Source organism: Pseudomonas sp. GZJR-8, from assembly GCF_002916705.1.
In the GTDB taxonomy this organism is placed as follows: domain Bacteria; phylum Pseudomonadota; class Gammaproteobacteria; order Pseudomonadales; family Pseudomonadaceae; genus Aquipseudomonas; species Aquipseudomonas synxantha_A.
On the sequence record NZ_JXSI01000016.1, the window covers coordinates 1 to 57,671 of the forward strand.

At 62.3% G+C, this 57,671-nt stretch carries 44 protein-coding genes and 1 pseudogene (1 of these 45 running past the window's edge); 21 read left to right on the forward strand and 24 right to left on the reverse strand.

Annotated features, from left to right (window positions below):
- From araG to TK42_RS24455, 8 genes and pseudogenes are all read left to right on the forward strand, one after another.
- Positions 1–177: pseudogene (gene araG / locus TK42_RS27220) on the forward strand (L-arabinose ABC transporter ATP-binding protein AraG); the annotation flags it as partial.
- Positions 178–186: 9 nt separating this feature from the next.
- Positions 187–1,155: an L-arabinose ABC transporter permease AraH gene (gene araH, locus TK42_RS24425; RefSeq protein ID WP_005787495.1), complete on the forward strand. Its 969-nt coding sequence runs from the start codon at positions 187–189 to the stop codon at positions 1,153–1,155.
- Positions 1,156–1,420: 265 nt separating this feature from the next.
- Positions 1,421–2,341, forward strand: coding sequence for a substrate-binding domain-containing protein (locus TK42_RS24430; protein ID WP_103735356.1), 921 nt, complete (start codon positions 1,421–1,423; stop codon positions 2,339–2,341).
- A gap of 62 nt (positions 2,342–2,403) precedes the next feature.
- Complete coding sequence (locus TK42_RS24435; RefSeq protein ID WP_103735357.1) at positions 2,404–3,912, forward strand: sugar ABC transporter ATP-binding protein; 1,509 nt, start codon at positions 2,404–2,406, stop codon at positions 3,910–3,912.
- The gene (locus TK42_RS24440) at positions 3,878–4,870 is read left to right on the forward strand and encodes an ABC transporter permease (protein WP_078821149.1); all 993 of its coding nucleotides are present in this window, start codon (positions 3,878–3,880) and stop codon (positions 4,868–4,870) included. The genes TK42_RS24435 and TK42_RS24440 overlap by 35 nt, the downstream gene beginning before the upstream one ends.
- A gap of 27 nt (positions 4,871–4,897) precedes the next feature.
- Positions 4,898–5,989, forward strand: a complete 1,092-nt coding sequence (locus TK42_RS24445) for an alcohol dehydrogenase catalytic domain-containing protein (protein WP_032876446.1) — start codon at positions 4,898–4,900, stop codon at positions 5,987–5,989.
- Positions 5,990–5,993: 4 nt separating this feature from the next.
- Complete coding sequence (locus TK42_RS24450; RefSeq protein ID WP_103735358.1) at positions 5,994–7,526, forward strand: FGGY-family carbohydrate kinase; 1,533 nt, start codon at positions 5,994–5,996, stop codon at positions 7,524–7,526.
- A 138-nt stretch (positions 7,527–7,664) separates the two neighbouring features.
- The gene (locus tag TK42_RS24455) at positions 7,665–8,390 is read left to right on the forward strand and encodes an SDR family oxidoreductase (RefSeq protein WP_103735359.1); all 726 of its coding nucleotides are present in this window, start codon (positions 7,665–7,667) and stop codon (positions 8,388–8,390) included.
- On the opposite strand, the gene TK42_RS24460 is transcribed toward TK42_RS24455, so the two are convergent.
- The 14 genes from TK42_RS24460 to TK42_RS24525 all read right to left on the reverse strand — a co-directional run bounded on the left by TK42_RS24460 (position 8,387) and on the right by TK42_RS24525 (position 24,171).
- Positions 8,387–9,391: a LacI family DNA-binding transcriptional regulator gene (locus TK42_RS24460; protein ID WP_078821059.1), complete on the reverse strand. Its 1,005-nt coding sequence runs from the start codon at positions 9,389–9,391 to the stop codon at positions 8,387–8,389. The genes TK42_RS24455 and TK42_RS24460 overlap by 4 nt on opposite strands.
- Before the next feature lie 58 nt (positions 9,392–9,449).
- The gene (locus TK42_RS24465) at positions 9,450–10,313 is read right to left on the reverse strand and encodes a LysR family transcriptional regulator (protein ID WP_103735360.1); all 864 of its coding nucleotides are present in this window, start codon (positions 10,311–10,313) and stop codon (positions 9,450–9,452) included.
- Positions 10,314–10,404: 91 nt separating this feature from the next.
- Positions 10,405–11,808 (reverse strand): amidase, encoded by a 1,404-nt coding sequence (locus TK42_RS24470; protein WP_103735361.1) that lies wholly within the window; start codon positions 11,806–11,808, stop codon positions 10,405–10,407.
- A complete protein-coding gene (locus TK42_RS24475) occupies positions 11,805–13,073 on the reverse strand; it encodes a Zn-dependent hydrolase (RefSeq protein WP_103735362.1) in 1,269 nt (422 codons plus the stop codon). Before TK42_RS24475 ends, TK42_RS24470 begins: the two co-directional genes overlap by 4 nt.
- 13 nt (positions 13,074–13,086) lie before the next feature.
- A complete protein-coding gene (locus TK42_RS24480) occupies positions 13,087–13,782 on the reverse strand; it encodes an ABC transporter ATP-binding protein (RefSeq protein WP_005787517.1) in 696 nt (231 codons plus the stop codon).
- A complete protein-coding gene (locus TK42_RS24485) occupies positions 13,782–14,531 on the reverse strand; it encodes an ABC transporter ATP-binding protein (RefSeq protein WP_032876428.1) in 750 nt (249 codons plus the stop codon). Before TK42_RS24485 ends, TK42_RS24480 begins: the two co-directional genes overlap by 1 nt.
- Positions 14,528–15,538, reverse strand: a complete 1,011-nt coding sequence (locus TK42_RS24490; RefSeq protein ID WP_005787521.1) for a branched-chain amino acid ABC transporter permease — start codon at positions 15,536–15,538, stop codon at positions 14,528–14,530. Before TK42_RS24490 ends, TK42_RS24485 begins: the two co-directional genes overlap by 4 nt.
- 1 nt (position 15,539) lies before the next feature.
- Positions 15,540–16,400, reverse strand: a complete 861-nt coding sequence (locus tag TK42_RS24495; protein ID WP_032876425.1) for a branched-chain amino acid ABC transporter permease — start codon at positions 16,398–16,400, stop codon at positions 15,540–15,542.
- Positions 16,401–16,457: 57 nt separating this feature from the next.
- Positions 16,458–17,660, reverse strand: coding sequence for an ABC transporter substrate-binding protein (locus TK42_RS24500; RefSeq protein ID WP_103735363.1), 1,203 nt, complete (start codon positions 17,658–17,660; stop codon positions 16,458–16,460).
- 220 nt (positions 17,661–17,880) lie between these two features.
- Complete coding sequence (locus TK42_RS24505) at positions 17,881–18,648, reverse strand: FadR/GntR family transcriptional regulator (RefSeq protein ID WP_005787529.1); 768 nt, start codon at positions 18,646–18,648, stop codon at positions 17,881–17,883.
- 108 nt (positions 18,649–18,756) lie between these two features.
- Positions 18,757–19,512 (reverse strand): proteinase, encoded by a 756-nt coding sequence (locus tag TK42_RS24510; RefSeq protein WP_103735364.1) that lies wholly within the window; start codon positions 19,510–19,512, stop codon positions 18,757–18,759.
- Positions 19,513–19,618: 106 nt separating this feature from the next.
- Positions 19,619–21,031 (reverse strand): efflux transporter outer membrane subunit, encoded by a 1,413-nt coding sequence (locus tag TK42_RS24515; RefSeq protein WP_103735365.1) that lies wholly within the window; start codon positions 21,029–21,031, stop codon positions 19,619–19,621.
- Positions 21,024–22,997, reverse strand: coding sequence for a MacB family efflux pump subunit (locus TK42_RS24520; protein ID WP_103735366.1), 1,974 nt, complete (start codon positions 22,995–22,997; stop codon positions 21,024–21,026). Before TK42_RS24520 ends, TK42_RS24515 begins: the two co-directional genes overlap by 8 nt.
- A 1-nt stretch (position 22,998) precedes the next feature.
- The gene (locus tag TK42_RS24525; protein ID WP_032876409.1) at positions 22,999–24,171 is read right to left on the reverse strand and encodes an efflux RND transporter periplasmic adaptor subunit; all 1,173 of its coding nucleotides are present in this window, start codon (positions 24,169–24,171) and stop codon (positions 22,999–23,001) included.
- A 256-nt stretch (positions 24,172–24,427) separates the two neighbouring features.
- Between TK42_RS24525 and TK42_RS24530 the strand changes: the two genes are divergently transcribed.
- From TK42_RS24530 to TK42_RS24545, 4 genes are all read left to right on the forward strand, one after another.
- Positions 24,428–24,910, forward strand: coding sequence for a sigma-70 family RNA polymerase sigma factor (locus TK42_RS24530; RefSeq protein WP_005787538.1), 483 nt, complete (start codon positions 24,428–24,430; stop codon positions 24,908–24,910).
- Positions 24,911–25,029: 119 nt separating this feature from the next.
- Positions 25,030–26,367: a lysine N(6)-hydroxylase/L-ornithine N(5)-oxygenase family protein gene (locus tag TK42_RS24535; protein ID WP_103735367.1), complete on the forward strand. Its 1,338-nt coding sequence runs from the start codon at positions 25,030–25,032 to the stop codon at positions 26,365–26,367.
- A gap of 79 nt (positions 26,368–26,446) precedes the next feature.
- Positions 26,447–27,667, forward strand: a complete 1,221-nt coding sequence (locus TK42_RS24540; RefSeq protein WP_005787541.1) for a putative DNA modification/repair radical SAM protein — start codon at positions 26,447–26,449, stop codon at positions 27,665–27,667.
- Positions 27,664–28,545 carry a TIGR03915 family putative DNA repair protein gene (locus tag TK42_RS24545; protein ID WP_103735368.1) on the forward strand — a complete coding sequence of 294 codons (882 nt, stop codon included), beginning with the start codon at positions 27,664–27,666 and terminating at the stop codon, positions 28,543–28,545. The genes TK42_RS24540 and TK42_RS24545 overlap by 4 nt, the downstream gene beginning before the upstream one ends.
- Positions 28,546–28,612: 67 nt before the next feature.
- Here TK42_RS24545 and TK42_RS24550 read toward each other — a convergent pair whose 3' ends face one another.
- The 8 genes from TK42_RS24550 to TK42_RS24585 all read right to left on the reverse strand — a co-directional run bounded on the left by TK42_RS24550 (position 28,613) and on the right by TK42_RS24585 (position 35,283).
- On the reverse strand, positions 28,613–29,110 hold the full coding sequence (locus tag TK42_RS24550) for an Lrp/AsnC family transcriptional regulator (protein ID WP_005787545.1): 498 nt from the start codon (positions 29,108–29,110) through the stop codon (positions 28,613–28,615).
- 4 nt (positions 29,111–29,114) lie between these two features.
- Positions 29,115–29,945 carry an ABC transporter ATP-binding protein gene (locus TK42_RS24555; protein WP_032876400.1) on the reverse strand — a complete coding sequence of 277 codons (831 nt, stop codon included), beginning with the start codon at positions 29,943–29,945 and terminating at the stop codon, positions 29,115–29,117.
- 3 nt (positions 29,946–29,948) lie between these two features.
- On the reverse strand, positions 29,949–30,662 hold the full coding sequence (locus TK42_RS24560; protein ID WP_078821072.1) for an ABC transporter permease: 714 nt from the start codon (positions 30,660–30,662) through the stop codon (positions 29,949–29,951).
- Positions 30,659–31,360, reverse strand: a complete 702-nt coding sequence (locus TK42_RS24565; protein ID WP_032876394.1) for an ABC transporter permease — start codon at positions 31,358–31,360, stop codon at positions 30,659–30,661. Before TK42_RS24565 ends, TK42_RS24560 begins: the two co-directional genes overlap by 4 nt.
- 175 nt (positions 31,361–31,535) lie before the next feature.
- Complete coding sequence (locus tag TK42_RS24570; RefSeq protein ID WP_005787553.1) at positions 31,536–32,315, reverse strand: ABC transporter substrate-binding protein; 780 nt, start codon at positions 32,313–32,315, stop codon at positions 31,536–31,538.
- A gap of 226 nt (positions 32,316–32,541) precedes the next feature.
- Positions 32,542–33,588: an ornithine cyclodeaminase gene (locus tag TK42_RS24575; protein WP_103735369.1), complete on the reverse strand. Its 1,047-nt coding sequence runs from the start codon at positions 33,586–33,588 to the stop codon at positions 32,542–32,544.
- An 11-nt stretch (positions 33,589–33,599) separates the two neighbouring features.
- Entirely contained in the window at positions 33,600–34,526 is a 927-nt protein-coding gene (gene ctlX / locus TK42_RS24580) for a citrulline utilization hydrolase CtlX (RefSeq protein ID WP_103735370.1), read from the reverse strand.
- A gap of 184 nt (positions 34,527–34,710) precedes the next feature.
- Positions 34,711–35,283 carry a LuxR C-terminal-related transcriptional regulator gene (locus TK42_RS24585; protein ID WP_005787559.1) on the reverse strand — a complete coding sequence of 191 codons (573 nt, stop codon included), beginning with the start codon at positions 35,281–35,283 and terminating at the stop codon, positions 34,711–34,713.
- A 130-nt stretch (positions 35,284–35,413) separates the two neighbouring features.
- Between TK42_RS24585 and TK42_RS24590 the strand changes: the two genes are divergently transcribed.
- The 7 genes from TK42_RS24590 to TK42_RS24620 all read left to right on the forward strand — a co-directional run bounded on the left by TK42_RS24590 (position 35,414) and on the right by TK42_RS24620 (position 42,290).
- Positions 35,414–36,592, forward strand: coding sequence for an acetyl-CoA acetyltransferase (locus TK42_RS24590; protein WP_032876382.1), 1,179 nt, complete (start codon positions 35,414–35,416; stop codon positions 36,590–36,592).
- 3 nt (positions 36,593–36,595) lie between these two features.
- Positions 36,596–38,125 carry a class I adenylate-forming enzyme family protein gene (locus tag TK42_RS24595; RefSeq protein ID WP_103735371.1) on the forward strand — a complete coding sequence of 510 codons (1,530 nt, stop codon included), beginning with the start codon at positions 36,596–36,598 and terminating at the stop codon, positions 38,123–38,125.
- A gap of 33 nt (positions 38,126–38,158) precedes the next feature.
- Entirely contained in the window at positions 38,159–39,499 is a 1,341-nt protein-coding gene (locus TK42_RS24600; RefSeq protein WP_103735372.1) for an MFS transporter, read from the forward strand.
- Between the two features lie 144 nt (positions 39,500–39,643).
- Positions 39,644–40,120, forward strand: a complete 477-nt coding sequence (locus TK42_RS24605; RefSeq protein WP_103735373.1) for a YbjN domain-containing protein — start codon at positions 39,644–39,646, stop codon at positions 40,118–40,120.
- Positions 40,121–40,207: 87 nt separating this feature from the next.
- Entirely contained in the window at positions 40,208–40,762 is a 555-nt protein-coding gene (locus TK42_RS24610; RefSeq protein WP_103735374.1) for a histidine phosphatase family protein, read from the forward strand.
- A gap of 45 nt (positions 40,763–40,807) precedes the next feature.
- Positions 40,808–41,563, forward strand: a complete 756-nt coding sequence (gene cobF / locus TK42_RS24615; protein WP_005787570.1) for a precorrin-6A synthase (deacetylating) — start codon at positions 40,808–40,810, stop codon at positions 41,561–41,563.
- Between the two features lie 10 nt (positions 41,564–41,573).
- Positions 41,574–42,290: an alpha/beta hydrolase gene (locus TK42_RS24620; RefSeq protein ID WP_032876368.1), complete on the forward strand. Its 717-nt coding sequence runs from the start codon at positions 41,574–41,576 to the stop codon at positions 42,288–42,290.
- A gap of 28 nt (positions 42,291–42,318) precedes the next feature.
- Here TK42_RS24620 and TK42_RS24625 read toward each other — a convergent pair whose 3' ends face one another.
- Complete coding sequence (locus TK42_RS24625; RefSeq protein ID WP_032876365.1) at positions 42,319–42,873, reverse strand: hypothetical protein; 555 nt, start codon at positions 42,871–42,873, stop codon at positions 42,319–42,321.
- A gap of 72 nt (positions 42,874–42,945) precedes the next feature.
- Positions 42,946–44,754, reverse strand: coding sequence for a monovalent cation:proton antiporter-2 (CPA2) family protein (locus TK42_RS24630; RefSeq protein ID WP_103735375.1), 1,809 nt, complete (start codon positions 44,752–44,754; stop codon positions 42,946–42,948).
- A gap of 329 nt (positions 44,755–45,083) precedes the next feature.
- On the opposite strand from TK42_RS24630, the gene TK42_RS24635 reads away from it, so the two are divergent.
- On the forward strand, positions 45,084–56,474 hold the full coding sequence (locus tag TK42_RS24635; RefSeq protein ID WP_103735376.1) for an autotransporter-associated beta strand repeat-containing protein: 11,391 nt from the start codon (positions 45,084–45,086) through the stop codon (positions 56,472–56,474).
- A 259-nt stretch (positions 56,475–56,733) separates the two neighbouring features.
- Positions 56,734–57,671, forward strand: the 5' portion of a protein-coding gene (locus tag TK42_RS24640) for a DUF726 domain-containing protein (protein WP_103735377.1). 616 nt of this gene lie beyond the right edge of the window; only the first 938 of its 1,554 coding nucleotides appear in the window; it begins with the start codon at positions 56,734–56,736; the stop codon falls past the right edge of the window.

Sequence of the window (57,671 nt, forward strand, 5' to 3'; positions counted from 1 at the left end):
CTGGCGGCCAGCGGCATTGCGGTGATCGTGGTGTCCAGCGACCTGATGGAGGTGATGGGTATTTCTGACCGCATTCTGGTGCTGTGCGAAGGCGCCATGCGCGGCGAACAACTGCGCGAGCACGCGACTGAATCCAACCTGCTGCAGCTGGCCTTGCCGCGCGGCCTGGCGAACTGAGAGAAGACCATGACCATTCAAAACAACGCGCTGCCTTCGGCACGCAAACCCCTCGATATGCGCGCATTGCTCGACAACTGGGCGATGCTGTTGGCGGCGGTGGGCATCTTCGTGCTGTGCGCGCTGCTGATCGATAACTTCCTCTCGCCGCTGAATATGCGCGGGCTGGGCCTGGCGATATCCACCGTGGGCATCGCTGCGTGCACCATGCTGTTCTGCCTGGCGTCGGGGCACTTCGACTTGTCGGTGGGCTCGGTGATCGCCTGTGCCGGTGTGGTGGCGGCGATTGTGATGCGCGATACCGACAGCGTGATGCTGGGCATCGGCGCTGCATTGTTGATGGGCCTGATGGTGGGGCTGATCAACGGCATCGTGATCGCCAAGCTGCGCGTCAATGCCTTGATCACCACCCTGGCGACCATGCAGATCGTGCGCGGCCTGGCGTACATCTTCGCCGACGGCAAAGCGGTGGGTGTGTCGCAGGAACAGTTCTTTGTGTTCGGCAACGGCCAGTTGTTCGGTGTGCCGGTGCCGATCCTGATCACCATCGTGTGTTTTCTGTTCTTTGGTTGGCTGCTCAACTACACCACTTACGGGCGCAACACCATGGCCATCGGCGGCAACCCGGAAGCTGCGTTGTTGGCGGGGGTGAACGTTGATCGCACCAAGATATTGATCTTCGCCGTGCACGGTCTGATCGGCGCCCTGGCCGGGGTGATCCTGGCGTCGCGCATGACCTCGGGCCAGCCGATGATCGGCCAGGGCTTCGAGCTCACAGTGATTTCGGCTTGTGTGCTGGGCGGCGTATCCCTGAGTGGCGGCATCGGCATGATCCGCCATGTGATTGCCGGGGTGTTGATCCTGGCGATCATTGAGAATGCGATGAACCTGAAGAACATCGACACGTTTTACCAGTACGTGATTCGCGGCTCGATCCTGCTTTTGGCCGTTGTTATTGACCGTATGAAACAACGTTGATTCAAGCCTTCGGGAGATCAAATGTGGAAGGGCCGGTGCAACGATTCGACTTGCCCCTCCCACATGTTCACCGAGCACGACCCATCCAGACGGGTGGGTGCCGAGGCCGTTACAAAATCAAGCTTGCCCCTGCCTGACCAAATCTACTGCAACGCTTCAAGCGACCAACGGGGGCTTGCGTCACCTCTGTTTAATTGTTAGCTTCTGGCAAAATGTTAACGATAACATTTGCTCTAACAATAAAAACAAAACAGAGACTCACGCCATGAAAATGCTCCCAAAAACCCTGTGTTTACTGGCTGTCGGCATCACCTTCGGTGCTCAAGCCTTTGCCGCCACACCGCCCGCGCCCATTCGTATCGGCGCCTCCTTCCAGGAAATCAACAACCCCTATTTCGTCACCATGAAAAACGCTCTGGAAGAAGCCGGCGCGACCATCGGTGCCAAGCTGATCATCACCGACGCTCGCCACGACGTGTCCAAGCAGGTCAGTGATGTTGAAGACATGCTGCAAAAAGGCATCGATATCCTGCTGATCAACCCTACCGATTCGGTCGGCGTGCAGTCCGCCGTCAAGTCGGCCCACGCCGCAGGTGTCGTGGTGGTGGCAGTGGATGCCCAGGCGGACGGCCCGCTGGATTCGTTCGTGGGCTCGAAGAACTTCGACGCGGGCTTCCAGGCGTGTGAATACCTGGCGAAGACCATCGGTGGCAAAGGCAATATCGCCATCCTCGACGGCATCGCCGTGGTGCCGATTCTCGAACGTGTGCGCGGTTGCAAAGAGGCGGTGGCCAAGCACCCGGACATCAAGATCGTCAGCATCCAGAACGGCAAGCAGGAGCGTGACCAGGCGCTGACCGTGACCGAAAACATGCTGCAGGCCCAGCCGACCCTCAAGGGTATTTTCAGCGTGAATGACAACGGCTCCCTCGGTGCGCTCTCGGCCATCGAAGCCAGCGGCATGGACGTGAAACTGGTGAGCGTCGACGGTGCGCCGGAAGCGATCAAGGCGATCCAGAAACCCGGCAGCCATTTCATCGCCACCTCGGCCCAGTACCCCCGCGACCAGATCCGCCTCGCCCTGGGCATTGCCCTGGCCAAAAAGTGGGGCTCTCAAGTCCCGGCCAGCGTGCCGGTGGACATCACCTTGATCGACCAGGCCAAGGCCAGGGACTTCAGCTGGTAAATCCCCAGGCCCCACGCAAACCGTGGGGCCCAGGTCTTCCTTCTGAGCGCGAGGTCGGCGGTATGAGCAGTCTTCTGAAGCTGGAAAACATCTGTAAGCGTTACCCGGGGGTACAGGCCCTCAAGTCCATCAACCTGCAAGTGGAGCGTGGCGAAATCCATGCCTTGCTGGGGGAAAATGGCGCGGGCAAATCCACCCTGATGAAGATCCTCGGCGGCGTCGAGCATCAGGACGAAGGGCAGATCCTCATTGACGGCCAGGCGCAGCAGTTCGCTACTTACCGCGATGCCATCGCCGCCGGTATCGGCATCGTGTTCCAGGAGTTCAGCCTGATTCCCTACCTCACGGCGGTGGAAAACATCTTCCTCGGCCATGAGTTGAGCAACCGCTTCGGCCTGTTGCGCAAACGTGAGATGGCCGAGGCGGCGCAGGCGTTGTTTCAGCGTTTGGGGGTGAGTATCGACCTGTATTGCGCGGTCAAGCACCTGAGCGTGGCCGAGCAGCAGTTCGTCGAAATCGCCAAGGCCCTGGCCCTGGACGCACGCCTGCTGGTACTCGATGAACCCACCGCGACGCTGACGCCCAGCGAAGCCGAGCTGCTGTTCGAGATCATGCGCGAACTCAAGCGCCAGGGCGTGGCGGTGATTTTTATCTCGCACCACCTGGAAGAGATTTTCCAGGTCTGTGACCGCATCAGCGTGCTGCGCGACGGCGGCAATGTGGGCGTTACCGACGTGGCCGACAGCGATATCGACCGCCTGGTGGAGATGATGGTGGGGCGCCGCCTGGAGTGCAGTTTCCCGCCCAAGCCCACTTGCGAGCGCGGCCCGCTGTTGCTGGAGGTCAAAGACATCCAGCTGGTGCGCAATGGCCCACACAACAGCTTCCAACTGCACAAGGGCGAAATCCTGGGCTTTGCCGGACTGGTCGGCTCGGGCCGTACCGAATTGGCCCTGGGCATGATGGGGGCGCTGCCGTCGGTGAGCAAAGAGGTGTGGCTGCGCGGCGAAAAAATCAGCCTTGACGACCCAGCCCAAGCCTTGGCGCACGGCATCGGCCTGCTGCCGGAAAGTCGCAAGAGCGAAGGGCTGATCACCGATTTCAGCATTCGCGAAAACATCTCCCTGAACAACCTGCCCAAATATCAGAACGCCTCGGGTTTGATCGACAAGGCCAAGGAGTGCGCCAGCGTCGAAGCTCTGATGCGCCAGCTGTCGATTAAGGCGCCCAGCGGCGAAAGTCGCGTGCTTAACCTCAGCGGCGGCAATCAGCAAAAAGTCGTGATCGCGCGCTGGATCAACCACCACTGCGAGGTGCTGGTGTTCGACGAGCCCACCCGCGGCATCGACGTCGGCGCCAAGGCGCAGATCTACGCGCTGATGCGCAGCCTCACCGAACAAGGCTACGCAATCATTATGATTTCCTCCGAATTGCCCGAAGTCATCGGCATGTGCGACCGCGTCGCCGTGTTCCACAAGGGCGCGATCGTCAAGGTCCTGGAAGCGTCCGCCGTCAATCCTCAAGAGGTCATGCGCCATGCAACAGGGGGCTCAAGTGAATACGTCCATTAACACCGCAAACACCGGCCGCTTGCGCCTGAATGTGGCACGGCTGCTGCGCTCGCCGGCGTTCTATCCCTTCGTCGGGCTGGTGGTGGTGACCCTGGTGATGATCCTTGCCAGCGACACCTTCCTCACCGCCAGCAACCTTTCCAATATCGCTCGCCAGGTATCGATCAACGCGATCATCGCGGTGGGCATGACCTGCGTGATTCTTACCGGTGGCATCGATTTGTCGGTGGGGCCGGTGATGGCGTTATCCGGCACGCTCACGGCCGGTTTGATGGTGGCCGGCGTGCCGCCCGGCCTGGCGATTGGCGCCGGGTTGCTGGTAGGCGTGGCGTTCGGCATCGGCAACGGGTTGTTCGTGGCTTACCTGCACATGCCACCGATCATCGTCACGCTGGCGACCATGGGCATCGCCCGTGGGTTCGGGCTGATGTACACCGACGGCTACCCGATTTCCGGGCTGCCGGAGTGGTTCGCCTTTTTCGGGCGCGGCAGCGTGTTCGGTATGCAGGTGCCGATCCTGATCATGTTGCTCACTTACCTGGCCGCCTATGTGCTGCTGCAACACACGCGTATAGGCCGCTACATCTACGCCATCGGCGGCAATGAAGAAGCGGTGCGTTTGTCCGGGGTGCGTGCGGCGCGCTTCAAGCTGCTGGTGTACGGCATCAGTGGCCTGACCGCGGCGATAGCCGGGCTGGTGCTCACCTCGCGGCTGATGAGCGGCCAGCCCAATGCCGGTGTGTCGTTCGAGCTTGATGCGATTGCCGCCGTGGTACTCGGCGGTGCATCGATCGCCGGCGGGCGCGGGGTGATCGTCGGCACCTTGCTCGGCGCCATGCTGCTGGGCGTGTTGAACAACGGCTTGAACATGCTTGGCGTATCGCCTTACGTACAGAGCGTGATCAAGGGCGGGATCATTTTGCTGGCGATCTTTATCAGCCGTCAGCGCCATCGATAAATACCTCATCACACAGGACCCAACACCATGGACAAGCACACCCACATGCAAGCCGTCGTCTGCCACGGCCCGAAAGACTACCGCCTGGAACGCATCGGCAAACCCCAGGCCCGCGCCAATGAGTTAGTGATTCGCATCGCTGCCTGTGGTATCTGCGCCAGTGACTGCAAGTGCCACTCCGGCGCTGCGATGTTCTGGGGCGGTGACAACCCCTGGGTCAAGGCGCCGGTGGTGCCGGGGCATGAATTTTTCGGCTACGTGGTGGAGGCGGGCGAGGGCGCCGAGGAACACTTCGAGGTCAAGGTCGGTGACAAGGTCATCGCCGAACAGATCGTGCCGTGCGGCAAGTGCCGTTTCTGCAAATCGGGCAAATACTGGATGTGCGAAGTGCACAATATTTTCGGCTTCCAGCGTGAAGTGGCCGAAGGCGGCATGGCCCAGTACATGCGTATTCCCAAGACTGCCATCGTGCACAAGATCCCTGAGGCGGTGTCCCTGGAAGACTCGGCCCTGGTGGAGCCCATGGCCTGCTCGATCCACACCGTGAACCGCGGCGACATCCAGCTCGATGACGTGGTGGTGATTGCCGGCGCGGGCACCCTCGGTCTGTGCATGGTCCAGGTGGCGGCGCTGAAGACCCCGAAAAAACTGGTGGTGATCGACATGGTCGACGCGCGCCTGGAACTGGCCAAGCAATTCGGCGCCGATGTGGTGATCAATCCCGCCCGTGACAACGCCCGCGAGATCATCAATGGTCTCACCGACAACTATGGTTGCGATGTCTACATCGAGACCACGGGGGTACCGGCCGGCGTCACCCAGGGCCTGGACCTGATCCGCAAGCTTGGGCGGTTTGTGGAGTTCAGCGTGTTTGGCGCCGAGACCAGCGTGGACTGGTCGATCATCGGCGACCGCAAGGAACTCGACGTACGCGGCGCGCACCTGGGGCCGTATTGCTACCCGATTGCCATCGACCTGTTCGAGCGTGGCCTGGTCACGTCCAAAGGCATCGTCACCCACGATTTCCCGCTGGACGACTGGGCCGAAGCGTTCGAACTGGCGAACTCGACCAAGTCGATCAAGGTGCTGTTGAAACCGGTGCTGCCCGCCCATGAGTAACAACATGAACTACGTCATGGGTGTCGACATCGGCACCCAGAGCACCAAGGCGCTGCTGGTGGATGCCCAAGGCACGATCATTGCCCAGCACAGCCAGGGCTATCGCGTGGATAAACCCAAAGTGCGCTGGGCCGAGCAATGGCCGCAGGTGTGGCTGGACGCTGTGCAAGCCTGCGTTGCCCAGTGCATGGCCAAGGCTGGCGTGCCGGCGGGGCAGGTCAAGGCGCTGTGCATCAGCAGCCTGTACGGCGGCTCGGGGATTGCCGTGGATGCGCAGATGACACCTTTGCACCCGTGCCTGATCTGGATGGACCGCCGCGCTGGCGAGCAGGTCGAGTGGGTGCGTGAGCATGTGGATCTGGAGCGGCTGTTCGCGGTCACCGGTAACTCGGTGGACAGCTACTACGGTTTCACCAAAATGCTCTGGCTCAAGCAGCATCAACCGCAAGTGTGGGCGAACACTTGCTACTTGCTGCCGCCCAACAGCTACATCAACTGGTGCCTGACCGGTGAGTTGGCGGTGGACCACAGCAGCGCCGGCAATATCGGCGGTGTCTACGATGTGGCGGCGCGCAACTGGTCAGGCGAGATGCTGGATGCGCTGGGTATCGCGCGGTCGATGATGCCCGAGCGCTTGGTGTATTCCGGTGAGGTGGTGGGTGGTTTGCTCGCAGACTGGGCCACTCGCCTGGGCTTGCAGGCGGGCACGCCCATCCTGGCCGGTGGCGTTGACGCGGCCATGGCGACCCTGGCCGCAGGCGTGACTCAGCCGGGCAACCATGTGGCGATGATCGGCACCAGCATGTGCTGGGGCTACCTCAACCAGCAGGTGGATGCGCACCACGGCCTGGTCAGCATGCCGCATGTCTATAACGGCCACCGCGACCTGTACATCTTCGGCGGTGCGATCACCGCCGGAGCGTCGGTCAGCTGGTTTCGCGAGCAGTTCTGCCAGGCCGAAGAGCAGCAGGCCCAGACAACCGGGCAAGACAGCCTGGTGCTGCTGGAGCAGAGTGCCAGGAAGATCCCGGCGGGCAGTGAAGGTGTGGTGTTCCTGCCGTACCTGATGGGCGAGCGCAGCCCGGTATGGGACGACCGCGCCAGCGGCAGTTTTGTCGGGCTGAACCTGTATCACAGCCGCATTCACCTGTACCGCGCGGTGCTGGAGGGTGTGAGTTTTGCCCTGCGCCACAATATCGAAGCGGGCACCCAGGGCGCGCATTCCCTTGACCCGCGTTTGATCGTGGTGGGTGGAGCCAGCCATTCGGATTTGTGGATGCAGATCATTGCCGATGTCACCCGCTACCCGGTGTACACCATTGTCCAGGAGGTTGAAGCGGCTTTGGGCGCGGCGTTGCTGGCGGCGCATTCGGTGGGGTTGGTCAGTGATGAGGCGATGGACACAGGCTGGGTGCAACTGGAGCAACGGGCGCAGCCCAAGCGCGAGAATGTCATGGCCTATGACCGGGCGTTTACCGAGTACCTGAAGCTGTATCCGGCCCTGAAACCGATCATGCACAACCTGCAAGCTACCTGACTCAACACGGTTAAAAATGTGGGAGGGGGCTTGCTCCCGATGGCGGTGTATCAGTCAGCTTATCTGTAGCTGACACACCGCCATCGGGAGCAAGCCCCCTCCCACAGTCAATCTTCATTGTTCTTGAGATTTTGATCTATGAACGCAGTCTTCAACTTCACCCACCAGCGCATCCTAGTCACCGGCGCCAGCAGCGGCATCGGTCGCGAAATCGCGCTCCAACTGATCAACAGCGGCGCCGAAGTCTTTGCCCTTGGCCGCGACGCCCAAGCCTTGGCCGAACTGGGCTGCTACTCCCTCTGTGTGGACATTGCCGACAGCGCAGCCCTCGATAAAGCGCTGCAAGACCTGCCGCCCCTGCACGGCCTGGTCAACTGCGCCGGCATCTCGCGCCTGGAGCCCGCCGCCGCGATCAGCGCCGAGGCTTTCGACCAGGTAATGAACGTTAACGCCCGTGCCGCCGCCCTGGTGGCCAGCCGTGTCGCGGTCAAGATGATCGCGGCAAACATTACCGGCAGTATCGTCAACGTCTCCAGCCAGGCGTCGTTGGTGGCGCTGGACGATCATCTCGGTTACTGCGCCTCCAAGGCCGCCATGGATGCGATCACCCGCGTGCAATGCGCCGAATGGGGCCGCTTTGGTATTCGGGTAAACAGCGTCAACCCCACGGTGACGCTTACGCCGATGGCAACCATGGCCTGGTCCGAGCCGGCCAAGCGCGATCCGGCATTGGCGGCAATTCCCCTGGGGCGTTTTGCGCAACCCTCGGAAGTGGCGTTGCCGGTGCTGTTCCTGCTCAGCGATGCCGCCAGCATGATCAGCGGCGTCAGCCTGCCCATCGACGGCGGTTACACCAGCCGCTAGCCGTTCTCCAACTGGCCGGCGATGACCACCTTGTCCCGCGGCTTGTACGGATCTTCCAGGCGATCGAGCAGCAAACGTACCGCGCTGCTGCCAGCCAGTGACGCGTCGTGGGCCACGCAGGCGATCGGCACGCCAAAGATATCGGCGAAGGGCAGGCGGTCGATGCCGCAGATGGTCAGGCTGTCATGGGGGATGTTGTGCATGCGCAGTGCGCGCAGGGCGCCGAGGGTGATCAACTGGTTAAAACCCATGATCGCGTCCGGCGCCGAATGTTCGGCGAGGTAGTCCAGGGTGTGCAGGTAGGATGGCATCAGCGTGTAGTCGCCCGCCTGCACTTCAACGTGCACCTGGGGATGCTCGGCCAGCACTTCGCGCAAGCCTTTGAGGCGCTCCACGGTGATGCGCGAGTGCTCGGGGCCGGTCAGCACCAGCAGGCGCTTGAGGTGCGGCGTCTGGCGCAACAAGTAGTGCGCGGCCTGGATGCCGCTGTGGTAGTTGTCGAGCACCACGCGGCTGAACGGGCTGTCGTGGATCGTGCGATCCAGCAGCACCACAGGGGTCTTGCCGTTACCCAGGCGTTCCAGGTAGTCGGGCTGGTAGTTCGGCTCATCGGAGACCGGCGACAGGATGATCCCCGCCACGCGGTAACCCAGCAGCGTATCGACCGCCTTGCTTTCCAGTTCTTCCAGTTCGTCGGTGTCCACCAGCATGATGGTGTAGCCGTGTTGTTTCGCCTCGCGGGAAATGGCCTTGATCATTTCGCTGTAGAACGGGTTGTCCACCGAGGCGGTGATCACGCCGATGATCAGGCTTTCACTGCGCTTGAGCCCGCGCGCGAAGGCGTTGGGCACGTAGTCGAGTTCGCGTGCCACTTCGAGGATGCGCGCCAGGGTGGCGGGTTTTACCAGGTCAGGTTTGCTCAGCGCCCGGGACACGGTGATGGTGGTCATGCCGACCCGTTTGGCAATGTCGCTGATGGTGACGGACTTTTTCTTGTTCATCGGTAAGGCTGCGAGAGGACACATCAGCAGGCTAGCATGTGTGCAGGCCCAGTGTGATTCAAATCAGCGGGTCCCAGCGTTGCGACCAGTCACCTTCAGCCTTGACCAACTCGCGCAGCAACGCCAGCGCCTGCTGCAACACCGCCGAATCCCGCGCCCGCGAATACACCAGGTAAGTCGGGAAACTGAACTCCGGCGCCTTGGGCACGCGCTGCATCACGCCACTGTCCAGATAGCTTTGCACCACCCGCGTGCGGAAATACCCGGCGCCACCGTTTTCCAGGATGTACTGCAGCGCCAATGGGCCCAGGTTGAAACTCACGGCGGCACGTGCGCGGTCGGGCAGGGCGGCGTCATGCTGCTGGCGGAAACCCTGGCCCCAGTCGATATACACATAGGGCTCGGGTTTGCTCGCCAATTGCACCAGGATCAGTTTTTCTTCCAGCACTTGCTCTACCTGCAAACCTGGCCAGTACTGCGGCTGGAACACCAGCGCGGCATCGAGCACGCCCAACTCCAGTTGACGCAACAGGTACTCGCCCTCGCGAATTTCGGTACGCAGTGCATGTCCGGGAATATGCTCGCGCAGCGCCTTGGCCCAACCGAGCATCAGCGGGTTGCACAGGCTGACCTCACCGCCGATATGCAGCACATTGCGATAGCCATCGGGTAACGGCAGGTCACGGCGCGCCGCTTCCCAGGTTTGCAGCAGCTGGTTGGCGTACACCACAAAGGCCTCGCCATCGGCGGTCAGGCGTGCACCGGCACGGTTGCGGATAAACAGCGTGCTGCCCAACTGGCTCTCCAGGTTCTTGACCCGGGCGGTGATGGCGGTCTGGGTGACGTGCAGTTTCTCCGCCGCTGCGGCGAGGCTGCCGCAGCGGGTGATTTCGAGGAAGGTGCGTGCCAGTTCGATGTCCATGAAGCCCCCCGGAAGATGAATGGAGGGCATTGTAGTGGAATGCGGTAAAAACTGTGGGAGGGGGCATGCCTCCCACATTTTCGATTGAATCTCAGCTCAGGGTTTCAGGTGCTTGCAAATGCTCGGTAGGGAAGGCTTTTGCATAGGCATGACACACCCTCAACACCTGCTCATCGGCAAACCGCGCAGCCACCACATGCAACCCCACCGGCAAACCATTGGCGGCCAACCCGCACGGCACCGACGCAGCCGGTTGCTGGGTGAGGTTGAAGGGGTAGCTGAACGGCGTCCATTCCATCCACTCGTTCATCCCCGAGCCGGGCGGTACGTTGTGCCCGGCTTCGAACGCGGTAATCGGCATCATCGGCGATACCAGCACGTCGTAGTGCTCATGGAACGCCGCCATGCGCGCAACCAGTGCGGCGCGCGCTTCCAGGGCGGCGTTGAAGTCGTCCAGGCTCAGACGCTCGCCCCGTTGCGCAATACGCAGCAGCCCCGGGTCCAGCAGTTGCTTTTGCGCGTCGCTCATGGAGCCAGTCAGGCGTGCAGCGCCGGCGGCCCACAGGGTGCTGAACACCTCAAGCGGGTCGCTGAAACCCGGGTCGATCTGCTCGACATGGGCGCCCAATTGCACCAGGCGCTCCACCGCCTGGGCGACGACCTTGGCGACTTGCGGGTCGACATCCACATAGCCGAACGTGGGGCTATAAGCCACGCGCAAGCCCTTCAGATCCGCCCCTGGGGTGAGCCAGGGCGTGGTCCTTGGCGCCCCGATCAGGCCATCGCGCACATCCATTTGTGCCACGGTCTGTAGCATCAGCACGCTGTCTTCCACCGTGCGGGTCATGGGCCCCAGGTGCGACAGGATGGTCATGGAGCTGGCCGGCCACTGCGGCACATAACCGAAGGTCGGCTTGATCCCGAACGTGCCGGTGAACGCACACGGGATGCGAATCGAACCGCCCGCATCGCTGCCCTGGTGCAACACGCCTAGGTTCAACGCCGCCGCCGCGCCCGCGCCACCCGACGAGCCGCCCGCGGTGGTGCGTGTATCCCACGGGTTGCGGGTGATGCCGTACAGTGGGTTGTCGGTGACGCCTTTCCAGCCGAACTCGGGGGTGGTGGTCTTGCCCAACAACACCGCGCCGGCCTTGCGCATGAAGTGCGAGAAGGGCGCGTCCACATTCCAAGGCCCCTCGGCGGATGAGGTGCGCGAGCCCTTGCGGGTGGGCATGCCGAGGGTCAGCGTGAGGTCTTTTATCGACGCTGGTACGCCATCCAGGGCGCCGCAAGGGGCACCTTTTAACCAACGTTGCTCCGAGGCCCGCGCCGCGTTCAATGCACCCTCAGGATCGAAATGGCAGTAGGCGTTCACCACCGGGTTGTAGCGTTCGATGCGCAGTAGCGCATCTTCGGTGACCTCTACCGGTGACAAGCTCTTGTCGCGATAATGCTTGAGCAGTTGCACCGCCGTCAGTTGGCCGATCTCACTCATGCTTGAACTCCCTGCGCCGCATTGACCATGGCCCGCAGCAACACCGCGCAGCCAGCCGCCAGATCATCCGGCGCGGCGTTTTCGATTTCGTTATGGCTGATGCCGCCTTCGCACGGCACGAAGATCATCCCGGCGGGGCCCAGCTCGGCGACGAAGATCGCGTCATGCCCGGCGCCGCTGACGATGTCCATATGGCTCAAGCCCAAGGCTCTCGCGCCATCGCGCACGGCATTGACGCAGTCCGGGTGGAAGTCCAGCGGCGGGAAGTCGGCGGTGGGCGTCAGTTCAAAGGTCAAGCCGTGTCGGGCGGCCGTGGTTTCGATCACGTCGCGTACTTCATCGACCATGGCTTGCAGCTTGTCGGCATGCAGGTGGCGCAAGTCGAGGGTCATCTGCACCTGGCCGGGAATCACATTGCGCGAACCCGGGTGCAGGCTCAGGCAACCAACGGTGCCGCAGGCATGGGGCTGTTGTTGATGGGCGATACGGTTGACCGCGCTGACCACCTCGGCGGCTCCGACCAGGGCGTCCTTGCGCAGGTGCATCGGTGTGGGGCCGGCGTGGGCTTCGACGCCGGTGAGGGTCAGGTCGAACCATTTCTGGCCCAGGCAGCCCATGACCACGCCGATAGTGGTGGCCTGGTCTTCCAGTACCGGGCCTTGCTCTATATGGGCTTCGAAGTAGGCGCCGACCGGATGGCCCAGAACCGCACGGGAACCGGCATAGCCAATGCGCTGTAATTCGGCACCTACCGACAGGCCCTGGTCGTCGCGTTTGTCGAGGGTGTCCTGCAAGTCGAACTTCCCGGCAAACACCCCGGAACCCATCATGCATGGCGGGAAGCGCGAGCCTTCTTCGTTGGTCCACACCACCACTTCAATCGGCGCTTGGGTCTGGATCTGCAAGTCATTCAAGGTACGGATCACTTCCAGCCCGGCCATCACCCCGTAGCAGCCGTCGAACTTGCCGCCGGTGGGTTGGGTGTCGATGTGGCTGCCGGTCATCACCGGGGGCAGGGCGGGGTTACGTCCGGCACGACGCGCAAAGATATTGCCGATGGCGTCGACGGTAACGCTGCACCCGGCCGCTTCGCACCACTGCACGAACAGGTCGCGGGCCTGGCGGTCAAGATCAGTGAGGGCCAGGCGACACACGCCACCCTTGGCCGTGGCGCCGAGTCGGGCCAGGTCCATCAGCGATTGCCACAGGCGGTCACGGTTGATCAGCGGGGCGTTGCTCGGGAGCGGTTGCGCAACACTATTCATCAGAGATCTCCAGTCAGGCACTCAAGGCCAGATAACGGTTCTTGATCGACGGGTCGGCACGGAAGTCAGCGGCGCTGCCTTCGTACACCACGCGGCCCTGTTCGAGTACGTAATGGCGGTCGGCGAGTTTGTCGCAGACCATCAGGTTCTGCTCCACCAGCAGCACCGGCAGGCCGTCGTCCTTGACCTTGCGCAGGATCTTCACCAGCTCGTCGACAATCACCGGGGCCAGGCCCTCGGTGGGTTCGTCGAGGATCAGCAGCTTGGGGTCGTTGAGCAGGGCGCGGGCGATGGCAAGCATTTGCTGTTCGCCGCCGGATAGCGCATGGCCGGCGTTTTTGCGCCGTTCCTTGAGGCGCGGGAACATGGCGTATACGTCGTCCAGTTGCCATCGGCTGCTTTTGCGCACGGCGATGCGCAGGTTTTCCTCGACGCTGAGCAGGCGGAAAATCCCGCGGTTCTCCGGCACCAGCGCTAAGCCCTGGCGTGCAATTTCAAAGATTTTCTGCCCCACCAGCGCCTGGCCATTGAAGTGAATCTGGCCCTGACGCGGGCAAATGATGCCGAGGATGCTGCGCAGGGTGGTGGTCTTGCCGGCGCCATTGCGACCCAGCAGGGTCACCAGTTCGCCAGGGTTGACGGTCAATGACACGCCCTCCAGCACATGGCTCTTGTCGTAGTAGGAATGGATATTCTCGACGATCAGCATCAGGCGGCCTCCCCAAGGTATGCAGTGCGCACACGTTCATCGGCACGCACGAACTCTGGCGTGCCTTCCACCAGGATCTGGCCGTGGCTCATCACCGTGATGCGTTGGCTGATGGACATGACGATGCTCATGTTGTGTTCGATCAACAGCACCGTGTGGTCGCGGCCCAGGTCGCTGATCAGTTGGGTCATGATCGGGATATCGTCGATGCCCATGCCCGAGGTCGGTTCGTCGAGCATCAACAGTTTCGGTTTGGAGCAGATCGACATGCCCACCTCCAGCACCCGTTGCTGGCCGTGGGACAACTCGCCGGCCAGGGTGTCGGCGCGGGCGGTGAGTTGCAGGCGTTCCAGCACCTGGTCGGCCATCTCCAGGTGCTCGCGCTTGCTGTCCACCCGGCGCCAGAAGTTCAAGGCGCGCGCACCGTCGCGGCCCTGGGCGGCCAGGCGCAGGTTTTCGCGCACGCTGAGGTTCTGGAACAGGCTGGTGAGCTGGAACGAACGCGCCATGCCCAGGCCGACGCGGGCATGGGCGGGTTTGCGCATCAGGTTGTTGCCGTCGAAATGGATCGCTCCGGCAGTGGCCTGGCGTTCGCCGGTCAGGCAGTGGAACAGGCTGGTCTTGCCGGCGCCGTTGGGGCCGATGATGGTGTGGATGGTGCCGGCCTCGACCTTGAGGTTGACACCATTGACCGCATGGAACGCGCCGTAGGCCAGTTCCAGGTTCTGGGTTTCCAGCAGGATGCTCATAGCCCTGGCTCCTTGGCGACGGCCGCAGTTTTGCGATTGCCGCGCAGCTTCTCGAACAGCGACGCCAGGCCGCCCCACAAACCGCCGCGCATGAAGATCACCACCAGGATCAGGATCACCCCCAGCAGCATCAGCCAGCGCGGCCACAGGTCGGAGAGGAAATCCCCCAGCAGCACAATGGAACCGGCGCCCAGCAATGAGCCGAACAACGAGCCAGTGCCGCCGACGATGGTCATGATCAGAATGTTCTCGGACATCGCCAGGTCAATATTGGACAGTGGCACAAAGTGCAGCAGCATGGCGTACAGCGCCCCGGCAATCCCGGTGACTGCCCCGGACAGCACGAACACCAGGATCTTGAAGTGCCGCGTGTCGTAGCCGATGGCCGAGGCACGTGTCTCGTTTTCACGGATCGCCATCAGCGTGCTGCCGAACGGCGAAGCGATCACCCGGCGAGCGCCGATAAAGATCAGCAGGAACAGCACCGCGACAAATCCATAGAAGGCACGGGCATCGGCCAAGGACAACAGCACGGTTTCACCCACACGGATTTCCGGGCGCGGCACGCTGAGCAGGCCGTTGTCGCCGCCGGTCCAGTCGCTCAGGGTGTAGGCGACGAAATAGGCCATCTGGCTGAACGCCAGCGTGAGCATCACGAAGTAAATGCCGGTGCGCCGAATCGCCAGGGCGCCCACCAGCAATGCCAGGAAACCGCCGGCGATGGCGGCACCCAGCAGTGCGGTGAACAACCCCAGTTGCAGGTGGATCATCAGCAACGCCGCGCAGTAGGCGCCGGCCCCGAAGAAGATGCCTTGGCCGAATGACAGCAAGCCGGTGTAGCCCAGCAACAGGTTGCAAGCCAGGGCGGCCATGGCAAAGATCAGGATCTCGGTGGCCAGGGTTGCCGAGGGCAGTATCAACGGCAGGCCGATCAGCACCGCCAATACCCACAGCAGCATCGCTTTGGATTGGGTCTTGGCAAACGGCAGGGGGTTTTTCTCGCTCATTTCAGGCTCTCCCGAACAGGCCGTAGGGGCGCACCAGAATCACCACGGCCATCGCGCCGTAGATCATCAGGCTCGCACCCTGGGGCCAGAGTGTGGTCATCAGGCTTTGCACTACGCCTACCAGCAAACCGCCGACCAGCGCACCGCTGAACGAGCCCATGCCGCCAATCACCACCACCACGAACGCCACCCCGAGAATCTCCGGGCCGACAAAGGGCTGGGCACCACGCAACGGCGCGAACAACACCCCGGCGACACCGGCCAGGGCCACGCCGAGGGCGAAGGTCATGGAGAACAGGCGGAAAATATTGGTGCCCAGCAATGACACGGTTTCAGTGCTCTCACTGCCGGCGCGCACCAGGGCGCCGAAGCGCGTGCGTTCCAGCAGCAGCCACAGGCCCAGGCCGACGAGCCCGGAAAACACGATGAGAAACAGGCGGTAGTAGGGATAGACAAAATCCCCCACCACCAGCACGCCGCGCAGCAACTCCGGTACGGCGACACTTTTGCCCACCGGGCCCCAGATCATCACGCTGGCTTCCTGGATAATCAGCGCGATCCCCAGGGTTACCAGAATCTGGAACATGTGCGGCAAGTGGTAGATCCGCTGGATCAGCACACGCTCGATCACCCAGGCCAGCGCAGCCACCACCAGCGGCGCGACGAGCAGCGCCAGCCAGAAGCTGCCGGTGAGGCTCACGGCGGTGTAGCAGATGTAGGCGCCCAGCAGGAAAAACGCGCCGTGGGCGAAGTTGACGAAGTTGAGCAGGCCGAAAATGATCGTCAGCCCGACCGCGATCAGGAAGTAGATCATCCCCAGCCCAAGGCCGTTGAGAATCTGGAACAGGTACAAATTGAGCATGCAGGAACCCTCTGCAGGCGGCCGCTTGCGCGGCCCTGCGCGACAAAAAGTAAGCAGTCAGCCGAGCGTGCAGCCCGTCGCCTCGACCGGTGGGAACGATTGGCCGGCGCTGAGCACCTTGGCCAGGTCGTCCTTGTCGGCCATGTCGCCACTGGCCTTGCCGACCAGCAAGTAGTAATCCTTGATCACCTGATGGTCGCCGGCGCGGATCGACTCCTTGCCGGTCGGGCCTTCATAGCTCAAGCCTTGCATGGCCTTGGCCACGGTTGCGCCGTCGAAGCTGGCGGTGGCGATGATGGTGTCGAGCATGACCTTGGTGCTGATGTAGTCGGCGGCCAGCGGGTAGGTGGGGTTGATGCCGTATTTGGCCTGGGTCAGCTTGACCAGTTCACGGTTGAGTGGCGTATCGACCTGATGCCAGTACTGCGCGCCGAGGTACACACCTTCGAGCACATCGCTGCCCAGTTCCTGGAATTGATCAAGGCCGGCCGACCATACCAGCAGCACCTTCATGCGTTCCTTGATGCCGAAGTTCACCGCCTGGCGCAGGGTGTTGGACGACTGGCTGCCGAAGTTGAGCAGTACCAGCACGTCGGGCCGGGTGGAAATGGCGTTGGTCAGGTAGCCGGAGAATTCCTGCTCCTGCAGCGAGTGGTAGCTGTTGCCGACGTGTTCCAGGCCGTGCTCCTTCAGCACGTTCTTTGCGCCTTCGAGCAAGGCTTCGCCGAACACGTATTGCGGCGTGATGGTGTACCAGCGTTTGGCGTCCGGCAGCAGTTTGATCAGCGGCACCATGGTTTCGCGGATCGCGCCGTAGGTGGGCACTGACCAGCGGAAGGTCGCCTTGTTGCAATCCTTGCCGGTGACTTCATCGGCACCCACCGGGGTCATGAACACGCCGCCGACCTTATCGACTTCCTTGGCCACCGCCAGGGCGGAAGACGACAGTGTGCAGCCCTGGAAGAACCGTGCGCCGTCCTGCGCGATTGCCTCCTGCACCTTGCGCACCGCTTTGCCGGCGTTGCCTTCGGTGTCGATAACCTTGTAGGTGAGCGGGCGGCCGAGGATCTCGGCATGCTGTTGCACGGCCAGGCGCGAACCCATGTCGGCAAATTTGCCATAGCTGGCAAACGCGCCAGACATGGACTTGAGGCCGTAAAAGGTAAAGGGCTCGGCGGCGAAGGCCGAACGCACGCTCAGCGGCAAGCTGAGGGCGGCGGCTGCGGTGAGGCTGGCTTTCAATAACGTACGACGCTGCATGGGGTGACTCCCTGGTTTAGTTATTGGCAGGAGCGGCAAGGGCGATACGGTGGTGCAAGGGCCTGTGGGCAGGCTTGTTATTGGGTAACTCGGTTCAACAGATGGACACGGTCAAATGTGGGAGCTGGCTTGCCTGCGATGCGGGCGCCTCGGTGTTACAGGGGGACCGAGCCGATACCATCGCAGGCAAGCCAGCTCCCACATTGATTGGGTTTTGTTCCTAACGGTGATCAAACTCCAGAAGGAAGTGCGGGCTGACCTGGCCTTCCAGCGCAGTCATATGGTGTTCGGCATCGCACATATGCTCATGCATCAAACTGCGCACGGCGCTTTCATCCCCGGCACGAAAGGCGATCAGCAGTTGTTTGTGATAGTCGAGGTTGGCCGCGTCGAACTGCTTGCGCTTGGGCTTGTAGGCTTTCTTCAGCACCACCAGGTCGCGCAGCAGGTCGTTGAGAAACTGCGCCATAAAACTCAGCAGCGGGTTGGGGCACGCCCGGGCCAGCAGGTTGTGGAACTCCAGTTCCGCCAGGCGCTGTTCGCGCTGGCCGGCTTCGCTGTCTTCGGGGGCGCTGCAAAAATCCACATTGGCTTGCAGGGCCTGGTAGTCGTCTTCGCTCAAGCGCCCGAGCACCGACAGCGCCAGTTCCACTTCGATGACCTTGCGCAACTGATACACCTGCTCGCCATCCAGATGCTGGAAGTGCAGGTAGTTGCGCAAGGCGCGGCTGGCAGGTTCAGTGCCGGCCTGGTTCAGATAAGCCCCGCCACTGGGGCCGGTGCGCGTATTGACCAACCCTTCGACTTCCAATGCCTTGAGCGCTTCGCGTGCCGAGCCCTTGGAGCACTGGAAGCTTTCCATCAGCTCGCGTTCGGTGGGCAAGCGGTCGCCGGGCTTCAAGGCATCGGTGACGATGGAGCGCTTGACCGACTCGACAATCACATCGGACAGCTTCTGGCGTTTGCGGCGTAGCGGGCGAGTCAGCATGGGTTCGATTTATCGTATTAATGCGGATAAATAGCACTTAATAACGATTGCATCGGAGCGTCAACGCAGCGTGTCGTTTTCGATGGCAACAGGTCGCAAATGCGCCGGTTACTCCCAGGCACCAAGGTCAAGGCAGCGCGCGGAGGCTGGCGGCTGTTTGCCATAGGCGAGGAAATCCCCCAGCCAGCGGGTGACACAGCCGTCGGCGCCCGACTGCTTGGACTCCTTGAGCAATAACTGCTCGACGCCCACAGCGATAGGATCGCCCGGCGCCGCATTAATCAGCACCATGCGTGCGATGCGCTCGGGAAACAGCGTGCCGTAGCGGCTGCCAAGACGGGTCGCGGCGGCGCTGCCCAGGTAGTGCAGGCGCGCTTCGCCGAGCTGCCCGCGCACATATTCCATGTCCAGCGCCGCCTGCTCGACCGCGTTTGGCTGGCGCAGGTCGCGGGGGCTCAGTTCGATCACGTCATAACGGTCCACCAGCGTGCGATAAGCGCGGGTGGCGAGCGACTCCCAGTGGCTGGCCAGGTGCTGCACGAAAGGCGCGTTGGCGGGTTGGGGCGGTTCGCCGGCCTGGATGAATACCACGCCCTCGCGGTTGAGCGGTTGCCTTGCGCCCACACGCGTCACGCTCAGGCGTATACGACCGCGCCCGGGAGCAGCGTGGTCCCGTGGCACACTGACCAGGCCGCATTGGGTGCGCCCGACCACCTCAGGGTCCAGGCGCGCAGTGGTAGTGAGGGGGCAATCCAACAGCCAGTCGATTGCAGTGGGCACGATCAAGGGCTCAGCGCGCACTGCGTTTGCTATAAGCCAGCAGCTTATGCAGACCAGGCTTTTTACAAGAACGCTGGGTGTCATCACGAGGTCCCGGGCAGCCGTATGTAATAGCTTTTTTACCAAGGACCTGGGGGTGGAGAATGTAAGGCTAAGAAACAGTTTGTGTAAGAAATGCCGATTTTGCTTATCAGCTATCGGTCTTCCATCCACCCCCTAATGCCTTGTACAGCGCGATACTGGCTTGCAGCCGCGACAGGCGCAGTTGCACGTTCAGGTCCTGGGCGGCGTAGAGGGTGCGTTGGGTTTCCAGCACCGTAAGCAGGTCTTCGGCGCCGGCCTCGTAGCGGCTTTGCGCAATCTCAAAGGCCGTTTGCGCCTGCTGCAGTTCTTCGGTTTGCCATTGGCGTTGTTGATCCAGGCGAGTCAGGCTGCTGAGGGCTTTTTCCACATCGGCAAAGCCGTTGATGATCGCCCCGCGGTAGGTCTGCAGCAGTTCATCCTGGCGCGCACGGGCTTTATCGCGCTCGGCACTCAGCCGACCGTTGTTGAAGATCGGTGCGATCAGGCCCGAGGTCAGGGTGTAGAACGGACTGCGCAGAATCTCTTCAGCCTTGTACGCACCCGAGCCGAGGGTTGCGCCCAATGTCACCGTGGGCAGCATGGCCGCACGGGCCACCGTGACGTCGGCATTGGCCGCCGCCAGCTGTGCCTCGGCCTGGGCGATGTCAGGGCGGCGACGCAACAACTGGCTAGGCACACCGGGGCCGATATTCGGCCAGGTCAGTGCCTGGAACGGCTCGCTGCCCAGCGCCAGGGCCTGTACGGGCTGGCCGAGCAAGGCGGCGAGGGTGATGCGCGATTCTTCGGCCGATTGCTGGATCAGCGGCAGTTGCCGTTGCTGGCCGGCCACCAGGCTCTTCTGTTGTGCCAACTCCAGGCCCGTGGCGGAACCGGCATCGTAGCGGGTTTGCACCAGGTCCAGCACATTGCGCGCATTGGCCAGGTTCAGCTCGGCAATCTGCAGGCGCTGGTGCGCGGCCAGGGTTTGCGCATAGCGGTCGGCGACATTGCTGAGCAAGGTCAACTCCACGTTGGCCTGATCGAACTCACTGGCGTGCAGGCTATGCACAGCGCTGTCTCGCGCAGCGGCGCGGCCACCCCAGAAGTCGATTTCGTAGCTGGCCGTGAGGTTGGCGTCATAGTTATTGACCGTCTTGTTGCTCTCGGTGGCGTCCAGATCCGAGTTGCCGCTGCCGCGCAACAGTCTTTGACGGCTGGCGCTGAGGTTGAACTTCACCTCGGGCAGTAACGGTGCGCCGGCAATCACCGCTGTCGCCTGGGCCTGCCGCACCCGCGCCATGGCCGCAGCCACATCAAAGCTGTCACGGCGGGCCTGATCGATCAGGCGGTTAAGCACAGGGCTGCCAAACTGCGTCCACCAACGCTGGTTGGTGGCCTGGTCGGCGTCGCGCTCGGCATATTGCCAGACGGCGGGCGCGGCAATGCTGCTGTCGAGGGCAGGCGAAGTGCCGGCACAGGCATTGAGCAACAGGCACAGGCTGAGTGTCGACAGGTGCGGTGCGATGGATCGTTTATTCACTGGTCAATGCCTTAACCGGATCGAGCCGGGCAGCTTTACGGGCCGGCATAAAGCCGAATACGACGCCGGTGACCAGCGCACAGCCAAACGCGCCGAACACCGCCACCAGGGAAAACTGCACCGCCACTTCGGCCAGCACCAGCACGCCGCCCACCAGCAATGCCAGGGCGATTCCGAACAGACCGCCGACCACCGAGAGCATCACCGCCTCGGTGAGGAATTGGCGCAGGATGTCGCTCTGGCGCGCCCCGGTGGCCATGCGGATGCCGATTTCGCGGGTGCGTTCGCGCACGGTCATCAACATGATATTCATCACGCCGATACCGCCCACCAGCAGGGAAATCGCGGCAATCGAGCCGAGCATCAGCGACAGGGTGTTCTGGGTCCGCGCTTCGGCCTGGATCATCGCGGCGTCGTTCGTCAGGTGGAAGTCGCGTTTGCCGCCGTGCAGCGTTTGCATAAGCTGACTGATGGCTTGCTCGGCCTCTTGCACCTTGCGCGCATCGGCGGCGGCAATGGCAACGTATTCGGGGTTATAGGTGCCGAACAGGCGCACGCTGGCGGCGGTATAGGGAATGGCGACACGGTCATCGCTGTCCTGCATGCCGGAGCTGGAGCCTTTTTCCGCCAACACGCCAATCACCTGGAAGGGCACGTTTTCGATCAGGATGTATTGGCCGATGGGGTCCAGCTGGCCTTTGAACAGCTTTTCGCGCACGCGATGACCGATCACCGCCACCGTGGCCCCGGCGCGCTCGTCGGCCTCGGTAAAGTAGCTACCTTCGGCCACAGGCCAGTTGAAGATGTCCGGGAAGTTGGTGTCGTTACCGCCCACATAGGCCATGTAGTCGACGTTGCCGAAGCGCACACCGGCGTAGGTGCCGTTCACCGGCATGATGCGTTTGACCTGGGGCAATGTAGCCAATGCGGCCACATCATTGAGGGTCACGATACCGGGTGGCGTGCGCGGGTTAGGCGAAAAGCCGCTCAGGTAGATGATGTTGGAGCCGAAGGCCGCCATCTGCGCCATGACCTGGCGCTTGCTGCCTTCGCCCACCGCCAGCATCACCACCACCGACGCCACGCCGATGATGATCCCCAGCAGCGTCAATGCGGTGCGAAAGCGGTTGATCCACATCACCCGCCAGGCCGCCTGCACCGCGTCCAGCAGCTCGGCTTTCCAGGCACCATTGTGTTCGGCGCCGTCGGCCAGGCGCTGGCGCAGGTCCACGGCTTGCAATGCGTCGCTGCCGGCCGTGACGGGCACGTGGGCGGTACTCAACGCCGAATCGCTGATGATCAGGCCGTCGCTGATCTCGATGATGCGGTTGGCGTGCGCCGCGACTTCGCGGTCATGGGTGATCAGGATCACCACGTGGCCCTGGCTCGCCAGCTCATCCAGCAGCACCATCACTTCGGCGCCGCTGTGGCTGTCGAGGGCACCGGTGGGTTCGTCGGCAAGGATGATATGCCCGCCGTTCATCAACGCACGGGCAATCGAGACGCGCTGTTGCTGGCCACCGGAGAGCTGGTGCGGGCGGTTGTTGGTGCGGTCGGCCAGGCCCAGGCGGGTCAGCAGGGCCTTGGCGCGGGCATGGCGTTCGGCAGCGCTGATGCCGGCATAGATCGCCGGCATCTCGACGTTTTCCTGGGCCGATCCGGACGGGATCAGGTGGTAGCCCTGGAACACGAAACCAAAGGCTTCGCGGCGCAGCCAGGCCAGTGCGTCGCTGTCCAGGTGCGCGACGTTTTCCCCGGCGAACAGGTAGTCGCCCACGGTGGGGCGGTCGAGGCAGCCGAGGATGTTCATCAGGGTGGATTTTCCGGAGCCCGAGGCGCCGACGATGGCAACGAATTCTCCTGCATGGATCGACAGGTCGATCCCGCGCAATACGTCGACCTGCGGGCTGTCGCCGCCGCCGTAGGATTTGCGGATGTTCTTGAGTTCGATCAGTGGCGTGGTCACGTCAACCCCCGCTGCTGCTGGCGGGGCCGATCAACAGGTGATCACCTTCGTCCAGGCCATCCAACACTTCAACTCGCAGGCGGTCACTGATACCCAGCTGTACTTCTCGCTTCTGGATGGCACCGTTTTTGGTCACGACCCGCGCGATCTGCTTGTCGGTGCCTTGGCTGCCGAGCAGCGCTGCGACCGGGATGGTGAGAGCGTCCTTGACCTGGCTGGCTACGAAAAACACCTGGGTGGTCATTTCGGCCATCAGTGCATTGTCAGTGTTGTCCACATCCAGCAGTACGGTGTACAGCACTACGCGGCCACTACCGGTTTTGCTCGTGCTACTGGGGCTGCCGCTGCCCTGGCTGGTTTCATTCAGCGGCTTGGGCGGTATCGGCAGGATCTGGCGCACGGTGCTGCTCCAGCGCCGGTTGCCGCCGGCGAGGGTAGTGAAATAGGCGCTCATGCCCGGTTTGACGTGGCCGATATCGGCTTCGGACACTTCGGCCCATACGGTCATTGGTGACAATTTGGCGATGCGCAGGATCAACGGCGTTTGTTGTTGGGCGTTGAGGGTTTGGCCGACTCGCGCATCTACCGCCACCACGGTGCCGCTCATGGGCGCGTAAATCCGCGTATAGCCCAGTTCGGCCTCGTCACTGCGCAGGCTGGCCTGGGCTTGGCGGATCTGTGCCTGGAACATATCGACACGGGCTTGGGTGGCACTCAGTTCGGCTTTGGCGGTTTGCACATCTTCTTCGCGGGTGGCGTTGCCTGCAACCAAGCGTTGCTGGCGCTGGTATTTCTGGCGTGCGAGTTCGTGCTGGGCTTTCTGTTCCTGCAACTGCGCCTTGAGGTTTTCAATGGAATAGCGGCTGGCGTCGAGCTTGGCCTGTTGCGTGGCGGGATCGATTTCCACCAGCAGATCGCCTTCCTTGACTTGATCACCAGCCTCCACATGGATCTTGCGAATCTGTCCGGACGCCTGGGCACCCACGTCCACATAACGGCGCGGTTGCAGGGTGCCCAGTGACGTAACGCTATTTTCAATGTCGCCGCGGGTTACGGTGACCGTGGGTAGGCTGTCGCGGCCCGACGGCAGCACTTGCCAGGCAGCCACCACAAGGATGGGGAGCAGGCACGCCAGCACAAGCAGGGCGCGTCGGGCAGGTCGAGGGCGTTTCATGTCTTGGTTCCAGCCAGGAGGTGTTGACCGCAGGAGCGGGGAGTTGACAGTTATACGAGAAAAATGCTCGGGAATTTAGGTTGTTACACATGTGGTAACAGCTCGTGCGACGAAAAAAAATGCACCGTTGGTGCAAGACTCCTTTAAAAGTAGATGAGAATTACTATAAATTGCACGCACTCAAACTGCCATCATCGATGGGCTCGCTCCTACGCGGGCTGGCATCGTTAGCACCAAGGCCATGGGGCCAGGAGTCATGTTGGAAAACTACTATCGCGAGCTGGTGTGTTTCCTGAACGCCAAGCTGGGCAACCGTCAGGTGGCCGAAGATGTGGTGCATGACGCTTATGTACGGGTGCTGGAGCGTTCCAGCGACATCCCGATCGAACAGCCCCGCGCCTTCCTGTACCGCACGGCCTTGAACCTGGTGATCGACGGCCACCGGCGCAACGCCTTGCGTCAGTCCGAGCCTCTTGAGGTGCTGGACAGCGAAGAACGCTTCGCCCCCTGTTCACCCCACGCCAGTCATGACCACAACCAGCGCCTGGAGATGCTTGAGCGCGCCCTGGCCGAGTTGCCGGCGGCGTGTCGCGACAGTTTCCTGCTGCGCAAGCTTGAGGGCCTGTCCCATGTGCAAATCGCCGAGCGCCTGGGGATTTCCCGCAGCCTGGTGGAAAAACACATCGTCAACGCCATGAAGCATTGCCGGGTGCGTATGCGTGAGTGGGAAGCGCACTGATCGCCAGTTGGTTAAATTTTATTTCACTGTCCTCGTTTCCTATCAACACACGGCCTGTTGTTCAGGCCATGAAGGTATTCCCGCCCCACCGCCAAGGGGCTTATCCAGAGGACACTGGAATGACACAGGCAATTGCTTCGCCCGCGGTTCACGACCTGATCGGTATCGGCTTCGGCCCTTCGAACCTGGCGCTGGCCATCGCCCTGCAGGAGCGTGAAAAGGCCCAGGGCAAGCTGGACGTGCTGTTTCTCGACAAACAGACCGACTACCGCTGGCACGGCAATACGCTGGTGACCCAAAGTGAGCTGCAGATCTCTTTCCTCAAGGACCTGGTGACCCTGCGCAACCCCACGAGCCCGTACTCCTTCGTCAATTACCTCAAGGCTCACGATCGCCTGGTGGACTTCATCAACCTGGGCACCTTCTACCCCTGCCGTATGGAGTACAACGACTACCTGCGCTGGGTGGCCGGGCAGTTCCAGGCCCAGGCCAACTATGGTGAGGAAGTGCTGGCCATCGAACCGATCCTGCATCAGCAGCAGGTGGAGGCCTTGCGCGTCATTTCCCGCGATGCCCAGGGCGAGCAGCATGTGCGTACCACCCGCTCGGTGGTGGTCAGCGCCGGCGGCACTGCGCGTATCCCCGAAGCGTTCAAGGCGCTCAAGGGTGACAGTCGCGTGTTCCACCATTCCCAGTATCTGGAGCGCATGGCGAGCCAGCCTTGCGTGGATGGCAAGGCCATGCGCATCGCGGTGATCGGCGGCGGCCAGAGCGCGGCCGAAGCCTTTATCGACCTCAATGACAGCTTCCCGTCGGTGCAGGTCGATATGATCCTGCGTGGCTCGGCGCTCAAGCCGGCCGATGACAGCCCGTTCGTCAACGAAGTGTTCTCGCCGGCGTTTACCGACCTGGTGTTCCAGCAAGTGGGGGCCGAACGCGAGCGTTTGGTCGCCGAGTACCAGAACACCAACTATTCGGTGGTGGACCTGGACCTGATCGAGCGCATCTACGGGATTTTCTACCGTCAGAAAGTTTCCGGCATCGCCCGCCAGGCGTTCCGCACCATGACCGTGGTGGAGAAGGCCACGCCCGGGCCGCTGGGTATCGAACTGGTATTGCGCAACAACGCCACGGGCGAAACCAGCGTCAACCACTACGACGCCGTGATCCTCGCCACCGGCTATGAGCGCCAGATGCACCGCGAACTGTTGGCGCCGCTGCAAGCCTACATGGGCGACTTCGAAGTGGCCCGCGACTACCGCATCGTCACCGACGAGCGCTGCAAGGCGGGTATCTACATCCAGGGCTTCAGCCAGGCCAGCCATGGCTTGAGCGATACCTTGCTGTCGGTGCTGCCGATTCGCGCGGATGAGATTGCGGCATCGTTGTATGCCAACGATCGAAACCGTGACAAGGGCCGTTCGGTGCAGGACCTGCTCCTGGCAACCGCCAGCTGATCTGCCCCTCCTACAGACGGCACTTGTGACAACGTGCGGCTATTGGTACTGTACAAAAAACCAGTATCGGTAGCCCGTCATGCAGTTGATCGAAAAACTCAGCATCCTCGCCGACGCCGCCAAGTACGACGCGTCGTGCGCCAGCAGCGGCGCGCCCAAGCGCAGCTCCGAGGGCAAGGCGGGGTTGGGTTCCACCGACGGCATGGGCATTTGCCACAGCTACACGCCTGATGGCCGTTGCGTGTCGCTGCTCAAGGTGTTGCTCACCAACTTCTGCCTCTACGACTGCCAGTATTGCGTCAACCGCCGTTCCAGCGACGTGCCCCGTGCGCGTTTCAGCCCGGAAGAGGTGGTCACCCTGACCCTGGATTTCTACAAGCGCAATTGCGTCAGCGGGCTGTTTCTCAGCTCCGGCATCATCCGTTCGTCGGACTACACCATGGAGCAATTGGTGCGGGTCGCCAAACTGCTGCGCGAAGAGCATGACTTTCGCGGCTATATCCACCTCAAGACCATTCCCGATGCGGATCCTGCATTGATTGCCGAGGCTGGTCGTTATGCCGATCGCCTGAGCGTGAATATCGAACTGCCCACCGAGGCCAGCCTGCAGACCCTGGCGCCGGAGAAGCAGATTGTGTCGATCAAGCAGGCGATGCAGACCATCTACACCGGCGAGCAGACGGTGTTCAACGAGCCTCGCGCCCCGCGTTTCGCCCCGGCCGGGCAGAGCACGCAGATGATCGTAGGTGCCGACGACACCGATGACAGCACCATCCTCCACGGTGCCGAGGCGTTGTATGGCAATTTCAAGCTGCGCCGCGTGTACTACTCGGCGTTCAGCCCCATCCCCAACAGCCCGAAAAGTGTGCCCCTGGCCGCGCCGCCGTTGATGCGCGAGCACCGCTTGTACCAGGCCGATTTCCTGCTGCGCAGCTACGGTTTCAGCGCCAGGGAGCTGTTTGCCGGCCCCGGCCACCTGGCCCTGGATATCGACCCCAAGCTGGCCTGGGCCCTGGAGCATCGCGAAGTGTTCCCCCTGGACCTGAACCGCGCAGAGCCCACCCTGATTGCGCGCATCCCCGGTATTGGCCTGCGTACCACCCAACGCCTGGTGGACCTGCGCCGCGAGCGCAAGATCCGCTTCGAAGACCTGGCGCGCATGCGCTGCGTACTGGCCAAGGCCAAACCGTTCTTCATCACCAGTGACTACCACCCGCAACAGGCCGACAGCACCAGCGTGTTGCTGCGCGAACAATTGCGCGACCGTCCGCAACCGCAACAGATGGGGTTGTGGGGATGATCAGCCTGGAATGCGACAACCTGTTCAGCACTTGGCGCGAACAGGCGCGCTGGCTGCTCAGCCATCAGGTCGACCCCAGCCAGGTGAGCTGGGGCGAGGCGCAAGCAGCTGACCTGTTCGCTACCGATGAGTCGATCCCGTCAGGGTTGGGGCCCTTCCAGGCACGGATTCCCAAGGCGCTGTTGGAGTTGCTGGAGTCTGCCGCCTGTTATCACGGTGATCAACGCTGGAGCCTGCTGTATGAAGTGCTGTGGCGGGTCAGCCACGGTGATCGCACCGCGATGCTGGCGGGGGACAAGCTGGGCAGCGAGTTGCAGCGACGCATCAAGCAAGTCAGCCGCGAGGCCCATCACCTGCATGCGTTTGTGCGCTTTATTGCCCTGCCGGCCGAGGCGGGCCCCGAACTTCCTGAATACGTGGCCTGGCATGAACCGGCCCACGACATTCTTAAAAGCGCCAGCCAGCATTTTGTCGGGCGCATGGGCCGCCATCGCTGGATGATCGCCACGCCACTGGACGGGGTGTATTACGACGGCGAGCAGTTGATTCACCAACGCCGCTGCCCCGAGGCGTGGCAGCAACTGGCGCAGAATGTTGACGACCCCCACAGTGCGATGTGGCTGACCTACTACAGTCACATCTTCAACCCGGCGCGGCTGAATCCCAAGGTCATGGAAGGGCACTTGCCCAGCCGCTTCTGGAAAAATTTGCCGGAGGGCAAGTTGATCCCGGGGCTGATCAGCGAGGCGCGTACGGGCAAGCAGAAGGATGGGCAGGCGAAGCTGGTGGGGGCCAAGCCAGGCAAAAGAATTGCAAACCCGGTCAATGTGGGAGCTGGCTTGCCTGCGATAGCGGTCGACCAGTCAGATGTGGGGTGACTGATGCACCGCTATCGCAGGCAAGCCAGCTCCCACATTTGGTTTTCGCAGCCTGGGGGAGTGGGTATCAGGCCAGTTCGGTCGCAGTGTTCTTGACTACTGCCAACTCTGGATGGGCCACCAACTTATCAATGTGCAACTCATCATTGTTCAACCAGATCTCGGTCAGCACCCGGTAATGCTCCATATCCCGGCAGCGCATACGCAGGCTGTAGTCGAACGGCCCGCTGATCAACTGGCATTCGAACACCTGCGGGCAGGCTTTGACGCAGGCTTCGAAGGCCTTTTGCGCCGAGCGCCCGCTCTGGTTGGACAAGGCCACCAGCACCAGCAGCGACAGCCCTGGTGAGACCATCTGCACATCGATGATCGCCCCATACCCACGGATCACCCCGCGTCGCTCCAACTTGCGCACCCGCTCCAGGCATGGCCTGGGAGTCAGGTGCACCAGCGACGAGAGTTTTTCATAGGTGATGCGCCCCTGGTGCCTGAGCACGTCGATGATCGCCTCGTCGATGCGATCCAGCGCAGGGGAGGAGTGGGGTCCGTTGGCCTTGGTATCCATGAGTTCACTTCAAACGGTTGGAAAGAAATTGCTGCAAGCGTTCGCTGTTGGGGTGGTCGAGGATCTCGGCGCCGCCGTGTTCCTCGACTCGGCCCTGATGCAGGAACAGCACTTGGCTGGACACCTGGCGGGCAAAGCCCATTTCGTGGGTGACCATCAGCATGGTACGGCCTTCCTCGGCCAACGTCTGTATGACTTTGAGCACTTCGCCTACAAGTTCCGGGTCGAGGGCTGAGGTCGGTTCGTCGAACAGGATAATCTCCGGCTCCATCGCCAATGCCCGCGCAATTGCCACACGCTGCTGCTGACCACCCGAGAGGAACGCCGGGTATTGATCCGCCACGCGGCCTGGCAAGCCGACTTTGTCCAGGTACAGGCGCGCACGTTTTTCCGCCTCGGCGGCGCTCACATTCAGCACCCGGCGCGGGGCCATGGTGATGTTTTCCAGCACCGTCATGTGACTCCACAGGTTGAAGTGCTGGAACACCATGGCCAGGCGCGTGCGCAGGTTTTGCAGTTGTGCCTGGTGCGGCGCGCGGGTGCCGGCGCGGCCTTGTTGCATTTCGATGCTGATGCCGTCCAGGGTGATGACCCCGGCGTCCGGCTGTTCAAGAAAGTTGATACAACGCAGCATGGTGCTTTTGCCCGAGCCGCTGGCGCCGATCAGGCTGATCACATCGCCTTGACGGGCATTGAGGGACACACCTTTGAGCACTTCGTGTTCGCCGTAGCGTTTGTGAATGCCTTCGACTTGAAGCTTGATGGCGGCAGTTGCAGTTTCGACAACCGGTACATCCACCGGATAAACGGCCAGGGCCTGCGCGGACTGATTCATGGGTTAGCCTCGGGTAGGAACAAGAAAACGCATCCAGCGACGTTCGGCCAGCCGAAACAGGCCCACCAGTGCAAAGGACAGCAGCATGTAGAGCAGGGCGGCGATACCAAACGCCTGAAAGGTCAGGAAGGTTTCGGCATTCGCATCGCGGGCGACCTTGAGGATGTCGGCAACGGTGGCGGTAAACGCCAGTGACGTGGCGTGCAGCATCAGGATCATTTCATTGCTGTAGGCCGGCAATGCGCGGCGCAATGCGGCGGGTACCACCACGAACAGATTCAGCCGCCAGCCGTGCAGGCCATAGGCGCGTGCCGCTTCGATTTCGCCGTGGGGAATATTGCGGATCGCCCCGGCGAAGATCTCCACGGTGTAGGCACAGGTGTTGAGCACAAACGCCAACAAGGTGCAGTTCAGCGCATTGCGGAAAAACTGGTTGAGCAGGGCGTTGTCCTGCACCACCTCCAGGCTGTACAGCCCGGTGTAGCAAATCAGCAACTGGATATACAGCGGCGTGCCGCGGAACAGGTAGGTGTAGACCTCCACCGGCCAGCGCAGCCAAACGTGCTGCGAAACCCGCGCCAGTGCCAGGGGGATCGACAGGCAAAAACCGAGCACCACCGAGATGATGAACAGCCACACGGTCATGGCGACGCCGGACAAGCCGCTGCCATCGCTGAACAGGTAGGCCAGGCCGTATTGCTGGAACAGTTCGATCATCGCGCCATCCCCTTGATGCCCAGGTTATAGCGCCGTTCGAGGCGCTTGAAGATGCGGTTGGAGAGGGTAGTGATCAGCAGGTACACCAGGCCCGCGAGGATCAGGAAGTACAGTGGCTCGCTGGTGGACTTGCCGGCGTTTTGTGCGGCCTTGACCAGGTCTGACAGGCCGATGATCGACACCAGCGCCGTGGACTTGAGCAGCACCAGCCAGTTATTGCCCAGGCCCGGCAGGGCAAAACGCATCAGTTGTGGGAACAGCACCAGGTGGAAGCGCTGCCAGCGGCTCAGGCCATAAGCCGTCGCGGCTTCCAACTGGCCCACCGGTACGCTGAGGATCGCGCCACGGAAGTTCTCGGTGAAATACGCGCCGTAGATAAATCCCAGGGTGACCACCCCGGCGGTGAACGGGTCGATTTCAAAGTACTCCCAGCCGAACACTTCAGTCAGGTCGTTGAGCCACAGTTGCAGGCTATAGAAGATCAGCAGTATCAACACCAGGTCCGGCACGCTGCGGATCAGCGTGGTGTAGAGCGTGGCCGGTACGCGCAGCCATCTGGCGCTGGATAGCTTGGCGCCGGCGGCGACCAGGCCCAGGGTTAGGCTCAGGGCCAGGGCGAGGAAGGCCAGCTTGAGCGTCATCCAGGCACCCTGGGCCAGCATCGGGCCGTAGCCTTGCAGGTTGAGGAGTTCGTTCATGGGAAGATCTCTAAAAGGCACACACACCATCTTTGTGGGGAACCGATTTGTGTGGGAGGGGGGGCTTGCTCCCGATAGCGGTGGTTCAGTCAATATTTTCAATGACTGACCACTGCTATCGGGAGCAAGCCCCCCTCCCACAAAAGCTGCATCCACAGGGAGGTCGATGGCTTAGTTATTCGTTGTAGATATCTTGATCGCCGAAGTATTTCTTCTGGATCTGCGCGTAAGTGCCATCGGCCTGGACGGCGGCGATGCCTTTATTGATCAGCTCACGCAGTGCCTGGTCGTTCTTGCGCAGGCCCATGGCGATGTCCAGCGGCAGGGTCGGGTCCTTGAAGGCCGGGCCGGTCTTGAAGTCGGCGCCTTCGGGCTTGGACAGGAAGTTGAGCTGGGCTTCGAGTTTGTCGGTCAGGGTGGCGTCGAGGCGCCCGTTTTGCAGGTCGGCGTAGTTCTGCTCTTGAGACTGGTACGCCTTGATCTGCGCACCCAGCCTGGCCAGGTGCGCTCGGGCGTAGGCTTCCTGCAGCGAGCCTTGCAGCACGCCGACCTGCTTGCCCTTGAGCGATTCCGGGGTATCGCCGAAGTCGGCGCCTTTGCGCGTGATCACCGAGGTGGGGCTGAGGAACAGGCGATCGGTAAAGTCGATGACTTTTTCGCGAGCCGGGGTCACGGCCATGGAGGACATGATGGCGTCGAACTTGCGCGCACGCAGGGCCGGGATCATGCCGTCGAATTCATTGTGCACCCAGGTGCATTTCACTTCGAGCTTGGCGCAGATGGCGTTGCCCAGTTCAATATCGAAGCCTTGCAGGCTGCCGTCGGCGGCCACGGATTCGAAGGGTGGGTATTCGGGGAACACGCCAAAACGGATTTCTTTCCAGTCCTGGGCGTGGGCGGCGGTGGCGCACAGAGGCAACAGCAACGCAGCGAAGAGTGATCGCAGTGGAGTCATGTGGAGGTCCCTATATTTTGTAATTGATGTCAGGGCAGTGAATAACTGGGAGCAGAGAATGCTTCATGATGGTGCGTTTTTTGTGTCGTTTACCCCCTGCACAAAGCGCAAATTGCGCTGTTAAAACCGACAATGCAGCGCAATCGGCTGTTGCGCCCGCCGAATCGGCTTTTAATCCAGCAAAGTCCGGCCCGCCCTCGACGCAAAGCGGCAGGCCAGAGCGGTCTCAGGCGCGCTTTTTGTGCTGTGCGACCGGCTGCCGGGCCAGGCGGGCAAACAGGTCTTTGGGGTCAGCCAGGTCGGGTACCAATTCCAGCTCGCTGCCCACGTCCAACGCCGTGGCGACGTCCAGTACATAACGCAGGGCCGAGTAGTCTTCGATGGCAAAACCCACCGAGTCGAACAGGGTGATCTGGCGCGCATTCTCGCGGCCGGGCTTCTGGCCGTTGATCACTTGCCACAACTCAATCACCGGCGAATCCTCAGGCATGTGCTGGATCTCACCTTCGATGCGGCTTTGCGGTTCGTACTCCACGATCACCCGGGCACGTTCGACGATGCGCCGGTCCAGCTCGGTCTTGCCCGGGCAATCGCCACCCACGGCATTGAGGTGCATACCCGGTTCGATCATCTCGTCGGTGAGGATGGTTGCATAAGCCTTGTCGGCGGTGACGGTGGTGACGATATCCGCGCCTTTGACCGCGTCGGCCACGCTGTCAGCCAGGATCACCTTGATCGCCGGGAACGCCTTGAGGTTGGCGGCGAGTTTGGCGGTGGCCTTGGCGTCGATATCGAACAGGCGAATTTCGTTAATGCCAAGCATGGCGTGGAAGGCCAGGGCCTGGAATTCGCTTTGGCAGCCGTTGCCGATCAACGCCATGCTGCGGCTGTTGTCGCGCGCCAGGTAGCGGGCGACCAGGGCCGAGGTGGCAGCGGTGCGGATGGCGGTAGTCAGGGTCATTTCCGCCAGCAGCACGGGTTTGCCGGTATCCACATCGCCCAAGGCGCCAAAGGCCATCACGGTCAGCATACCGGCCAGGGTGTTTTTCGGGTGGCCGTTGACGTATTTGAACGCGTACAGCGAGGCGTCCGAGACGGGCATCAACTCGATCACGCCATCCGGTGAATGGTTGGCCAGGCGTGCGCATTTCTCGAAGTCTTGCCAGCGCAGGTAGTCGGCACGGATGTACTCGGCCATCTCGGTGATGCAGGTTTGCAAACCTTTTTGCGAAACCAGGTAGCTGAGGTCGTTGACGTCGATATAACGGGTCATGGCAAGACTCCTTATTGAAATGAGGGGCGGATCGGCAGATGCACTTCGGCCAACATGCAACGGGCACTGCCGCCACCGATGCGTTCGATGTTGTCGATATTCACCACCACTGGTCGCGTATGGAGCTCCACCTGCTGGCGCTGCGCCGGTTGCAACGCGCGCCAGGCGCTGGCAGACATCACCAGCAATGGCTGGCCGTCACGGTCGTGGACTTCGAGCATGTTGCCGGCGAAGGCTTCCAACTGGTCGAAGTCGAGGGCGAGGATGTCCTTGCCGGTGTCGCGCAGTGAGCGTTCCAGGGCCACGCGCTCGCGCTCGTCGGGCAGGGCTTGCAGGCACACCACTGCGAGGTCGCGACCGACGCTCATCATCACGTTGCTGTGGTAGATCGGTGCGTGGTGGCGGTCCAGGGCGTGGAACACGCAGAGTTGGTAGTCCAGACGTTCGGCAAACTGGTGCAGCGCCGCGTGATGGGTGCGCCCGGAGTGGCAGGCGTAGCTGATGCGGTGCTGGCGGTCGAGCACCATGCTGCCGGTGCCTTCGAGGAAGATGTCCTGTTGTTCCAGGTGGCTGAGGTCGATGGTAGTGTTGATCGCAAAGCGCTGCTCCAGAACTTGCAGCACGCCCTTGTTGCGCTCCAGTCGTCGGTTCTGGCCTTGCATGGGGTAGAGCACCAGGCTGCCGTCGGCGTGGCTGCTCCACCAATTGTTGGGGAAGATCGAGTCCGGTGTGTGAGGTGCCGGGGTGTCCTGCACCACCAGCACTTCCACGCCGTGACTGCGCAGGGTGTCGACATAGCCGTCGAATTCTTTCAGCGCTTTGTGCTGTGCACTGAGCGGGTCCGGCGGCGGGCGTTGAAAACGGTTGTTGATCGCGGTATCCGGGTTGAAGGCAAAACGCGCCGGGCGAATCATCAGGACGGTGTTGGTGGTTTGCATGGGGGCACGGGTCCATGGGGGATCTTGTGACGCTATTTTGTGCCATAGGGTGGGAGGATCCCGGCTGAAACAGCGGGGCGGCTCAGCCGGGAAAGCTGAAAAGGTGGATAAGGCAGCTGAATCGGCTGCCGGATTGAAATGTGCTCAGATGTAGGGGGGCAACCTGCTCAATAGCCGTTACCTGTCACGCCACCATAATGATCTTCGATACCAGCTCCACCACGGTCTTGGCCTGCAATTTCTTCATCAACCGCGCCCGGTGCACTTCCACCGTGCGGTGGGAAATCGCCAGGCGCAGGGCGATTTCCTTGGACTTGAAACCATTGACGATGTGCATGGCGATTTCCCGCTCCCGCGGCGTGAGGTCGCCAGTGCCCTGATGCAGACGGTCCAGGCGTTCGAAGTGCCAGATCATCAGCTTGAACGGGTCTTTGGGGGTGAGGGTGTAGCCGTGGGACTTGGCCCAGAACACTTCGCCATTGTGGTGCTGCATGAAGCGCTCATCGGAATAAAAGCCGTTGTCGCTGTCGAGCAGCCAGTCATGGCTGCGCTTGCCGATGGCATGGTAGTCGGCCTGGGACGGGTAGATCAGAAGGGTCAACTGATTGACCAGTGCCTGGCGTGTATAGCCGAACAGCTTCAGGAAGGCATCGTTGCAGTCGAGTATTACCCGGTCGCTGGTGACGATCTGCGGGGCAGGGGACAGCTTGAACGCCAGGCGTTCGAGGTCGGGAAATTGCTGTGCAAGCGCGTTCATGGGGCATCCTGCCTCGTTGTTCAATGCCCTGGTGCGCTACTTACCCATGTAAGTAGTTACACGAATTGGCGCGGGACCAGGGGTGGGTCATTGTAAGTAAAGTCCGGATCAAGAACAGAAGAAATTGATTATGCCTGCTGATTGCGTCTCCATTGTTGCCGCTGGTCACTCCCGCTTTGGTCGCCTGGAAGGCACCACGCTGGAAGACCTGATCGTCCAGGTTACCCGTGAAGCCCTGAGTGACGCTGCGATTGATGCGTCGCAAATCGACGCGCTGTTCCTGGGGCATTTCAACTCTGGGCTGGTGCCCGACGGCTTTGCCGCCTCGTTGCTGTTGCAGGCCGACCCCGGGCTGCGCTTCAAACCTGCCACCCGCTGCGAAAACGCCTGCGCTTCGGGTTCGGCGGCGATCCAGGCGGGAGTCAATGCGATTCTCTCCGGCAGCGCCGAGTTGGTGCTGGTGGTGGGCGCCGAAAAGATGACTCACACCAGCACCGCCGCGGTCACCCAAGCCCTGGCCGGCGCCGGCTATCAGAACGACCCGGCCGAAGCCGGCCTGAGTTTCCCGCAATTGTTCGGCCGCGCCGCCCGCCAATACGCCGAGCGCTACCACTGCCCGCTGGGCTCGATGGCGGCCATCGCCACCAAAAACCACTCCAATGCCATGGCTAACCCGCTGGCGCAGATGCATCGGGAGATGAATTTCGAGCACTGCAACAACGTGTCCCAGAGCAACCCGTTCGTGGCCGACTCCCTGCGCCTGACGGACTGCTCGCTGATCAGCGACGGCGCCGCTGCGATCATCCTGGCGTCACCCAAACGTGCGCGAGCGTTTCGCCGCGAGGTGCAGATCCGGGCGATGACCCAGGTCAATGACACCTTGCCCATCGCCCAGCGCGACATCCTCGCCTTTGAAGGCCCGCAACGAGCGATCCATGCAGCGCTGCGCGGAGCGAATGTGACCCTGGCAGACCTGAGTTTCGCCGAGGTGCACGACTGTTTCACCATTGCCGAGCTGCTGATCTACGAAGCCATGGGCCTGGCGCCCAAAGGCGAAGGGCATCGCGTGCTCGACAGCGGCGTGGTGCGTGCCGGCGGGCGCTTGCCGGTCAACCTTTCCGGCGGGCTCAAGGCCAAGGGGCATCCGGTCGGTGCAACGGGGGTGTCCATGCATGCCTTGGCGTTCCGGCAATTGACCGGCGAACCGATTGGCCTGGCGGTGCCCAACCCGGAGTTCGGCCTGGTGTTCAACATGGGCGGCATGGCGGTGGCCAACTACGCATCGGTCCTGCAGGCACGCCGGAGCTGAGCCATGAACATTGCCAACTGGCTGCACGACACCCAGCGTCGGGCCCCGCAACGCCCGGCGCTGTTCAACGGCACCACCCAAGTGGCCGACTACGTCACCTTCGCCGCCCACGTGCGCCAACGCGCCGCGCGCCTGGTGGACCAGCACGGCCTGGTGCCGGGGGACGCGGTGGCGCTGCTGATGAAAAACAGCTGCGACTATCTGGAATTGCTCTATGCCATCTGGTGGATGGGCGCCGTGGCAGTGCCGATCAATGCCAAACTGCACCCCAGCGAAGCGGCGTGGATTGCCGATAACGCCGAGGCACGCTTGATCTTTACCGATGGCGGCCGGGTGTTTTCATCACGGGATTTGCCCCCGCGCTGCAAGGAGCTGGACGGCCACCTCTTACCTCTCAACACTGGCTGGCCGACCCTGGAGCAACCGGTGCCACGCCACGACCAGGACCTCGCCTGGCTGTTCTATACCTCCGGCACGACAGGGCGCTCCAAGGGTGTGATGCTGTCCCACGGCAACCTGGTCGCCATGTCGCTGTGCTACGCCACAGATGTCGATGCGGTCAGCGCCGACGATGCCGCGGTGTATGCCGCGCCGATGTCCCACGGTGCTGGCCTGTATAACTTTATCCATGTGCGTTGCGGTGCACGCCACGTGGTGCCGGCCTCCCATGGCTTCGACGCCGCCGAGCTGTTCGGGCTGGCCGAGCAGGTGGGCAATGTGTCGCTGTTTGCCGCGCCGACCATGGTCAAGCGCATGGTCGAGCAGGCACGGCGCCAGGATTATCACGGCGCTGGCATCAAGACCATCGTGTATGGCGGCGGCCCGATGTACCTGGCCGATCTGCGTGAAGCCGCCGACACCTTCGGGCCGCGCCTGGTGCAGATCTACGGTCAGGGCGAGAGCCCGATGACTATCAGCGTGTTGCCCCGTGCAGTGATTGCCGATCGCCAACGCCCCGACTGGGCCAGCCTGGCCGCTTCGGTGGGCCACGCGCAGTCCTGTGTGGAAATCCGTATTCTCGATACTGCGCACCAGCCTTTGCCCACCGGTGAGCGCGGCGAAATCGCGGTGCGTGGCGCCACCGTGATGCAAGGCTACTGGCGCAACCCGCAAGCCACTGGCCAAACCTTGGTGGACGGCTGGCTGCTGACCGGTGATATCGGCTATCTAGACGCAGCCGGCTATCTGACCCTGACGGATCGCTCCAAGGACGTGATCATCAGCGGCGGCAGCAACGTCTACCCGCGTGAAGTCGAGGAAGTGCTGGCCCAGCATCCGCAGGTGTTTGAGGTGTGCGTGGTGGGCGAGCCGGACGCTCAGTGGGGGGAGTCGGTGGTGGCGTTTGTGGTGACGCGCAGCGGCCAGCCCCTGGATGAGGGTGAACTCACCGCCTGGTTCCTGACGCGCATGGCCTCGTTCAAGAAACCGAAAAAATATGTATGGCGCAGCGACTTGCCCAAGAACAGCTACGGCAAGATTCTCAAGACCGACTTGCGGCAGTGGTTGAAAGCAGCGAGTATCGCCGCGCTTTGACATGGATCGATAATCAGACAAGGAGTCCCCACGATGGGCAATCCCGCACAAGACACTGTCCGCAAGCGCCGCCGAGCGTTTCTGGGCGCCACCTCGGGCCACTTGATCGAGTGGTACGACTACGGCGTCTATGGGTTTCTCGCGGTCTATATCGGCCAGGCGTTCTTCGTCTCCGATGACCCCACCACCAGCCTGCTGGCCAGCTTCGCCGCGTTTGCCCTGAGCTTCTTTATCCGCCCTCTGGGTGGGCTGTTCTTCGGCCCGCTGGCAGACAAGATCGGCCGGCGCAAAACCCTGATCATGGCGCTGGTGATGATGACCGGTTCCACGGTGATGCTGGGGTTGTTGCCGACCTACGCCAGCCTGGGCATCGCCGCGCCGATCCTGCTGATCCTGGTGCGCTGCGTGCAGGGCTTCTCGGCGGGCGGCGAAATCGGCACGGTCACCAGCTTTATCTCCGAATACGCAGGGCCCGGTCGCCGCGGCTTCGCCACCTGCTGGTTGATGGTCACCGCTGTGCTCGGCCTGTTGCTGGGCGGCGCGGTGGCCAATGGCATGACCTGGGTGCTGGGCGCCGAGGTCATGCAGGAATGGGCCTGGCGCGTACCGTTCCTGATCGCTGCACCCCTGGGCTTTATCTCCATGTACATCCGCCTCAAGCTTGAAGACAGCCCCGAGTTTTTAGCCCTGCAACGCGCCGGGCAAACCTCGCGGGCGCCGCTGCGGGAGGTCTGGCAGTGGAAGCGCGCGATTGCCCTGGTGTTCTTTATCATCACCTTGCACAGCTCGATCTTCTACCTGGTGCTGACCTTCGCCTCGACCTACATGGCCAAGATCCTCAAGTTCGACAGCGGCACCACCTTGCTCTACGTGTTCGTTGCCAGTTTCTCGGCCGCCTTCGTGATGCCGTTTGGCGGGGCATTTACCGATAAATACGGGCGCAAGCCGTTCCTGATGGTGATCGGCACGCTGGCGACCCTGGCGATGTTCTGGCTGTTCAAGTCGGCACCCACCGCGACCCCGGCGTCGTTCTTCGCACCGTTGATGGCGGTGGCGATTCTGTTCGGGCTGTATGCGTCGTCGACCTACGCGTTGATGAGTGAGCTGCTGCCGACGCGGATTCGCTCCACCGGCATTGCAGTGGCATACAACGTGCCGGTGGCGGTGTTTGGCGGCAGTGCGCCGTTGATTTCCACCTGGTTGATCAAGGTGACCGGGGACATTACTTCGCCGTGGTACTTCTACGTGGCCACCGGGGTGGTGTCGCTGGTGGCATTGGTGGTGTTGCGCAAGGAGGATTTTGTCGCATGTGGGAGGGGGCTTGCTCCCGAAGACGGCCTCCTAGCCGACGCTTATCTGACTGATGCAGCATGATCGAAAAAAGGTGGTCAGCCGTTGTTGTGATGAGAATGGGTCATTTCCAATGAATTGACCCAAGGTTTTGGCGATGAGCTATACCTTAATCGGTTCGATGCTCGCACACCGCCTTAATCAATGATCAACAAGGAAGAGACCACTATGAGCGATGTTCAACTGATCACCAGCGTATCCATTCAAAGCCTCACCGAGCTGTTGCAGGAAGCCGGGTATCGGGTCAACCAGTCTGAGCAGAACGGCGTTGTGCAATTGCTCAGCGCCAGCCAGGGCATCGGTTTTGCCGTGCGTTTTGGCAATCCGGCGGCCGAGCAGGGCAGTTACGTGGACTTTACCTACAGCTGCGCCCTGCGGGTGCAGGGTGAATTGCCCGAGGGCCTGGCTCAGGTGTGGAATGCCTCGCGGCGCTTTGCGCGGTTGTCGGTGCAGGGTGAGTTTCTGTTGATGGAGATGGACGTGGTGGTGGCCGGTGTCGGCGCTTCGCATCTGCGTAGCCAGTTGGAACTGTGGGACCGCCTGTTGCAGGAATTTATCGTCTACCTGCGCGAATACAGCCAGCAAGCCGCGCATTTGCAGGCTCAGGCCGCAGCCGCTCCGCTCAGTGAGAGTGCATCCGCCTGATTAAATGTGGGAGGGGGCAAGCCCCTCCCACAGGTACATCGTTCACACTGGGGGTGCAGTAACATACCGAAAACAGAGTGAAGTGCGATGCTCGCCACCCGTTTGACCCTGATCTGCCACGCCATCACCCCCCTGCAAAAACATGGGCGTTTTCCCGACGATGAGTCCGTCTCGATGGACTGGCAAAGTGCTGCTTGCTCCCTGGCCGGACGCTACAAAAAACAGCCACGCCTGCTCTGCGGCCCCGAAGCCAGGGCCCGCCAGACAGCCGGCTTGTTCGGCGCCCACGCCGAGGTTGAAGTGGCGTTGCGCGATGTTGATCTCGGTTCATGGAAAGGCCAGGACATCAGCCAACTCGATAGCCAGGAATTAAAGGCCTGGAGCGCCGACAGCACCCGCGCACCCCATGGCGGCGAGTCAGTGGATCAGCTCTGTGCGCGTGTGGGCCAATGGCTCGCATCGCTCGAAACCCACCCTGGCCATACAGTCGCCGTGACCCACCCGTTCGTGATTCGCGCCGCGATGCTCTCCGTCATGCAGTTCCCGGTCTCGATGTTCTATCGGATCGACGTCGAGCCCCTGTCGGCCACTGAGTTGCGCTTCAATGGCGTGTGGCGCCTGCGCCTGGAAACTCACGCCTGACGTGCAGATCATGGCAAAATCAACGCCCCGCACTGAGAGCACCCCATGAAACGCATCCTGATCATCGGCATTGGCGCCGGCAACCCTGACTACATCACGATGCAGGCCGTGAAGGCGCTGAACCGTACCGACGTGTTCTTCCTGATGGACAAGGGCCAGAGCAAGGACAAGCTGATCGACCTGCGCCGTGAGATCTGCCAGACCTACATCACCGAGCCCGGCTACCGTTTTGTCGAGGCCGATTGCCCTGAGCGCGTACGCGGTGACATCGACTACACCACCGCCGTGCAGGACCTTAACCGCGATAAGCAGCACACCTTCGAGCGCATGATCAACGAAGAAATGGCCGACGGTGAAGTGGGGGCGTTCCTGGCCTGGGGGGATCCTGCGCTGTACGACAGCACCATTCGCATTTTGCAGGCGATCCTGGCCAGTGGCCGGTGCGTGTTCGAGTTCGAGGTGATCCCCGGCATCACCAGCGTGCAGGCGCTGGCGGCCCAGCATAAGGTGCCGTTGAACCGTATCGGCAAGTCCGTCGAAATCACCACGGGACGTCGCCTGGCGGCGGGGCAGGCCAGTGATGCCGATACCCTGGTGGTGATGCTCGACGCAGAAGATTCCTACCGCAGCGTGGCGGATCAGGACCTGGATATTTACTGGGGCGCCTACCTGGGCACGCCTGACGAAATCCTGATCAGCGGTAAAGTGGCCCACGTGGCGCAAGAGATCGAACGGGTACGCAAGGCGGCGCGCCTGGAAAACGGCTGGATCATGGACACCTATTTGTTGCGCAAACCCTGAGGTAAATCCGATGCTCAAACAGCTTGCCCTCGCATTGGCCCTGGTGGCCGGCGCCGTTCATGCCGATACCGGCTTGCACACCGACTTGCCGTTGTCCTACCTGGAACAAACCCAGAGCGATGCGCGCAATCAGCCGCTGGTGATCTTCCTGCATGGTTTTGGCAGCAACGAGGAAGATCTGTTTGGTATCAAGGACGCGTTGCCATCCACCTGGACCTACCTGTCAGTGCGTGCGCCGCTGCCGGTGGAACCGCACGGTTATCGTTGGTTTACCAAGACTGATGAGCCTGAGTACAACGGCGAGACCGATGAACTGTTCAGCAGCGCCCGACTGATCAAGGACTTTGTGGTCAAGGCTACCGCCAAGTACCACACCCAAAGCGATCGGGTATTCCTGGTGGGGTTCAGCCAGGGCGCGATCATGTCTTACGAGGTGGCCTTGCGTGAACCCGAGTTGGTACGCGGTATCGCCGCGCTCAGTGGCAGCGTGCTACCGGTACTCAGGTCTGCGCTGAAGCCTGATGCGTCCATGGGCAAACTGGCGATTTTTATTGGCCATGGCACTTTGGACCAGGCGCTGCCCTTCAGCTCGGCCACGCAGGCAGATAAGGTGCTGGTGGGGTTGGGGCTCAAGCCGGAGTTTCATGAATACCCGGGGATGAATCACACCATCAGCGAAGCGGAAGTGCAGGACTTGAAAGCCTGGCTAGAGAAAAGCCTGAAGTAAAATGCAGTAAAAAATGTGGGAGGGGCGGTTACTTGCCGCCCGTAATCTGCTTCACCAATGCCGCATGCCCCTTCACATCATCGGCCCGGGAAATCGCCTGGATCACTAGCAGATGGTTGCCGGAACCACCCAGGAACGTGGAGTTCAAGGTCTTGCCGCCGCCCTGGGTAGCGCTGCTGTCAACCTGGCGCAGGCCCAGGCCCTTGTAAGTGAGTTTCTTCTCGCCCAGCTTCTTGAAGTCGGGCAGGGCGGCGCTCTGGTCCTTGACGAAATCGGCCACGGCACCATCGAGGAACTGCGGGTCGTTATCCTTGATGGTTGCCCCATCGTTGCGCACGGTTTCGGCGACGATCACCACACTTTTCGTTGTCGAGTTGGCATACAGCGTGCCCTGGGTATCAGCGGTGCCGTCCTCAGCCTTGCCGGAGGGCAGGGTGTCAGCGCTGTAAGCCTTGGGCAGGTTGAAGGTGAACTTGCCACCCAAGGTGGAGATTTTTTGCGTGGTTGGCTTGGCGGCAGCGAACACGCTGCCGGCGGTAAGCGCGAGGGCCAGCAGCACTGCGGTCTTGGTGAACGTGGCCATGTAGCGCTCCAGGGATGAACGAAATTGCGGCGTATTCTGTCAGAAAATTCGCAATTTCGTTCATTCTCCATGTCACACCTTGTCGGACTCTTCCTCAAGCCTGTCCATCTCAAACAAGCGCGCCAGTTCCGTACGGGCTTCCTGAGCGGTTTGCATGACTTTGGCTGCATCGTCGTACACCGCGTGTTGCGCGGCGAGCACTTGCTGGTCGTGGGTCTTGAAGCGGTTGATGCGCGCGTCGGCCTGAGCCTGGCTCAAGCCAAGGCCGACCAGGGTGCGGCGGCTCATTTCCAGGCTGGAGTAGAAGGTTTCGCGCACCGGTGAAGCGTCCAGGTCCACCAAGCGGTGTACGTGCTGGCGGTTACGGGCACGGGCGATGATCTTCATGTGCGGGTAGAGGCTGCGCACCAGAGCGGCGGTCTTGATGTTGATCTCCGGATCGTCCATGGCAATGACGAAGAATTCCGCCTGATCGACCTTGGCCGCGTGGAGAATTTCCGGGCGCTGGGGGTCACCGTAGAACACCGGCATACCGCCAAAACTGCGGGTCAGCTCGATGGTTTCCACGGAGGTGTCGAGGGCGATAAACGAAATGTTCTGCGCCCGCAGGATCCGCGCCACGATCTGACCCATCCGCCCCATGCCGGCAATGACCACGCGGGGCGCATCGCTTTCGATGGCGCGGTATTCCTCGGGCACTTCCACTGGCTTGACCTTGGGTTTGAACAGCTTCGGACACACCAGCAGCAACAGCGGGGTCAAGGCCATGGACAGGGTGATGGTCAGCACCAGCACATCGTAAAGGTGTGGTTCGAACAGGCCTTGGTCGCGGCCGATCTTGAACACCACGAAGGCGAATTCACCCCCGGCTGCTAGCACCACGCCGAGGCGCAAGGCGCTTTCGCGATTGAGATCGCCGACCATGCGGCCAACGGCGTACAGCAGGGGCAGTTTTAACCCGATCAACAGCAGGGTCAGGCCGATCACCACCAGCGGCGTACTGAGCAGCAGGCTGAGGTTGGCGCCCATGCCCACGCTGATAAAGAACAGCCCCAGCAGCAGGCCCTTGAAGGGTTCGATCTGGGATTCCAGTTCGTGGCGGTATTCCGAATCTGCCAGCAGCAGGCCGGCGAGGAACGCCCCCAGGGCCATGGACACGCCCACCAGCTCCATCAGCCAGGCGGTGCCGATCACCACCAGCAGCGCGGTGGCGGTGGATACTTCGCGCAGGCCGGTTTTGGCGACGATGCGAAACACCGGACGCAACAGGTAGCGCCCGCCGATGATCACCACGGCGATGCTGCCCAGTACCTGCAAGCCATGGCGCAGGCCCTCGGCTTCGGTGGTTGGGTGACTGCCACCGGCCAGCAAGGGTACGAGGGCGATCAGCGGGATGGCCGCGATGTCCTGAAACAGCAGGATGGCGAAAGCCAGACGCCCGTGGGGCTGGTTAAGCTCCTTGCGCTCGGCCAGGCTTTGCAGGCCAAACGCGGTGGAGGACAGCGCCAGGCCCAGGCCCAGCACGATGGCACTGTTCCATGGCTGGCCAAACAGCCACAGCGCCACCGCGCCCATGACCAACCCAGTGAGCAGCACCTGGGCCAGGCCGACACCGAACACGGCCTTGCGCATCACCCACAGGCGTTTGGGCGACAGCTCCAGGCCGATGATGAACAACAGCAGCACCACACCCAATTCAGAGAACTGCGCCACGCTTTGCGGGTTGCCGATCAGGCCGAGTACCAACGGGCCGATGATCACACCGGCAAACAGATAGCCCAGCACCGCGCCCAATTGCAGGCGCTTGGCCAGGGGCACGGTGAGCACGGCAGCGAGCAGGAACACTACGGCCGCTTGTAACAGGTTGCCTTCATGGGGCATTGCGAACTCCATTGTTTACTTGGATCAACGGCTAACTATTGCTGTGGCGAGGGAGATAGGGCGCTATTAGAACGCTTTTTCACATTTTGAAACTTGTATTTTTGTCGCGACAGTCAATGGATGTTGGTTGTTACCCCATTCGATCACGGGTTTTACGAAAGTATTAATACCATTTAATTCAATGACTTTTCCGTGGCTCTACTAACGTTTCGACAAACTGGATTGTTAGTCAACACGGTCAGGTATTTCGAATTCGATGCGTGTGGAAGGTTAAACCCGGGCTTTTTACGCATTCATGGACGAAACGCTTGCACCACAAGGAGTAGAACGTGGATAGAAGACTTGCGACTGCCGCTGTACCTCGTATTTCTGCGCTTTCTCTTGCTATCCGCCTGGGCGTGGCCGGTTTGGTCATGGGCTTGGCGAGCCCGGATGTGTTCGCTGCCTGTACCCCGGCAAGTCCTGCAGCCGGCGCGACGGTGACCTGTACGGGCGTGCCGTCATTGCCATTGTTCCTCAACACCTTCAGCAGCGCGGTCAACGACCTGACGGTCAACGTCAGCGCCGGAGCGCAACTCAATGCGACGCTGGGCGGCAAAGCGTTGACCCTGACGGGTAACAACGCGACGTTGAATAACTCCGGCACCATTGACCCGGCACTCCTGGGATTGGTTTCAGTGCTGAGCGGTGGCGTAGTGATCGGCAACACGGCAGCCAGCGCGTTGAACATCACCAACACCGCCACCGGCATCATGCGCGGTACCGGTGCGCTGCTCGGGCTCAACCTGGCCTCGCTCGATGGCATGGCCCTGAACGCCACCAACGGTGCAGGCGGCATCACCACCATCGTCAACAACGGCACCATCGGCTCTTCGTCCTTGCTCGGCCTGACCCTGTTCACTTCCGACACCCCAGTGGTGGCGGTGCAAGGCGGCGGGCAAGTCAACATGACCAACAACGGCACCCTGACCGGGCGCGTGGCGTTCGAAAGCTCCACCGCTGGTAACACTTTCCTCAACACCGGGACTATATCCGGCGGTGTGTCGATGGGGGCCGGTAGCACCAACACCTTCACCGCTGTCACCGGTTCAAGCGTAACGAACGGCGGCGGCATCGGCGCGAGCCTGGGCGGACTGCTCGGTGTGAACCTGACATTCGCGCCCACCGGCCAAGTGGATGGTGGCGCGCTGGGCAGCAACACCTTGATCTTGCAGAACACCACGGGTGTCGGCGGCGGTATCACGGGGACTGGCACAGCGTCGAGCGCCAACTATGTCAACTTCAACAACCTGACCATCAACAGCGGCACCTGGACCCTGCAAGGGCCTTTGGTCAGCGGCAGCACGACCCTCAATGGCGGCATTTCGCAGTTCAATAACAACACCACCTTCGGCACTGGTGTGTTGACCGCCAACGGCGGGACCATCGAGGCCACCGGCAATGGCTTGACCCTGTCCAATTTGCTGACCCTGGGCACTGGCGGCTTGACGGTGCAGGGTGCCTCGACCGGGCTGACCCTCAGCGGTGTGCTCTCGGGCGCGGGCGGCTTGACCAAGGCCGGTACCGGGCAACTGATCCTCAGCGGCGCCAATACTTACACAGGTGCGACGAACCTGGCCGGCGGTTCGGTGCAACTGGGCAATAACCTGGCCTTGAGCAGCAGCGCAGTGACGGTCAGTGCAGCCACCACCTTGCAGGCCCCCGGTACCGTGAGCCTGGGTAATGCGCTGACCCTGAACGGTAACCTGACCACCGACGTCGCCGGCGCGCTGACCTTGGGCGGTGTGATTTCCGGCGCCAGTGGGATCACCCACAGCGGTGCGGGCAGCCTGACTCTCAATGGCGTCAACAGCGGCTACAGCGGCACCACCAGCCTGGGCGCCGGCACACTGGTGCTGGGCAATAACACCGCATTGGGCAGCGGTGGCTTGAGTGTGACGGGTGCCGCGAACCTTGATGCTGGCGGTGCGTCGTTACTCACCAACAACGTGGCGCTGGGCGCCAACCTGACGCTGACCGGCACCAACCCGCTGACGTTGGGCGGGGTGATGTCCGGCGCCGGCAGCTTGATCAAAACCGGTGCGGGCCTGTTGACCTTGACCGGCAACAATACCCGCACCGGGGTTACCGCGCTGAATGCCGGTGGGCTGGTGGTAGGTTCCGCTACCGCGTTGGGTTCCGGAGCATTAAATGCGGCGGCGGGCACGACCCTGGACGCCAGCACGGCCGTCACCTTGACCAATGCTGTCAACCTGGCGGGCAACCTGGGCATCGGCGGCACCGCCGATTTGACCCTGAGCGGTGGCATCAATGGTGCCGGTAGCCTGACCAAAGCCGGCGCGGCCAACCTGATTCTCAGTGGCGCCAATGGCTTCCTGGGTGGCACCACCTTGAATGCAGGCACACTGACCGTCGGCAGCAACTCGGCGCTAGGCCTTGGCGACCTGACTGTCGGCGGCGCGGCGACTCTGGACAGCAGCGCGGCGGTTGCGCTGAGCAATGGCATTGTCCTCAATGCCGGGCTGACCGTTGGCGGCACCAATGCGCTGACCCTGGGCAATACGATCAGCGGCGCGGGCCCGCTGATCAAGGACGGCCTGGCCAATCTGACCCTCAACGGCACCAACACCTTCAGCGGTGGCGCCACCCTCAATGCCGGTACCTTGACCCTGGGCACAGCGGGCGCGCTGGGCAGCGGCGCCTTGACGGTCGGCGGCGCAGCCACCCTGGATAACAGCGCGGCCTTAGGGATCGGCAACGACATTGCACTGAATGCCGACTTGAGCCTCGCGGGCAATAACGACCTGGCCCTGAACGGCGTGATCAGCGGCGCGGGTGCGCTGATCAAAAATGGCCTGGCCGATCTGGCCCTGTCGGGCAGCAACACCTTCACTGGCGCCGTGGATATCCTGTCTGGCAGCGTCACGCTGTTGAGCGCCGATGCCCTGGCGGGCAGTTCCGGCGCCAACGTGGCAGCCGGTGCGGCGCTGAACCTGAATGTCGATTCCAGCCTGGCCGGCCTCAGCGGCACGGGCGACGTGGCGGTGGGCGGTGGTTTCAATCTCACCGTAGGCGGCCTGAGCACCAGCAGTACCTTTGACGGTAGCCTCAGTGGCGCGGGTGGCTTGATCAAGGTTGGCACCGGCACGCTGGACCTCACCGGGATCAACGGCATCAGTGGTAACACGGCGATCAACGCAGGCACCTTGAACCTCACCGGTTCCCTGGGCAGTGCGGTGGTTGACGTGAATAGCGGCGGCACGCTGACCGGCAGCGGATCGCTGTTGGGTGCGGTGAATATCAACAACGGCGGGCACTTGGCCCTGGGTAGCGGCGCGACCTTATCCGCCGGCAGCTTGAACATGAGCGCCGGCGGCAATCTGGATGTGGCCCTCGGTGCACCTTCGCTGACTTCGTTGCTGAATGTCGGTGGCAATGTGAACCTGGCCGGTAACCTGAACGTCAGCGATGCCGGTGGTTTCGGTGCCGGTGTGTATCGGTTGATCAACTACACCGGCAGCCTGGCCGGCGCATTGAACGTCAACAGCGTGCCGTTGGGCTATGGCCTGGGTGACCTGTTGGTACAAACCTCGGTGGGCAGCCAGGTCAATCTGGTGGTGTCGGCACCGAACATCCGTTTCTGGGACGGCAGCAACACCGTGCCCAACGGCAGTGTTGACGGTGGCAGCGGCACCTGGACGGCGGGCGGCACCAACTGGACCTCGGCCGACGGCATTCTCAACCAGACCTGGGGCGGCGGTTTTGCGGTGTTCCAGGGCGCGGCGGGTACCGTCAGCGTGGAGGGTGCGCAGACCCTTACTGGCATGCAATTCGTCACCGATGGCTACAATCTGGTCAATGGCACCGGGGGGCAATTGAGCACCGGCAGTGGCAACTTCGCGGTGCGTGTCGACCCGCTGGCAACCGCGACCATTGGCGTCGATATCACCGGGGCAGGTGCCCTGAATAAACTCGATACCGGCACACTGGTACTCGGTGGCGCCAACAGCTACACCGGTGGCACCTTGCTCAATGGCGGTACGTTGGTGGTCGGCAGTAACACCGCGCTGGGCACTGGCGCCCTGACCGCTGCGGCGGGCACTACGCTGGACAGCAATACCGCGGCAGCGCTTGGCAATGACGTCACCCTCAACGGCGACCTGAACCTGGCGGGCAGCAACGCGTTGGCGCTCAACGGCGTGATTGGCGGCACGGGCGGCTTGATCAAAAATGGCGCGGCCACTGTGACCCTGGGTGGCAGCAATACCTTCCTTGGCCCGGTGGCCTTGAATGCGGGTGGTCTGGTGCTGGCGGCCAATAGCGCGTTGGGCGCTGGCGTGCTCAATGCGGCAGGCGGTACAACCCTGGATGCAAGCACTGCGCTGAGCGTCAACAATGCAATCAACCTGGCGGGCAATCTGGGCATCGGCGGCACCGCCGACCTGGCCCTGACGGGGGCGATCAATGGCGCCGGCAGCCTGACTAAAGACGGCGCTGCCAACCTTACCCTGACGGGTGCCAATGCCTTTCTCGGCGGTACCACACTGAACGCCGGGACGCTGACCCTGGGCAATGCGGCGGCGCTGGGGCTGGGCAATCTGATCGTTGGTGGCGCCGCAACCCTGGATAACAATGCAGCCTTGACCATCGGTAACAATGCCGTCCTGAACGCGGCGCTGACCGTAGCCGGCAGCAATGACCTGACCTTGGCTGGCCTGCTCAGTGGCACTGGCGAGCTGGTCAAGAACGGCGCCGCCGACCTGACGCTCAACGGCGTCAACACTTATCAAGGCGGTACCACCCTCAATGCGGGCACCTTGACCCTCGGTACGGCAGCGGCGCTGGGTACCGGCGCTTTGACGGTCGGCGGTGCGGCCACCTTGGCCAACAGCACACCGCTGGTGCTGGCCAACGCGGTCAACCTCAATGCAGGCCTGACAGTGGGCGGTCTCAATAACAACCTGACCCTTGCGGGTGTACTGGCAGGCAGTGGTGACCTGATCAAAACCGGCACGGCTGATTTGAGCCTGACTGGCAACAACACCTTCAACGGCTTGTTCGATGTGCAATCGGGCAGCCTTACCACCGTGGGCAATGGGGCATTGGGTGTCGGTGCCGGCGTCAATCTGGCGGGCGGTACCTCCCTGAACCTGGGCGGTACCGCCAGCCTGGGCGCGCTCACCGGCACAGGGCTGGCGACAGTCGGGGCGGGCAGCACATTGAGCGTTGGCGGTAATAACCTCGACAGCACGTTCGACGGCGTATTGGCCGGGCTCGGCAACTTTGCCAAGGACGGCACGGGCGCCCTGACCCTTGGTGGCCTCAGCGCGCTCACCGGCGATACGCTGGTCAATGGTGGCAGCCTGCTCGTCAACGGCTCATTGGCCAGCGCCAATGTGAGCGTGGGCAGCGGCGCAACCCTGGGCGGCACCGGTACCTTGCTGGGCAATGTGGTCATCGCCGATGGCGGCCACCTGGCGGTCAACTCGGGCGCTACCCTGACCACCGGCTCGTTGTTGCTCAATGCCAACTCCAACCTGGATGCCGGCCTTGGCGCGCCATCCACCGGCGGTACGGCACTGGTACAGGTCAACGGCAACCTGACCCTGGACGGTACGCTCAACGTGAGTGATATCGGCGGCTTCGGCACCGGTATCTATCGCCTGATCGACTACACCGGCGGCCTGACCAACAACGGCCTGCAACTGGGCAGCCTGCCGGTGAATATCCCAGCCGCTGATCTGGACCTGCAAACCGCCATCGGCAACCAGGTCAACCTGTTGGTCAACGGCAGTACCAACGTGCAGTTCTGGGACGGCAGTCAAGTCACCGGCAACGGTGCCATCGAAGGCGGCAGCGGCACCTGGAGCGCAGGCACCGGCAACTGGACCGGCGTCAACGGCGCGTTCAATACAACCTGGGCGCCGAACAGCTTTGCGGTATTCCAGGGCACAGCGGGCACCGTCACCGTTGACGGCGCGCAAGCTATCACTGGGTTGCAGTTCGTCACGGATGGCTACAACCTGGCGGGTGGCACGGCGGGGGCCTTGACCCTGTTCAATGGCACCGGCGGCAACACCGCCGTGCGGGTCGACCCTGGCGTCACCGCGACCCTGGGCGTCACGCTCAATGGCGGCGGTACCTTGGCCAAGCTGGACACCGGCACCCTGGTACTCAACGGGGCCAACAGCTACACCGGTGGCACCTTGCTCAATGGCGGCACGCTGGTGGTCGGCAATGACAGTGCCCTGGGCAGTGGCGTGTTGACCACCGCCAATGGCACCACTTTGGACAGCAACGCTGCGGTCAACCTGGCCAACAATGTGAACGTCAACGGTACGTTGACTGTTGGCGGCAGCAACGCCTTGACCCTGGCCGGCACCGTGGCAGGCACCGGCAGCCTGATCAAAAATGGCATCGCCAACCTGACCCTCAGTGGTAACAACACCTACGCCGGGCCAACCGCACTCAACGCCGGCGCCTTGATCCTGGGCTCCAATAGCGCACTGGGCAGTGGCGCGTTGAACGCGGCAGCCGGTACCAGCCTCGACAGCAGCACCGCGGTGGCTTTGGCCAATACCCTGAACCTGGCCGGTAACCTGGACATTCTGGGAACTGCCGACCTGAGCTTGAACGGTGTGGTCAGTGGTGCCGGCGGCCTGACCAAAACCGGTGCGGGCAACCTGACCCTTAATGGCGCCAATGCCTACCTCGGTGGCACCCAACTGAACGCGGGGTCGTTGACCCTGGGCAACGCATCGGCCCTGGGCAGCGGTGCCCTGGCAGTCAATGGCGTCGCGACCCTGGATACCAGCGCTGCACTGGCCCTGGCCAATAACACCAGCCTGAATGCTGCGCTGACAGTCGGCGGCAGCAATGATCTGAGCCTTGATGGCGTAGTTGATGGCAGCGGTTCCCTGACCAAGGCCGGCGGCGCCAACCTGACGCTCAACGGCGCCAACAGCTACAGCGGTGGCACAACCCTCAATGCCGGTACATTGACCTTGGGCAACGCCACGGCTCTGGGGTCGGGCGCCTTGACCGTCGGCGGGGCGGCGACCCTGGCCAACAGCACGCCGCTGGTGCTGGCCAACGCGGTCAATCTTAATGGCGACCTGACCGTCGCAGGCAGCAATAACCTGACCCTGGCTGGGGTACTGGCCGGCAATGCGGCGCTGATCAAAAATGGCGCAGCGGACCTGTTGCTGACAGGTAGCAATACCTTCAGCGGCCCGCTGACTGTGGCCGGCGGCAGCGTGACTACGTTGGGTAACGGCGCACTGGGCAGCACTTCCGGCGTTACTGTCGGCAGCGGCGCCAGCCTCAACCTGGGCGGCAATGCCAGCCTCAACACGCTGGCCGGCAACGGCACGGTGCAGGTGGCGGGCGGTAGCACGCTGGCGGTGGGCGGCAGCAACCTGGACAACACCTTTGGCGGTTCGCTGGGCGGTACCGGCGGCCTGGATAAAAACGGCAGCGGTGCGCTCAACCTGGGCGGCACCAATGGCATCAGCGGCGCAGCCAACGTCAACGGTGGCACCTTGAATGTCACAGGCTCGCTGGCCAGTGCCACGGTGGCGGTCAACAACGGCGCGACCCTGACCGGCAGCGGTGCTCTTGGTGGTGCCGTGACTGTCGCCGACGGCGGCCATATCGGCCTGAACACCGGCAGCACGCTGTCGGTGGGCTCGCTGGTGCTGGGCGGCAACTCCAATCTGGATGTCGGTCTAGGCACCCCAGTTGTGGGCGGCGGCACCGGGCTGCTGAATGTCGGCGGCGACCTGACCCTGGACGGCAACCTCAACGTCACCGATATCGGCGGCTTTGGCAGCGGCGTCTATAACCTCATCAACTACGGCGGGGCGCTTACCGACAACGGGTTGACCCTCGGCATACTGCCGGGCAGCGTGGCGCCGGGCGATCTGCAAGTGCAGACCGCCATCAGCAACAAGGTCAACCTGCTGGTGACTGCACCTAACACTACTGTGCAGTTCTGGGATGGCAATAACCTGATCGGCAACGCTGCCATCGACGGTGGTAACGGTACCTGGAGCACCGGCAATACCAACTGGACCAATGTCGACGGCACGCTCAACCAAGGCTGGACCAATAGTTTCGCAGTGTTCCAGGGCGCAGCCGGCAATGTGACGGTGGACGGCACGCAAAACATCACCGGCATGCAGTTTGTCACCGATGGCTATAACCTGGCCTCCGGCACGGCGGGTGTGCTTAACCTGGTCAATGGCGGCACCGGCAACACCGCGGTGCGCGTCGATCCGAACGTGACCGCCACCCTGGGCGTCACGCTCAATGGTGCCGGTACCCTGGCCAAGCTCGACAGCGGCACTCTGGTGCTCAACGGCGCCAATGGCTACACCGGCGGCACTGCGCTCAACGGCGGCACTCTGGTGGTCGGCAACAACAGTGCCCTGGGCACCGGCGTACTGACTGCCGCGGCGGGCACCACCCTGGACAGCAACGCGGCAGTGAGCCTGGCCAATGCAGCGGTACTCAACGGCGCCCTGGCGATTGGCGGCAGCAACGCGTTGACCCTCAATGGTGGCATCAGCGGCAGCGGCAGCCTGGTGAAAAACGGCGCTGCAACCTTGACCCTCAATGGCACCAACAGCTACAGCGGCGGCACCGGCCTCAACGCCGGTCAACTGGTGCTGGGCAACAACGCTGCACTGGGCAGCGGTGCCCTGACTGTCGGCGGCGCTGCGCAACTGGATGGTGGCACTGACTTGCAACTGGCCAATGCCGTCAATCTGGGCGGCCCGCTGACCCTGGCCGGCAGCCATGACCTGGCCCTCAACGGCGTCGTCAGCGGCACCGGCAGCCTGGTGAAAAACGGCAGCGGCGCCTTGCTGCTGGCGGGTGCCAACACCTACGGCGGCGGCACCACGCTCAACGGTGGTACCACCACCGGCAACACCAACAGCCTGCAAGGCGCCATCGCCAACAATGCGGCATTGACCTTTGAGCAAGCCACCGACAGCACCTACACCGGCAACCTCACCGGCACTGGCGTACTGAACAAAACCGGCACCGGCGCGTTGCTGCTGACCGGTAACAACACCTTTACCGGCACTACCAACGTCAACACCGGCAGCCTGTTGGTCAACGGCACCTTGAACAGCGCTGCGGTGCAAGTTGCCGGCGGCGCGACCCTGGGTGGCAGCGGCACCTTGGGCGGTGCGGTGAGCATGGCGGACGGTTCGGTGCTCAAGGCGGGCTCGGCGTCCCCACTGTCGGTGGGCTCGCTGGCCTTGTCGTCGGGCACCACGCTGGACTTCGCCCTCGGCGCACCGGGTGCTTCGAGCACTGCGGTGAATGTCGCTGGCAACCTGACCCTGGACGGAACGCTCAACGTCAGTGATGCCGGCGGCTTCGGTCTGGGCGTGTATCAACTGTTCCGCTATGGCGGCAGCTTGGTCGATAACGGCCTTACCTTTGGCACCTTGCCCGTCGCCTTGGGCAACGTGAGCCTGCAAACCGCGCTGGCCAACCAGCTCAACCTGGTGGTGCAAAATGCCCCAGGGCAGATCCAGTTCTGGAACGGCGGCACCACCAACCCCGACGGCACCATCACCGGTGGCAGCGGCACCTGGGGCCCGGGCACCAACTGGACCGACCCCACCGGTACCCAAGGGCAGGCGTCCACCAACCAGTTCGCGGTATTTGGCGGGCAGGGCGGCACCGTGACGGTTGTCGGTAACCAAGGCTTTACCGGCCTGCAATTCCTTGACGCCGGTTACACCCTGACGGCCGGCGCTGGGGGCAGCTTGAGCCCGACCAATTCGGCGGATGGCAGCCTGGCTGCGGTGCGGGTCAACTCCGGCGTGACCGCCCAGATCGATGCACCGCTGGTAGGAACCGGTGGGATCAACAAGTTGGATTCCGGCACGTTGCTGCTGACCGGCGCCAATACCTACACCGGCGGCACTACGGTCAGTGGCGGTACGCTGGTGGGCAATACCACCAGCCTGCAAGGCAGTATCCTCGACAACGCCAGTCTGGTATTTGCCCAAAGCAGTAATGGCCAATTCAACGGCACCTTGAGCGGCACCGGTGCGGTGGTCAAGCAAGGCACCGGTGCGCTGTTGCTGACCGGCAACCAGCCGTTCAGCGGGACCGTAGCGGTGCAAGAGGGCGTACTGCAGGTGGGTAATGCGGCCAACCCAGGTGCGGTGCTCGGTGGCCAGGTCACCGTGGCCAACGGTGCGGGCCTGACCGGCAACGGCAGTGTCGGTTCGCTGGTCAACAACGGCTCAGTGACGCCTGACGGCGGCAAGTTGACCGTGGCCGGCAACTTCACCAACGCCAGCACGGGCGCGCTGAACCTGGTGATTACCCCATCCACCACCGGCTCCCTGGCCGTGGGCGGCACTGCCAACCTGGGCGGCACCTTGAATGTGATCAATTTGGCACCGTATGCCGGCGCGACCACCTACACTCTGCTGACTGCGGGCGCGGTCAACGGCACCTTTGCCACCACCAACCTGGAGAACCTGGCGTTCCTGACTACCGCGTTGAACTACAGCCCAACCCAGGTGGCACTGGCGGTCAGCCGCAACAACGTCAGCTATGCCAGTGTGGCGGCTACCGCTAACCAGCGCGGCGTGGCGGCGGCCTTGGGCAGCGGCGCAGCCGTCGGTGGCGTGGCGGTGCAGAACGCGTTGCTCAATTCTGACGTGGCAGGAGCGCGTGCAGCCTTCGACAGCTTGTCTGGCGAGATTCATGCCAGCACCGCCAGCGCGATGCTCGAAGATTCGCGTTACGTACGTGACGCGGTCAACGAGCGTATGCGCCAACCCGGTTGCTACCGCGAGGACGACCCACGCAATGCCCTGGCGCCAAGCGAAAACCGTCTGACCAGTGCCGGTTGCCACGGCGAGATGGTCGGTTGGATGCGCGTACTCGGCACCTGGGGCCATATGGGCGGTGACAGCAATACCGCCAAGCTGGACCGCAATCTCAGCGGCTTCCTGCTCGGCACCGACAAGCAAGTGGACGACGCCTGGCGCGTCGGTGTGGCCGCCGGCTACACCCGCAGTGATCTGGATGCCAAGCGCCGTAATTCCAGTGCCGATGTGGACAGCTACCACTTGATGGCCTACACCGCCTACCAGCAGGAAGCCTTCGCCGCACGCATGGGCGTCGCGTACAGCTGGCATGACATCGAAAGCAAACGCAACGTGGCGGTCGGCGGTGAGGGCCAACGCCTGAAAGCCGACTACAAGGCACGCAGTGCCCAGGTGTTCGGTGAAGTCGGCTACACCATTCAAACCGCCAGCGTGGCCCTGGAACCGTTCGCCGGCCTGGCCTACGTCAACTACGACAGCGATACGATCAAGGAAAAAGGCGGCTCGGCAGCCCTGCGTGGCGATGCCGACCAAAGTATTACCTACTCGACCTTGGGCGTACGCATCGGCCAGACCCTTACCTTGGGCAACGGCTCGAAAATCACCCCACGGGGCAGCATCGGCTGGCGCCATGCCTTCGGCGATACCAAGCCTGACGCCGACCTGAGCTTCATCAATGGCGGTGGCTCGTTCAGCACCCAGGGCGTGCCGATTGCCAAGGACAGCGCGGTGGTGGAGGCGGGCCTGGACTACCAGATCAGCCAGAACGGCAAGCTGGGCCTGGGCTACTCGGGTCAACTCTCGCGCAACGACAAGGACCATGCAGTGACGGTGAGTTTCTCCCTCGGTTTTTGATCAAGGCCGAGTTTTTTCAACCGCCCGAAAGGGCGGTTTTTTTTGAAGTAATACTGGTTCCTGAATGCACAGAGTTTATTGCTCACCCGCCAGGCTGAAGAATGTACACACAATTTCTTCCGGAGCGCGGCTGGTGTGGCGTGCTCGACTCGGGTTATTCCCGTTGTCCTGAACGTGGCTAACGCCCGTCAGGATTCACCTTCCTTGCGGGCACTGTTTGTTACTATCGCCATCCCTTGCCAACAGGAGTCACCGGCCCATGCAACACCAGTGGGATGAAATGCACCGCACCCGCAAGCCCACATTCGTTCTATGTGGCGAGCCCCAGGGGGATGTGCTCAATCTCTATGTTCACGGTTATTCGGCCTTCTTCAACCGCCAGCAACTGAGCAATTTCAAGGCACAACTGGCGGGTATCGAAGGCTCGACCAACCTGATGCTGTTCTGGCCGGCGGGGCACTTTCTGGAAAACTTGTTCGCGCCGTTCAAGGATGTGATCGCTTCGATGCTTGGCGGTGGTGGCCTGGGCGCAGCGACGGTGGGCGTCGGTAGGGCGATTGCCTATTTTCTTGACCATTACAAAAGTGTCGAGGCGCGGGTCGATGAAGTGGCCAGGACCTTGTTGCCTGAACTGGCCGGCTACCTGCACGACGAGGCGCTGCCGGTGCGGCGCATCAACCTGATCGGTCATTCCCTGGGCGCACGTATTCTGGTCAAGAGTCTGTTGGCCAGCCCCGATATCGCCCGCGAGCTGCCGTTGAATAACCTGTTGCTGATGGGCGGGGCGATCTGTACGTCAAGCCCTTGGGATGACGTGTCGGCGCCGCTCAAGGGCCGGCTGATCAACTGCTATTCCAGCAAGGACTGGGCGCTGGCCTTGAAGCCGGATAGCGAGCGCTGCATCGGCCGTTATGCGATTGACGTTACGCCTGCACTCAAGACCAAGGTCACCAATGTGCATCTGGCCAGCTTCGATCATGCCGCTTATTGGCCGCAATTGAAGACGGTGGTGCAGTACACCGACTTGCTGCAGGAGCGCCGTGGCCTGATCCGCGCCGACCTGCGCAGCAGCGAAGTGCGCTTTGCCGAAGAAGATGCAGAGCTGTTTCCGGTGCTGGTGCAGGCGCGTCCTGAAGAGCTGAAGTTCCTCGCCGAGCTGATGGCGCAAAAGCGCAGTGCCTCGATCGACGCCAGTGT

Bases quoted from the DNA above. Each gene is read 5' to 3' on its own strand.
- araH (WP_005787495.1), top strand. From the start codon at position 187: ATGACCATTCAAAACAACGCGCTGCCTTCGGCACGCAAACCCCTCGAT.
- TK42_RS24430 (WP_103735356.1), top strand. From the start codon at position 1,421: ATGAAAATGCTCCCAAAAACCCTGTGTTTACTGGCTGTCGGCATCACC.
- TK42_RS24435 (WP_103735357.1), top strand. From the start codon at position 2,404: ATGAGCAGTCTTCTGAAGCTGGAAAACATCTGTAAGCGTTACCCGGGG.
- TK42_RS24440 (WP_078821149.1), top strand. From the start codon at position 3,878: ATGCAACAGGGGGCTCAAGTGAATACGTCCATTAACACCGCAAACACC.
- TK42_RS24445 (WP_032876446.1), top strand. From the start codon at position 4,898: ATGGACAAGCACACCCACATGCAAGCCGTCGTCTGCCACGGCCCGAAA.
- TK42_RS24450 (WP_103735358.1), top strand. From the start codon at position 5,994: ATGAACTACGTCATGGGTGTCGACATCGGCACCCAGAGCACCAAGGCG.
- TK42_RS24455 (WP_103735359.1), top strand. From the start codon at position 7,665: ATGAACGCAGTCTTCAACTTCACCCACCAGCGCATCCTAGTCACCGGC.
- TK42_RS24460 (WP_078821059.1), bottom strand. From the start codon at position 9,391: ATGAACAAGAAAAAGTCCGTCACCATCAGCGACATTGCCAAACGGGTC.
- TK42_RS24465 (WP_103735360.1), bottom strand. From the start codon at position 10,313: ATGGACATCGAACTGGCACGCACCTTCCTCGAAATCACCCGCTGCGGC.
- TK42_RS24470 (WP_103735361.1), bottom strand. From the start codon at position 11,808: ATGAGTGAGATCGGCCAACTGACGGCGGTGCAACTGCTCAAGCATTAT.
- TK42_RS24475 (WP_103735362.1), bottom strand. From the start codon at position 13,073: ATGAATAGTGTTGCGCAACCGCTCCCGAGCAACGCCCCGCTGATCAAC.
- TK42_RS24480 (WP_005787517.1), bottom strand. From the start codon at position 13,782: ATGCTGATCGTCGAGAATATCCATTCCTACTACGACAAGAGCCATGTG.
- TK42_RS24485 (WP_032876428.1), bottom strand. From the start codon at position 14,531: ATGAGCATCCTGCTGGAAACCCAGAACCTGGAACTGGCCTACGGCGCG.
- TK42_RS24490 (WP_005787521.1), bottom strand. From the start codon at position 15,538: ATGAGCGAGAAAAACCCCCTGCCGTTTGCCAAGACCCAATCCAAAGCG.
- TK42_RS24495 (WP_032876425.1), bottom strand. From the start codon at position 16,400: ATGCTCAATTTGTACCTGTTCCAGATTCTCAACGGCCTTGGGCTGGGG.
- TK42_RS24500 (WP_103735363.1), bottom strand. From the start codon at position 17,660: ATGCAGCGTCGTACGTTATTGAAAGCCAGCCTCACCGCAGCCGCCGCC.
- TK42_RS24505 (WP_005787529.1), bottom strand. From the start codon at position 18,648: ATGCTGACTCGCCCGCTACGCCGCAAACGCCAGAAGCTGTCCGATGTG.
- TK42_RS24510 (WP_103735364.1), bottom strand. From the start codon at position 19,512: ATGACACCCAGCGTTCTTGTAAAAAGCCTGGTCTGCATAAGCTGCTGG.
- TK42_RS24525 (WP_032876409.1), bottom strand. From the start codon at position 24,171: ATGAAACGCCCTCGACCTGCCCGACGCGCCCTGCTTGTGCTGGCGTGC.
- TK42_RS24530 (WP_005787538.1), top strand. From the start codon at position 24,428: ATGTTGGAAAACTACTATCGCGAGCTGGTGTGTTTCCTGAACGCCAAG.
- TK42_RS24535 (WP_103735367.1), top strand. From the start codon at position 25,030: ATGACACAGGCAATTGCTTCGCCCGCGGTTCACGACCTGATCGGTATC.
- TK42_RS24540 (WP_005787541.1), top strand. From the start codon at position 26,447: ATGCAGTTGATCGAAAAACTCAGCATCCTCGCCGACGCCGCCAAGTAC.
- TK42_RS24545 (WP_103735368.1), top strand. From the start codon at position 27,664: ATGATCAGCCTGGAATGCGACAACCTGTTCAGCACTTGGCGCGAACAG.
- TK42_RS24550 (WP_005787545.1), bottom strand. From the start codon at position 29,110: ATGGATACCAAGGCCAACGGACCCCACTCCTCCCCTGCGCTGGATCGC.
- TK42_RS24555 (WP_032876400.1), bottom strand. From the start codon at position 29,945: ATGAATCAGTCCGCGCAGGCCCTGGCCGTTTATCCGGTGGATGTACCG.
- TK42_RS24560 (WP_078821072.1), bottom strand. From the start codon at position 30,662: ATGATCGAACTGTTCCAGCAATACGGCCTGGCCTACCTGTTCAGCGAT.
- TK42_RS24565 (WP_032876394.1), bottom strand. From the start codon at position 31,360: ATGAACGAACTCCTCAACCTGCAAGGCTACGGCCCGATGCTGGCCCAG.
- TK42_RS24570 (WP_005787553.1), bottom strand. From the start codon at position 32,315: ATGACTCCACTGCGATCACTCTTCGCTGCGTTGCTGTTGCCTCTGTGC.
- TK42_RS24575 (WP_103735369.1), bottom strand. From the start codon at position 33,588: ATGACCCGTTATATCGACGTCAACGACCTCAGCTACCTGGTTTCGCAA.
- ctlX (WP_103735370.1), bottom strand. From the start codon at position 34,526: ATGCAAACCACCAACACCGTCCTGATGATTCGCCCGGCGCGTTTTGCC.
- TK42_RS24585 (WP_005787559.1), bottom strand. From the start codon at position 35,283: ATGAACGCGCTTGCACAGCAATTTCCCGACCTCGAACGCCTGGCGTTC.
- TK42_RS24590 (WP_032876382.1), top strand. From the start codon at position 35,414: ATGCCTGCTGATTGCGTCTCCATTGTTGCCGCTGGTCACTCCCGCTTT.
- TK42_RS24595 (WP_103735371.1), top strand. From the start codon at position 36,596: ATGAACATTGCCAACTGGCTGCACGACACCCAGCGTCGGGCCCCGCAA.
- TK42_RS24600 (WP_103735372.1), top strand. From the start codon at position 38,159: ATGGGCAATCCCGCACAAGACACTGTCCGCAAGCGCCGCCGAGCGTTT.
- TK42_RS24605 (WP_103735373.1), top strand. From the start codon at position 39,644: ATGAGCGATGTTCAACTGATCACCAGCGTATCCATTCAAAGCCTCACC.
- TK42_RS24610 (WP_103735374.1), top strand. From the start codon at position 40,208: ATGCTCGCCACCCGTTTGACCCTGATCTGCCACGCCATCACCCCCCTG.
- cobF (WP_005787570.1), top strand. From the start codon at position 40,808: ATGAAACGCATCCTGATCATCGGCATTGGCGCCGGCAACCCTGACTAC.
- TK42_RS24620 (WP_032876368.1), top strand. From the start codon at position 41,574: ATGCTCAAACAGCTTGCCCTCGCATTGGCCCTGGTGGCCGGCGCCGTT.
- TK42_RS24625 (WP_032876365.1), bottom strand. From the start codon at position 42,873: ATGGCCACGTTCACCAAGACCGCAGTGCTGCTGGCCCTCGCGCTTACC.
- TK42_RS24630 (WP_103735375.1), bottom strand. From the start codon at position 44,754: ATGCCCCATGAAGGCAACCTGTTACAAGCGGCCGTAGTGTTCCTGCTC.